The sequence below is a fragment of the Pseudomonas sp. CP-1 genome, assembly GCF_021213715.1.
Lineage (GTDB): Bacteria > Pseudomonadota > Gammaproteobacteria > Pseudomonadales > Pseudomonadaceae > Pseudomonas > Pseudomonas aeruginosa.
This window is the reverse complement of the sequence record NZ_JAJQKY010000022.1, coordinates 1-56,987: the sequence shown is the minus strand read 5'-3', so window position 1 is coordinate 56,987 and position 56,987 is coordinate 1. Positions and strand designations below refer to the sequence as shown.

The window sequence follows — 56,987 nt, the reverse complement described above, 5'->3', positions numbered from 1 at the left end:
ACCAGAACATGGCGGGCTCCGACATCGGCGACAACCATAAAGAGTACTTCGCTGGCGAAGCCGCTCTGAAGGCCAGCGGCAAAGACAACACCATGAACCAGTTCCACTAAGGAACAGGGGCCAGCCGGGCAGCCCACGATCTGCCCGGCCCGCCTCGCGAAAACCCCGGCTCCGGCCGGGGTTTTTCATTTCCGGATCATGGCAAAAGGCCTCGAGTGCCTGTCATCGTCCCGTCGCTTTCAGCGGTTAGCGTCAATGCTCCGTCGATCAGCCCACAAGGAGCACGTCCGTGAGCCTGGAGAAAAAAGATGCCATCCTGTTCGGTGATGGCGACGAGTTGCCCAGCAACCATTCGAACAACCCACACATGAACGACCTGATCGCCGGCCTCGGCCGCCGCCAGGTCCTGGCCGGCGGCGCGGCGCTCGGCGCCCTCGCCTTCCTCGGCGTCGCGCTCCCCGCCAGCGCCGCTCCCGCCGAAGCGCAGGCGCCCGCCGCGGAAGGCCTGCGCGGCTTGCCTTTCAAACGCCGCAACCGCTTACCCTTCGAAGCCATCGCCAGCGGCCGCGCCGATACCATCCGGGTGCCCGCCGGCTACAAGGCGACGCCCTTCATACCCTGGGGCACCCCGATCAGCGGCAGTTATCCGGGCTTCCTCGACGACGCCAGCAACAGCGCCCAGGACCAGGCCGAACAGATCGGCATGCACCACGACGGCATGCACTTCTTCCCGATCGACGCGCAGTTCGGCTTCGGCGGCGGACACATCAGCAACCATGGCCTGCTGGTGCTCAACCATGAATACATCGACGCGCCGCTGCTGCACACCAATGGCCCGACCGTGGTCGATGGCAAGCGCACCGTCGCCGATGAAGTGCGCAAGGAAATCAACGCCCATGGCGTTTCCGTCGTGGAGATCCGTCGCAACGTGCGTGGCGAGTGGAATGTCGTACCGTCGCAACGCAATCGGCGGATCACCGCCGCCACGCCGATGCGTATCGCCGGCCCGGCGCGCGGCCACGAACTGCTGCGCACCCGCCACAGTCCGGACGGCACCCGCACCCGCGGCACCCACAACAACTGTTCCAACGGTTTCACCCCCTGGGGCACCTACCTCACCTGCGAGGAGAACTGGGTCGGCTATTTCTCCACCCAGGACAGCGAACTGCCGCGCGAACTGACCCGCTACGGCATTCGCAACACCAGCCGTTTCGGCTGGGAGACCCTGGCGGGCGACGAGTTCGAGCGCTTCGACGCCACCCGCAAGGGCAAACAGGCTCAGGACGACTACCGCAACGAACCGAACAACTTCGGCTGGATCGTCGAGATCGACCCGTTCGACCCGCAATCGGTACCGGTCAAGCGCACCGCTCTCGGCCGCTTCGCCCACGAAGGCCTGGTCTTCGCCCCGGTCAAGCCGGGCCGCCAGGTAGTCTGCTACTCTGGCGACGACTCGCAGAACGAGTACATCTACAAGTACGTCAGCCGCGACAAGTTCCGTCCGGGTCGCAGCAACGCTCGCCTGCTCGACGAAGGCACCCTCTACGTCGCCCGCTTCAACGCCGATGGCAGTGGCCAGTGGCTGCCGCTGGACATCGCCGACGGCAACTTCCGCGCGGCCTGTCGCAAGGCCGGGGTGAGCTTCGCCGACCAGGGCGAAGTGCTGATCAACACCCGCCTGGCCGCCGATGTCCTCGGCGCGACCAAGATGGATCGCCCGGAGTGGGGCGCGGTCAACCCGGACAACGGTGACGTCTACTTCACCCTCACCAACAACACGTCGCGCACCGTCGCCGACGCGGCCAACCCACGGGTGAAGAACGCCTACGGCCATATCATCCGCTGGCGCGAACGCAGCCGCGACTATGCCGGGCAACGCTTCACCTGGGACCTGTTCATGCTCGCCGGTCCCGGCGAAGACAGCCGCGGCCCGGACGGCAAGCCGCTGAACCAGGACAATATCCTGGCCAGCCCCGACGGCCTCTGGTTCGACCCGGAAGGCCGCCTGTGGATCCAGACCGACATGAGCGGCAGCCAGTTGAGCAGCGGCCCGTTCGGTAACAACCAGATGCTGGTGGCCGACCCGCGCACCGGCGAACTGAAGCGCTTCCTCACCGGTCCGCTGGGTTGCGAGGTGACCGGCATTGCCGCGACGCCGGACTTCCGTACGCTGTTCATCAACATCCAGCACCCGGGGGAAGGCTCGACCGCCGATAACCTCCTCAGCACCTGGCCGGACGGGCCGGGCCGCCGGCCACGCTCGGCCACCGTGGTGATCACCCGCGAAGACGGCCGACGCCTGCTCTGACGCGCCACGACGACCTGCGTTGGCCGGAATGCCGGCGCAGGTCGCCGCTACAGCCGTGGGCAAGCCCGGGCAAAGCGGGTGGAATGCAGGCTCCCCTCTCTATGGAAGGACGCCAGCATGCCCAAGCGCAATCGTCTCAGCCGCGCCGTCGGCGCCATCAACCTCCTCCCCCGCCGCCTGCGCAGCCGCAGCCTGACGCTGCTGCTGGGCTCCCAGGTGCGCTTCGCCGGCACGGCGAGGGTGCGCATCCATGAACTGGGGCAGGAGCGCGCCATCCTCAGCCTGAAGAACCGTCGACCGGTGCAGAACCACATAAAAGGTATCCATGCCGCAGCGATGGCCCTGCTCGCCGAGTCGGCCAGCGGCTTCCTGGTCGGAATGAACGTACCGGACGACAAGCTGCCGCTGATCAAGACCATGAAGATCGACTATCTCAAGCGCGCCCAGGGCGACCTGACCGCCATCGCGACGCTGGAGGCCGGACAGATCGAGCAGATCCGGCAACAGGACAAGGGCGAGGTCCGCGTGGCGGTGCTGGTCAGCGACGAGAACGGCAACCAGCCGATCGCCTGCGAGATGGTCTGGGCCTGGGTCGGCAAGAAACCCCGGGACGCTACCGCAGCCCCTAGGTAGCGCACCTCCAGAGCGACTACATCTGCGCTGCGAAGCGAACCGCCGCAAACCTTGCCCAGCGCCTTCGCATCCGTCACGAAGAACCGCGGGCGCAGCCCCAGGCGGCGCCATAGCCGGGTTGTCATGGTGCGGAAAGAAGAAAAACCGCCATGCGCCCGGCCCGGAAAATATTCCCGGTTTAATGCAATAACGGATTGATCGCGAGTAATTACCAATAAAAGGGTAAACAATAGTAACGCGGCGAAGAATATATGTAGCGAAGTTATACGGATGCGACATTGCAAACGATATTCATTATCGTTTGAGGTCTTGCAAAGAGCCCTCCCCCACGCTTCGCGGCAATACGACCAAAAGCCAGCCAGGCCGCGCCATTTCTCGCAGAGACAGCATTCACGAGGCTTTCGGGGATTAACCAAAGCGCTGGAAAAAGCAGAGAAGCGTCTGTTTGTGTTAGAAAAATTTACTTGTCCGGCGCTTTGGGCATAAAATCGGAAAGATACATACAACCCTTAGCTCACTACGCAGCGGGTTGCACAAGAAGTCGGGCATTGCGCCCAGAACCCACGATCTTATATATCCGGTACAGAAGGAGTATCAGCATGCCAAACCCAGCTGAACTTGCAGCTCATCACTGGGGATTCGCTGCCTTCCTTCTAGGGGTCGTTGGCCTTCTCGCCTTCATGCTAGGGGTTTCGTCCCTGCTTGGCAGCAAGGCATTTGGTCGCAGCAAGAACGAACCCTTCGAATCCGGGATCGTCCCCACCGGAGGCGCACGCCTGCGTCTCTCGGCAAAATTCTATCTGGTCGCGATGCTCTTCGTGATCTTCGACGTCGAAGCCCTCTTCCTCTTCGCCTGGTCGGTGTCGGTTCGCGAAAGCGGCTGGGCCGGCCTGATCGAGGCAACCATTTTCATAGCAATTCTGTTGGCGGGTCTTGTCTATCTTTGGCGGATCGGTGCGCTCGATTGGGCTCCCGAAAGCCGTCGCAAGCGGCAGGCGAAGCTAAAACAATGAGGCTTTGGCGATGCAATACAAACTTACCCGGATCGATCCCGATGCGGCCAACGACCAATACCCGATAGGCGAACGGGAAACCGTAGCCGACCCGCTGGTCGAGGGCCAGGTTCACAAGAACATCTTCATGGGCAAGCTCGAGGATGTGCTGAACTCCACCGTCAACTGGGGTCGCAAGAACTCGCTCTGGCCCTATAACTTCGGGCTGTCGTGCTGCTACGTGGAGATGACCACCGCCTTCACCGCGCCGCACGATATCGCCCGCTTCGGCGCCGAAGTGATCCGGGCGTCGCCGCGCCAGGCCGATTTCATGGTCATCGCCGGCACCTGCTTCATCAAGATGGCCCCGGTCATCCAGCGCCTCTACGAGCAGATGCTCGAACCCAAGTGGGTCATCTCCATGGGCTCGTGCGCCAATTCCGGCGGCATGTACGACATCTATTCGGTGGTCCAGGGGGTCGACAAGTTCCTCCCCGTGGACGTCTACATCCCCGGCTGCCCGCCCCGTCCGGAGGCGTTCCTGCAAGGCCTGATGCTGCTGCAGGAATCCATCGGCCAGGAGCGCCGCCCGTTGTCCTGGGTCGTTGGCGACCAGGGGGTCTACCGCGCCGAAATGCCGGCCCAGAAAGACCTGAAACGCGAGCAGCGCATCCAGGTGACCAACCTGCGCAGCCCCGACGAAGTGTGATCCGGAACTCCCGGCCAGCCCCGCTGGCCGGCCGAGACCAGCCGCGTTCACCCCACCGTTGACCGAAAGCGACCGAGACCATGACTGCAGACTCCGCTCTGTACATCCCGCCTTACAAGGCAGACGACCAGGATATCGTCGTCGAACTGAATTCCCGCTTTGGCGCCGAGACCTTCACCGTCCAGCCCACCCGTACCGGCATGCCGGTGCTCTGGGTCCCGCGCGAAAGACTGATCGAAGTCCTGACCTTCCTCCGTCAGGTACCCAAGCCCTACGTGATGCTCTACGACCTGCACGGCGTCGACGAGCGGCTGCGCACCCATCGCCGCGGCCTGCCGAGCGCCGACTTCAGCGTGTTCTACCACCTGATGTCGCTGGAGCGTAATAGTGACGTGATGATCAAGGTCGCCTTGTCCGAGCGCGACCTCAACCTGCCCACCGCCACCCGTATCTGGCCCAACGCCAACTGGTACGAGCGCGAAGTGTGGGACATGTACGGCATCACCTTCACCGGCCACCCGCACCTGACCCGCATGCTGATGCCGCCGACCTGGCAGGGCCATCCGCTGCGCAAGGACTACCCGGCGCGCGCCACCGAGTTCGATCCCTACTCCCTGTCCGCCGCCAAGCAGGACCTGGAGCAGGAGGCCCTGCGCTTCAAGCCGGAAGACTGGGGCATGAAGCGCCACGGCGAGAACGAGGACTACATGTTCCTCAACCTCGGCCCGAACCACCCGTCCGCCCACGGCGCGTTCCGCATCATCCTGCAACTGGACGGCGAGGAGATCATCGACTGCGTCCCGGAGATCGGCTACCACCACCGCGGCGCCGAGAAGATGGCCGAGCGCCAGTCCTGGCACAGTTTCATCCCCTACACCGACCGCATCGACTACCTCGGCGGGGTGATGAACAACCTGCCCTACGTACTCTCGGTGGAGAAGCTCGCCGGGATCAAGGTGCCGCAGCGGGTCGACGTGATCCGGATCATGATGGCGGAGTTCTTCCGTATCCTGAACCACCTGCTGTACCTGGGCACCTATATCCAGGACGTCGGCGCCATGACCCCGGTGTTCTTCACCTTCACCGACCGCCAGCGCGCCTACAAGGTGGTCGAGGCCATCACCGGCTTCCGCCTGCACCCGGCCTGGTACCGCATCGGCGGCGTCGCCCACGACCTGCCGCGCGGCTGGGACAAGCTGGTCCGCGAGTTCCTCGACTGGATGCCCAAGCGCCTCGACGAGTACGAGACCGCGGCCCTGAAGAACAGCATCCTGCGCGGCCGGACCATCGGCGTCGCCCAGTACAACACCAAGGAAGCCCTCGAGTGGGGCACCACCGGCGCCGGCCTGCGCGCCACCGGTTGCGACTTCGACCTGCGCAAGGCCCGCCCCTACTCCGGCTACGAGAACTTCGAGTTCGAGGTACCGCTGGCCCACAACGGCGACGCCTACGACCGCTGCATGGTCAAGATGGGCGAGATGCGCCAGAGCCTGCGGATCATCGAACAGTGCCTGAAGAACATGCCGGAAGGCCCGTACAAGGCCGACCATCCGCTGACCACGCCGCCGCCGAAAGAACGCACGCTGCAACACATCGAAACCCTGATCACCCACTTCCTGCAGGTTTCCTGGGGCCCGGTCATGCCGGCCAACGAAGCCTTCCAGATGATCGAGGCGACCAAGGGTATCAACAGCTACTACCTGACCAGCGACGGCAGCACCATGAGCTACCGCACGCGTATCCGGACGCCCAGCTTCGCGCACCTGCAACAGATCCCCTCGGTGATCAACGGCAGCATGATCGCGGACCTGATCGCCTACCTGGGTAGCATCGATTTCGTTATGGCTGACGTGGACCGCTGACATGAGCCAGAGCAACCTGATTCAGACCGACCGTTTCGTCCTCAGCGAAACCGAGCGCTCGTCCATCGAGCATGAAATGCATCACTACGAGGACCCGCGCGCGGCGTCCATCGAAGCCCTGAAGATCGTCCAGAAACAGCGCGGCTGGGTGCCGGACGGCGCCATCCCGGCGATCGGCGAGGTGCTGGGGATCCCGGCCAGCGACGTCGAAGGCGTCGCCACCTTCTATAGTCAGATATTCCGCCAGCCGGTGGGCCGCCACATCATCCGCGTCTGCGACAGCATGGTCTGCTACATCGGCGGCCACGAGTCGGTGGTCGGCGAGATCCAGAAGCAACTCGGCATCGGTCTCGGCCAGACTACCGCCGACGGACGCTTCACCCTGCTCCCGGTCTGCTGCCTGGGCAACTGCGACAAGGCCCCGGCGCTGATGATCGACGACGACACCCATGGCGACGTGCGTCCCGACGGTGTCGCCAAACTGCTGGAGGCCTACGTATGACCCTTACCTCCATTGGTCCGGCCAACCGCATGACGCGTTCGGCGGAAACCCATCCGCTGACCTGGCGCCTGCGCGAAGACGCCCAGCCCGTCTGGCTCGAGGAATACCAGAGCAAGGACGGCTACGCCGCGGCGCGCAAGGCGCTGACCCAGATGGCCCAGGACGACATCGTCCAGACCGTCAAGGACTCCGGCCTCAAGGGCCGCGGCGGCGCGGGCTTCCCCACCGGCGTGAAGTGGGGCCTGATGCCGAAGGACGAGTCGCTGAACATCCGCTACCTGCTGTGCAACGCGGACGAGATGGAGCCGAACACCTGGAAGGACCGCATGCTCATGGAGCAGCTGCCGCACCTGCTGGTGGAAGGCATGCTGATTTCCGCGCGTGCGCTGAAGGCCTACCGCGGCTACATCTTCCTGCGCGGCGAATACGTCGACGCGGCGCGCAACCTCAACCGCGCCATCGACGAAGCCAAGGCCGCCGGCCTGCTCGGCAAGAACATCCTCGGCAGCGGCTTCGATTTCGAGCTGTTCGTCCACACCGGTGCCGGCCGCTACATCTGCGGCGAAGAGACCGCGCTGATCAACTCGCTGGAAGGCCGCCGCGCCAACCCGCGTTCCAAACCGCCCTTCCCTGCCGCCGTCGGCGTCTGGGGCAAGCCGACCTGCGTGAACAACGTGGAGACGCTGTGCAACGTGCCGGCCATCGTCGGCAACGGCGTGGACTGGTACAAGACCCTGGCCCGCCCCGGCAGCGAAGACATGGGCACCAAGCTGATGGGCTTCTCCGGCAAGGTGAAGAACCCCGGCCTGTGGGAACTGCCGTTCGGCGTCAGCGCCCGCGAGCTGTTCGAGGACTACGCCGGCGGCATGCGCGACGGCTTCCAGCTCAAGGCCTGGCAGCCCGGCGGCGCCGGTACCGGCTTCCTGCTCCCGGAGCACCTGGATGCGCAGATGTTCGCCGGCGGCATCGCCAAGGTCGGCACCCGGATGGGCACCGGCCTGGCCATGGCGGTGGACGACAGCATCAACATGGTTTCCCTGCTGCGCAACATGGAAGAGTTCTTCGCCCGCGAGTCCTGCGGCTGGTGCACCCCCTGCCGCGATGGCCTGCCGTGGAGCGTGAAGCTGCTGCGCGCCCTGGAGCGGGGCGAAGGCCAGCCCGGCGACCTCGAGACCCTCGAGCAGCTAGTCAACTTCCTCGGCCCAGGCAAGACCTTCTGCGCCCACGCGCCGGGAGCCGTCGAGCCGCTGGGCAGCGCCCTCAAGTATTTCCGTGCCGAATTCGAGGCGGGCATCTCCCGCCAGCCTTCGGCCGCGCCGCGCCCGGCAACGGTCGGCGCCTGATGCTTTGCAGCCGGACGGCCAGCCGTCCGGCGATGTTTCGTCGTCGTGCCGCGGCCCGGCCGCAGGCCCGACGGAACCGTGAGTTTCTATTAGCCACGCCCGCTGACAACGGGCCAACGAAGACTTGAACCATGGCCACTATCCACGTAGACGGCAAGACGCTCGAAGTCGATGGTGCAGACAACCTCCTGCAGGCCTGTCTGTCCCTCGGTCTCGACATTCCCTACTTCTGCTGGCACCCGGCGCTCGGTAGCGTCGGCGCCTGCCGCCAGTGCGCGGTGAAGCAGTACACCGACGAGAACGACAAGCGTGGTCGCCTCGTCATGTCCTGCATGACCCCCGCCACCGACAACACCTGGATCTCCATCGAAGACGAAGAGGCCAAGCAGTTCCGCGCCAGCGTCGTCGAATGGCTGATGACCAACCACCCGCACGACTGCCCGGTGTGCGAGGAAGGCGGTCACTGCCACCTGCAGGACATGACGGTGATGACCGGCCACAACGAGCGCCGGTACCGCTTCACCAAGCGCACCCACCAGAACCAGGAACTCGGCCCGTTCATCGCCCACGAGATGAACCGCTGCATCGCCTGCTACCGCTGCGTGCGCTACTACAAGGACTACGCCGGCGGCACCGACCTCGGCGTCTACGGCGCCCACGACAACGTCTACTTCGGACGGGTCGAGGACGGCGTGCTGGAAAGCGAGTTCTCCGGCAACCTCACCGAGGTCTGCCCCACCGGCGTGTTCACCGACAAGACCCACTCCGAGCGCTACAACCGCAAGTGGGACATGCAGTTCGCCCCGAGCATCTGCCACGGCTGCTCCAGCGGCTGCAACATCAGCCCCGGCGAGCGCTACGGCGAGATCCGCCGCATCGAGAACCGCTACAACGGCTCGGTCAACCACTACTTCCTCTGCGACCGCGGTCGCTTCGGCTACGGCTACGTCAACCGCGAAGACCGTCCGCGCCAGCCGCTGCTGGTGCTGAGCAAGCAGAAGTTGAGCCTGGACGGCGCCCTCGACCAGGCCGCCGCCCTGCTGAAGGAGCGCAAGGTGGTCGGCATCGGTTCGCCGCGCGCCAGCCTGGAAAGCAACTTCGCCCTGCGCGAGCTGGTTGGCGAAGGCAACTTCTACAGCGGCATCAACGAAGGCGAACTCGACCGCCTGCGCCTGATCCTGCAGGTCATGCAGGAAGGCCCGCTGCCGGTGCCGAGCATCCGCGACATCGAGGACCACGACGCGGTCTTCGTCCTCGGCGAGGACCTGACCCAGACCGCCGCCCGCATCGCCCTGGCCCTGCGCCAGTCGGTGAAGGGCAAGGCCGTCGAGATGGCCGCCGACATGAAGGTCCAGCCGTGGCTCGACGCCGCGGTGAAGAACATCGCCCAGCACGCGCAGAACCCGCTGTTCATCGCCAGCGTCAGCGCGACCCGCCTCGACGACGTGGCCGAGGAAACCGTCCACGCCGCACCGGACGACCTCGCCCGCCTCGGCTTCGCCGTGGCCCACGCGATCGACCCGAGCGCTCCAGCCGTGGCCGACCTCGACCCGCAGGCCCAGGCCTTCGCCCAGCGCATCGCCGATGCCCTGCTGGCGGCCAAGCGTCCGCTGCTGGTGTCCGGCAACTCGCTGGGCAACAAGGCACTGATCGAAGCCGCGGCGAACATCGCCAAGGCCCTCAAGCAGCGCGAGAAGAACGGTTCCATCAGCCTGGTGGTCGGCGAAGCCAACAGCCTCGGCCTGGCGCTCTTCGGCGGCGACTCCGTGGAAGCCGCGCTCGAGCGACTGACCTCCGGACAGGCCGACGCCGTGGTGGTGCTGGAGAACGATCTCTACCGCCGCACCGACGCCGCCCGTGTCGACGCAGCCCTGGCGGCGGCCAGGGTGGTGATCGTCGCCGATCACCAGCAGACCGCCACCACCGCCAAGGCGCACCTGGTGCTGCCGGCGGCCAGCTTCGCCGAAGGCGACGGCACCCTGGTCAGCCAGGAAGGCCGCGCCCAGCGCTTCTTCCAGGTGTTCGACCCGACCTACTACGACGCCAAGAACATGGTCCGCGAAGGCTGGCGCTGGCTGCATGCGATCCACAGCACCCTGCAAGGCAAGCGCGTCGACTGGACCCAGCTGGACCACGTCACCGAAGCCGTGGCCGAGGCCAAGCCGATCCTGGCCGGTATCCGCGACGCCGCACCGGCCGCCTCGTTCCGCATCAAGGGCCTCAAGCTGGCCCGCGAACCGCACCGCTACAGCGGGCGCACCGCCATGCGCGCCAACATCAGCGTGCACGAGCCGCGCACCCCGCAGGACATCGACTCGGCGTTCGCCTTCTCCATGGAAGGCTACTCCGGCAGCCAGGAAGACCGTCAGCAGATCCCGTTCGCCTGGTCGCCGGGCTGGAACTCGCCGCAGGCCTGGAACAAGTTCCAGGACGAGGTCGGCGGCCACCTGCGCGCCGGCGACCCCGGCGTGCGCCTGATCGAACCGAAGGGCGAAGGCCTCGACTGGTTCCAGGCCGTGCCGGTGCCGTTCAGCGCCAAGGCCGACAGCTGGAAGGTAGTGCCTCTGTACCACCTGTTCGGTAGCGAGGAAAACAGCTCGCGGGCCGCGCCGATCCAGCAGCGCATCCCGGAGACCTACGTCGCCCTGTCCAAGGAAGACGCGGACCGCCTCGGCGTCAACGACGGCGCGACCCTCGGCTTCCAGCTCAAGGGCCAGGCCCTGCGCCTGCCGCTGCGCATCGATGAACAACTCGGCGCCGGCCTGATCGGCCTGCCGGTCGGCTTCGCCGGCATCCCGGCGGCGATCGCCGGCTGCTCCGTGGAAGGTCTGCAGGAGGCTGCACAATGAGTTGGCTGACTCCCGCTCTGGTCACCATCATCCTCACCGTGGTCAAGGCCATCGTGGTGCTGCTCGCCGTGGTCATCTGCGGCGCCCTGCTCAGTTGGGTCGAGCGCCGCCTGCTCGGCCTCTGGCAGGACCGCTACGGCCCCAACCGGGTCGGTCCGTTCGGTGCGTTCCAGCTCGGCGCGGACATGGTCAAGATGTTCTTCAAGGAGGACTGGACCCCGCCGTTCGCCGACAAGATGATCTTCACCCTGGCCCCGGTGATCGCGATGGGCGCCCTGCTCGTCGCCTTCGCCATCGTGCCGATCACCCCCACCTGGGGCGTGGCGGACCTGAACATCGGCATCTTGTTCTTCTTCGCCATGGCCGGCCTGACGGTGTACGCCGTGCTGTTCGCCGGCTGGTCGAGCAACAACAAGTTCGCCCTGCTCGGCAGCCTGCGCGCCTCGGCCCAGACCATCTCCTACGAGGTGTTCCTGGCCCTGTCGCTGATGGGCATCGTCGCCCAGGTCGGCTCGTTCAACATGCGCGACATCGTCCAGTACCAGATCGACAACGTCTGGTTCATCATTCCGCAGTTCTTCGGCTTCTGCACCTTCATCATCGCCGGCGTCGCCGTGACCCACCGTCACCCGTTCGACCAGCCGGAAGCGGAGCAGGAACTGGCGGACGGCTACCACATCGAGTACGCCGGGATGAAATGGGGCATGTTCTTCGTCGGCGAGTACATCGGCATCGTGCTGGTCTCGGCGCTGCTGGCGACCCTGTTCTTCGGCGGCTGGCACGGTCCGTTCCTGGACACCCTGCCCTGGCTGTCGTTCTTCTACTTCGCCGCCAAGACCGGCTTCTTCATCATGCTCTTCATCCTGATCCGCGCCTCGCTGCCGCGTCCGCGCTATGACCAGGTGATGGCGTTCAGCTGGAAGGTGTGCCTGCCGCTGACCCTGATCAACCTGCTGGTGACCGGCGCGCTCGTGCTGGCCGCGGCCCAGTAAGGAGAACCACCGTGATCAAAGAAATCATCAACGTCGTGCATGGCACCTTCACCCAGCTTCGCAGCCTGGTGATGATCTTCGGCCATGCCTTCCGCAAGCGCGATACCCTGCAATACCCCGAAGAGCCGGTCTACCTGCCACCGCGCTATCGTGGCCGGATCGTCCTGACCCGCGACCCCGACGGCGAGGAACGCTGCGTAGCCTGCAACCTGTGCGCCGTGGCCTGTCCGGTTGGCTGCATCTCCCTGCAGAAGGCCGAGACCGAGGACGGTCGCTGGTATCCGGAGTTCTTCCGCATCAACTTCTCGCGCTGCATCTTCTGCGGCCTGTGCGAGGAAGCCTGCCCGACCACCGCGATCCAGCTCACCCCGGACTTCGAGATGGGCGAGTTCAAGCGCCAGGACCTGGTCTACGAGAAGCACGACCTGCTGATCTCCGGGCCGGGCAAGAACCCGGACTACAACTACTACCGCGTTGCGGGGATGGCGATCGCCGGCAAGCCGAAAGGCGCCGCGCAGAACGAAGCCGAACCGATCAACGTGAAAAGCCTGCTGCCATAAGGAGACGTCGCGTGGAATTCGCTTTCTATTTCGCTGCCGGCGTCGCCGTACTGGCCACGCTGCGGGTCATCACCAACAGCAACCCGGTGCATGCCCTGCTCTACCTGATCATTTCCCTGCTGGCCATCTCGATGACCTTCTTCAGCCTCGGCGCACCCTTCGCCGGAGCCCTGGAGATCATCGTCTACGCTGGCGCCATCATGGTTCTGTTCGTCTTCGTGGTGATGATGCTCAACCTCGGCCCGGCCGTGGTCGAGCAGGAGCGCAAGTGGCTCACGCCCGGCATCTGGGTCGGGCCTTCGGCCCTGGCCCTGGTCCTGCTGGTGGAACTGCTGGTGGTCCTCGCCCGCACCCCGAGCGGTGCCGGCATCGGCCATACCACGGTAGACGCCAAGGCGGTCGGCATCAGCCTCTACGGCCCGTACCTGCTGGTGGTCGAACTGGCCTCCATGCTGTTGCTCGCGGCCCTGGTCGCTGCCTATCACCTGGGTCGTCAAGACGCCAAACAATAAAGGTTCGGCGGGCGCCCTGCGCCCGCCCCAAGGGAACGTAACGCTATGAACGCAATACCACTGGAACACGGCCTGGCCCTCGCCAGCGTCCTGTTCGCCCTCGGACTGGTCGGCTTGATGGTGCGACGCAACATCCTGTTCGTACTGATGAGCCTGGAAGTGATGATGAACGCCGCCGCCCTCGCCTTCGTGGTCGCCGGCAGCCGCTGGGGCCAGCCCGACGGCCAGGTGATGTTCATCCTGGTGCTGAGCCTCGCGGCCGCCGAAGCGAGCATCGGCCTGGCGATCCTGCTGCAATTGTATCGCCGCTTCCACACCCTCGATATCGACGCTGCCAGCGAGATGCGCGGATGAACCTCCTACCTCTTACCTTCCTGTTCCCCCTGGTCGGCTTCCTGCTGCTGTCGTTCTCCCGCGGCAGGTGGTCGGAAAACCTTTCGGCGCTGGTCGGCGTCGGCTCGGTCGGCCTCTCCGCCCTGAGCGCGGCCTGGGCCATCTTCAGCTTCCACAGCAGTCCGCCGGAAGGCGGCGCCTACAGCCTGGTGCTGTGGCAGTGGATGGCGGCCGGCGACTTCAGCACCAACTTCACCCTGTACCTGGACGGCCTCTCGGTAACCATGCTCGGCGTGGTTACCGGCGTCGGCTTCCTGATCCACCTGTTCGCCTCCTGGTACATGCGTGGCGAAGCCGGCTATTCGCGCTTCTTCGCCTACACCAACCTGTTCATCGCCAGCATGCTGTTCCTGGTGCTGGGCGACAACCTGCTGTTCCTCTACTTCGGCTGGGAAGGCGTGGGTCTGTGCAGCTACCTGCTGATCGGCTTCTACTACAGCAATCGCAACAACGGTAACGCGGCGCTCAAGGCATTCATCGTCACCCGCGTCGGCGACGTGTTCATGGCCTTCGGCCTGTTCATCCTGTTCCAGCAGTTCGGCACCCTGAACATCCAGGAGCTGCTGGTGCTGGCGCCGCAGAAGTTCCCGGAAGGCAACCTCTGGCTGACCCTGGCGACCCTGGCCCTGCTCGGCGGCGCGGTCGGCAAGTCCGCCCAACTGCCGCTGCAGACCTGGCTGGCCGACGCCATGGCCGGTCCGACCCCGGTCTCCGCGCTGATCCACGCCGCCACCATGGTGACCGCCGGCGTCTACCTGATCGCCCGTTGCCACGGCCTGTTCACCCTGGCCCCGGACATCCTCGAACTGGTCGGCATCGTCGGCGCGGTGACCCTGGTCCTGGCCGGCTTCGCCGCCCTGGTGCAGACCGATATCAAGCGCATCCTCGCCTACTCGACCATGAGCCAGATCGGCTACATGTTCCTCGCCCTCGGCGTCGGCGCCTGGGACGCGGCGATCTTCCACCTGATGACCCACGCCTTCTTCAAGGCCCTGCTGTTCCTCGCCTCGGGCGCGGTGATCGTCGCCTGCCACCACGAGCAGAACATCTTCAAGATGGGCGGGCTGTGGAAGAAGCTGCCGCTGGCCTACGCCAGCTTCGTGGTCGGCGGCGCGGCGCTGGCCGCCCTGCCCTTCCTCACCGCGGGCTTCTACTCCAAGGACGAGATCCTCTGGGAGGCCTTCGCCAGCGGCCATCGCGAGTTGCTGATCGCCGGCCTGGTGGGTGCGTTCCTGACCTCGATCTACACCTTCCGCCTGATCTTCGTCGCCTTCCACGGCGAGCCGAAGACCGAAGCCCACGCCGGCCACGGGATTTCCCACTGGCTGCCGCTCAGCGTGCTGATCGTCCTGTCGACCTTCGTCGGCGCCCTGATCACCCCGCCGCTGGCCGGCGTCCTGCCGGAAAGCGTCGGCCACGCCGGTGGCGAAGCCAAGCACAGCCTGGAACTGGCCTCGGGCGCCATCGCCATCGCCGGCATCCTGCTGGCCGGCCTGCTGTTCCTCGGCCAGCGCCGCTTCGTCAGCGCCCTGGCGAAGAGCGCCCCGGGTCGCTTCTTCGGTACCTGGTGGTACCACGCCTGGGGCTTCGACTGGCTGTACGACAAGCTGTTCGTGAAACCCTACCTGCTGCTCTGCCAACTGCTGGGGCGCGACCCCATCGACCGTACCCTGGGCGTCGTTCCGTTCAGCGTGCGCGGCGGACACAACCTCCTCAGCCTCACCGAGAACGGCCGCCTGCGCTGGTACGCCGCTTCCCTGGTGGGTGGCGCCGCCATCCTGCTCGGCGCGCTGCTGCTGGCCTAACGAATTCACGGAGAGACTGAGCCTGTCATGATTCTGCCCTGGCTAATCCTGATCCCCTTCATCGGCGGTTTCCTCTGCTGGATCGCCGAACACAGCAGCAAGACCCTGCCCCGCTGGATCGCGCTGCTTTCGATGACCCTAGTCCTGATCCTGAGCCTGTGGATCTGGGCCACCGGCGACTTCCAGCTGGCGCCCGCGCCCGGCGGCGAGCCGGAATGGACCCTGCAATTCAAGGTGCTGTGGATCGAGCGTCTCGGCATCAGCGTCCACCTGGCGATGGATGGCCTGTCGCTGCTGATGGTCGCCCTCACCGGCCTGCTCGGCGTGCTCTCGGTCCTCTGCTCGTGGAACGAGATCCAGCGCCGCATCGGCTTCTTCCATCTGAACCTGCTGTGGATCCTGGGCGGTGTGATCGGCGTGTTCCTCGCCATCGACCTGTTCCTGTTCTTCTTCTTCTGGGAAATGATGCTGGTGCCGATGTACTTCCTCATCGCGCTGTGGGGACACAGCTCCGATGACGGCAAGAAGACCCGCATCTACGCCGCCACCAAGTTCTTCATCTTCACCCAGGCCAGCGGCCTGGTGATGCTGGTGGCGATCCTCGGCCTGGTGTTCGTCAACTTCAATGCCACCGGCGTGATCACCTTCGACTACGCCACCCTGCTGAAGACCCAGCTGAGCCCCCACGTGGAATGGCTGCTGATGCTCGGCTTCTTCGTCGCCTTCGCGGTGAAGATGCCGGTGGTGCCGGTGCATTCCTGGCTGCCGGACGCCCACGCCCAAGCGCCCACCGCCGGCTCCGTGGACCTCGCCGGCATCCTTCTGAAGACCGCCGCCTACGGCCTGATCCGCTTCGCCCTGCCGCTGTTCCCCAACGCCTCGGCGGAATTCGCGCCGATCGCCATGTGGCTCGGCATCATCGGCATCTTCTACGGTGCCCTGCTGTCCTTCGCGCAGACCGACATCAAGCGCCTGGTCGCCTACTCCAGCGTTTCGCACATGGGCTTCGTGATGATCGGCATCTACTCCGGCAGCCAGGTCGCGCTGCAGGGCGTGGTGGTGCAGATGATCGCCCACGGCCTCTCCGCCGCGGCGCTGTTCATCCTCTGCGGCCAGCTCTACGAGCGCCTGCATACCCGCGACATGCGCAAGATGGGCGGCCTGTGGTCGCGCATGCCCTACCTGCCGGCGATCAGCCTGTTCTTCGCCTCGGCGTCGCTGGGCCTGCCCGGCACCGGCAACTTCGTCGGCGAGTTCCTGATCCTGATCGGCGCCTTCAAGGTGGTCCCGGTGATCATCGTGATCGCCACCTTCGGCCTGGTCTTCGCCTCGGTCTACTCGCTGATCATGATCCACCGCGCCTACTTCGGACCCAGCCAGTCCGACGAGCCGATCCTCGGCCTCGACGCCCGCGAACTGAGCATGGTGCTCGGCCTGGCGGTCCTGCTGGTCCTGCTCGGGGTCTACCCGCAGCCGGTGCTGGACATCTCCGCGGCCAGCATGCACGGCGTGCAGCAATGGCTGGGCGCAGCCCTTTCCACCCTTGCAGGACGGTAGTCGCGAAATGACCTTTACGATCCAACACTTCATCGCGCTCCTGCCACTGCTGATCACCAGCGCCACCCTGGTGGTGGTGATGCTGGCGGTAGCCTGGAAACGCAATCACTCGTTCACCGCCACCCTCTCGGTGATCGGCCTCAACCTGGCCCTGCTGTCGCTGCTGCCGGTCCTCGGCGTCACCCCGATCGAGGTGACCCCGCTGGTGCTGGTGGACAACTACGCCTGCTTCTACATGGCCCTGGTGCTGGTCTCCGCCCTGGCCTGCGTGACCCTCGCCCACGCCTACATGGAAAGCTATCCGGGTAACCGCGAAGAGCTGTACCTGCTCCTGCTGCTGGCCACCGCCGGCGGCCTGGTGCTGGTCAGCGCGCAGCACCTGGCCAGCCTGTTCATCGGCCTGGAGCTGCTCTCGGTCCCGGTCTACGGGATGGTCGCCTACGCCTTCTTCAACAAGCGCTCGCTGGAAGCCGGCATCAAGTACACCGTGCTCTCGGCCGCCGGCTCCGCCTTCCTGCTGTTCGGCATGGCCCTGCTCTACGCCGAGTCCGGTACCCTGGGCTTCGCCGGCCTTGGCGCCAAGGTCGCCGAGCACGTACTGAGCGGTCCGCTGGTCAGCGTTGGCGTCGGCATGATGCTGGTCGGCCTGGGCTTCAAGCTGTCGCTGGTGCCCTTCCACCTGTGGACCCCGGACGTCTACGAAGGCGCCCCGGCGCCGGTCTCGGCGTTCCTCGCCACCGCCAGCAAGGTCGCGGTGTTCGCCGTGCTGCTGCGGCTGTTCCAGATCGCCCCGGCGGCCCTGGACAACCAACTGCTGAACATCTCCCTGAGCGTCATCGCGGTCGCCTCGATCCTCTTCGGCAACCTGCTGGCACTGACCCAGAGCAACATCAAGCGCCTGCTCGGCTACTCGTCCATCGCCCACCTGGGCTACCTGCTGGTCGCCCTGATCGCCAGCAAGGGCATGGCCGTGGAAGCGGTCGGCGTCTACCTGGCCACCTACGTACTGACCTCCCTCGGCGCGTTCGGCGTGATCACCCTGATGTCCACCCCGTACAGCGGCCGCGACGCCGATGCGCTGTTCGAGTACCGCGGCCTGTTCTGGCGCCGGCCGGTGCTGACCGCGGTGATGACCGTGATGATGCTGTCGCTGGCAGGCATCCCGCTGACCGCCGGCTTCATCGGCAAGTTCTACGTGATCGCGGTCGGCGTCGAGTCGCACCTGTGGTGGCTGATCGGCGCCCTGGTGCTGGGCAGCGCCATCGGCCTGTACTACTACCTGCGGGTCATGGTCACCCTGTTCCTGGTCGAGCCCGGCATCCGCCAGCACGACGCACCGTTCAACTGGGGCCAGCGCGCCGGCGGCATCATGCTGGTGGCCATCGCCCTGCTGGCGTTCTTCCTCGGCGTCTACCCGCAGCCGCTGCTGGAAATCCTCCAGCATTCCGGCCTGGCCCTCGCCGGCTGAGTCGCCCGCTCCACGAAAACCCCGCCTCGGCGGGGTTTTTCTTTGGCCCGCCCCACGCACCCTGCCCCGCTGCCGTGGCATGCTCCGCGCTCCATGGATGAACCCGGAGGCCTCATGCCCACCTTCCACGATATCGACGTCCTGCGACACAACAGCGCCAGTTGGGACGCCCAGGCCGCCCGTGACTGCGAATGGTCGCGACCGGTCAGCGCCGAAGAGGTCGCCGCCGCACGCCGCGGCGACTGGGCGGTGAAGCTGACCCCGGGCGCGTTACCCACTCACTGGCTGGGCGACGTACGCGGCCGCGAGATCCTCTGCCTGGCCTCGGCCGGCGGCCAGCAGGCGCCGATCCTTGCCGCCGCCGGCGCACGGGTCACGCTGTTCGACGCCTCGGCGGGACAGCTGGACAAGGACCGCCAGGTCGCCGCCCGCGACCGCCTCGAACTGGCCTGCGTGCAGGGCGACATGCGCGACCTCTCGACCTTCGCCGATGCCTCCTTCGACCTGGTCTTCAATCCCATCTCCAATCTCTACGTCGACGATGTCTTGCCGGTCTGGCGCGAATGCGCGCGGGTGCTGCGGCCGGGCGGCAAGCTGCTGGCGAGCTTCTACAACCCGGCGCTGTTCATCGAGGACCGCTCGCCGGAACTGGCAGAGCAGGGCCTGATCCGGCCGCGACATCGCCTGCCCTACTCCGACCTGGAAAGCCTCTCCGCCGAAGCCCTCGCGGCGAAGCGCGAGAAAGGCGAAGCCCTGGTGTTCGGCCATAGCCTGACCCAGCAGATCGCCGGCCAGCTCGCCGCCGGCCTGCTGCTGCAGGATTTCTACGAAGACTGGCAACCGCACCCGCGCTTCGTCATCGACCGCTTCATGCCGACCTTCCTCGCCACCTGCGCGCTCAAGCCGAGGTCCGCCGCCGGTTGACAGCGGCGAGCCCTGAGGAGTGCCGGCAAGCGCTGCTCCATGTCCGGTTGCGCAACGGTCGCGATGTACCGGGCTCGACGCACTGTTAGCCGAAGGCCCCAGGCACTGCCTGGAGCGGCTCAGCCACGACAGCGCCGTCAATGATGCTTCAAGGCCTGAAACGAACAAGCCCCGCATTCGCGGGGCTTGTCTGCCACGGGCGCGACTCAGGCCTGTGGTTCTTCCTCGCGACCAGTGAACAGGTCCCAGCTGGCCATGAACAGCGCGGCGATCAGCGGGCCGATGACGAAGCCGTTGAGGCCGAACAGGGCCATGCCGCCGAGGGTGGAGATCAGCACCACGTAGTCCGGCATCTTGGTGTCCTTGCCGACCAGGATCGGGCGCAGGATGTTGTCCACCAGGCCGATCACCACCACGCAGAACAGGATCAGCACTACGCCCTGCCAGATCGCCCCGGTAAGCAGGAAATAGGCCGCCACCGGCGCCCAGATCAGCGCCGCGCCGATGGCCGGCAGCAGCGACAGGAAGGCCATCAGGGTGCCCCAGAGCAAGGCGCCCTCGATGCCCAGCACCCAGAAGATCAGGCCGCCGAGAGCGCCCTGGGTGGCAGCCACGGCGATGTTGCCCTTCACCGTGGCGCGGATCACCGTGGTGAACTTGGCGAACAGGTGGTGCTTGTGTTCCTGGCTCAGCGGCACCGCCTGCTTGATCCGCCGGCCGAGCACGCGACCGTCGCGAAGGAGGAAGAACAGCAGGTAGAGCATGATGCCGAAGCTGATGACGAAGTCGAGGGTGTTCTGGCCGATGCTGAACGCCTTGGTCGCCACCACCTGGCTGGCCTGCATCGCCACCGAGGAGAGCTTCTCCTGCAGGCTCGAGAGATTGGCCAGGTCGAAGCGCTCCAGCCACTGGTGCACCGATGGCGGCAAGGCGGCCACCGCCTGCTGCAGGTAGGCGGCGAAGTTCAGTTCGCCGGACTTGACCCGCTGGTAGACGCTCGCGCCTTCCTGCACCAGCGAACCGGCGATGAAGATCACCGGGATGATCACGATCAGCACGCAGATCAGCAGGGTGATCAGCGCGGCGAGGTTCTTCCGATCCCTCAGACGCACCTGCAGGCGGCGTTGCACCGGGGCGAAGATGATCGCCAGGATGGTGCCCCAGAACACCGCGCCGTAGAACGGCAGCAAGAGCCAGCCGAAGGCGAGCGTGACCACCGCCAGCAACAGGAGAAAAGTCCGGGATTCCAGTTTCGTGTCGAGCATGTCCAATCCATCTGGCAGTGGGAAGCAAAGCATTAGTCAGCCGGCGGAGGTGGATCGTTCACGACTGCCGGCCGACTCCGCCGAATAATGACAGGAAGGCTCTGTGGCGCACCACTGCCGGCTGGCTCTTTTGCCGGCAGCGGTCGCGCGGGGGAAGGGTCAGATGCGGAACTGACCGACCAGCCGGCCCAGGCCCTGGCCCAGTTGCGCCAGGCTGCGGGCGGTCTGCGCGCCCTGCTGGGCCTCGTCGGCGACGCTGTCCACCGCGCCGGCGATCTGGTGCACGCTGCGGTTGATCTCCTCGGCCACCGCGGTCTGCTCCTCGGCGGCGCTGGCGATCTGCGCGTTCATCGCGTTGATGGTGGCGATCAGCTGGGCGATGGCATCCAGCGAATCGCCGGCCTGGTTGGCCTGGTTGCTGGTGCCCTCGCCGGCCTCGCCGGAACGGCGCATGGCGTCGACCGCGGCGTTGGTGCCCTGCTGCAGGCGATCGATCATGCCCTGGATTTCCTGGGTGCTCTGCTGGGTGCGGCTGGCCAGCGCCCGCACTTCGTCGGCGACCACCGCGAAGCCACGTCCGGCCTCGCCGGCACGGGCCGCCTCGATGGCCGCGTTGAGCGCCAGCAGGTTGGTCTGTTCGGCAATCGAGCGGATCACCCCGAGCACGCTGACGATCGACTGCACGTCCTGTTGCAGGCTGTCCAGCGAGGAACCGCTGTCGCGGATCTCGTCCACCAGCGCGTGGATGCGCTCGATGCTGCCGTCCACCACGCGCTTGGCCGCCTGGCCTTCGTGGTCGGTCTGCTGCGCGGCCTCGGCGGCGCGCTGGGCGCTCTGCGCCACTTCATGGGCGGCGGCGGACATCTCGTTGATCGCGGTGGCGACCTGATCGGTCTCATGGCGCTGGCGCTCCATGGCCTGCTCGGAACGCTCGGCCTGGGCCGACATCTGCTCCACCAGTTGCTTGAGGTCGCCGGTCATCCCGGCGATCTGCCGCACCAGACCGTGGATCTTCTCGACGAAGCGGTTGAAGGAACCGGCCAGCTCGCCCAGCTCGTCGTGGCTGGTCACCGGCAGGCGACGGGTCAGGTCGCCTTCGCCGGCGGCGATGTCATCGAGGTTCTGGCGGATCTGGTGCAGCGGACGCAGCATCGCGTTGGCCACCGCCAGGCCGATCACCAGCAGGACCACCAGGAGGACCCCGGCGATCGCCACGATGCTGGCGATCAGGGTGCCGATACGCTCGTCGATGGCTTGCTTGATCTCCACCAGTTGGGCCTCGACGCCGTCGAGGTTGATCGCCGAGCCGATCACCATGTCCCACTTCGGCAGGTACAGAGTGTACGACAGCTTCGGCACCATGACGCTTTCGTTACCTGGCAGCGGCGAGGTATAGGTCACGTAGTGGCTGCCGTTCTTGCCTGCCTCCACCAGTTCGCGGTTGAGGTAGACGCCGCTGGGATCGCGGCGGTCGCGGAAGCTCTTGCCGACGTCCACCGGGCTGTCGCCACGGAACAGGCGCACCACCTGGGAGTCGTAGCCGAAGATATAGCCGTCCTTGCCGTACTTGACCTTCGACAGGCGCGCAATGGCCTCGGCGCGGGCGTTCAGGTCGCCGTTGGCCGAGCGGTCGTACTCGGCCTGGATACTGCCCATGGCGATCTGCACATAGTGCTCGAGTTCTGCACGACGGTCGCCGAGCAGGCGCTCGCGGGTATCCTTGACTTCGGTATCAGCCTGTTTTTTCAGGATCAGCACCGCTCCGCCGCTGAGCACCAGGGCGAAGAGCAGCACCGGCACCATGGCCAGCAGGAGGACTTTGGATTTCAGGGTCAGACGCATCATCAACTCCTAGCATGACGCCCAATAAAAAACGGGATTCCCGTTTCATCGGCAATCCCGTCGGAAGCTTAAGCGGCCGGCCCGACATTCCGTCAGGCGACCGCCCGAAATAGGACTCAGAGCAACATCGCGGCGGCCCAGCCGAACACCAGCAACGGCAGGTTGTAGTGCAGGAAGGTCGGCACCACGGTGTCCCAGATGTGATTGTGTTGGCCGTCGACGTTGAGCCCGGAGGTCGGCCCGAGGGTCGAGTCCGACGCCGGAGAACCTGCATCCCCCAGCGCGCCGGCGGTGCCGACGATGCTGACGATGGCCAGCGGGCTGAAGCCCAGTTGCACCGCCAGCGGGACGAAGATCGCGGCGATGATCGGCACGGTGGAGAACGACGAGCCGATGCCCATGGTGACCAGCAGGCCGACCAGCAGCATCAGCATGGCGCCGACCGCCTTGCTGTTGCCGATCCAGGCCACCGAGGCGTCGACCAGGCTCTGCACCTCGCCGGTGGCCTTCATCACCTCGGCGAAACCGGCCGCGGCAATCATGATGAAACCGATGGTAGCCATCATCTTCATGCCTTCGGTGAACAGGTCGTCGGTCTCCTTCCAGCGCACCACGCCGGACAGCGAGAAGACCACGAAACCGACCAGCGCGCCGATGATCATCGAGTCCAGCCACAGCTGCACGACGAACGCGGCGACGATGGAGACCCCGGCCACCGCCAGGCTTTTCGGGCTATAGCTGACATCGACGCGTTCGGCCTGCTCGATCCGCTGCAAGTCGTAGACGCGCTTGCGGCGGTAGCTGAACAGCACCGCGATGAGTAACCCGGCGAGCATGCCCAGGGCCGGGATGAACATGGCGTGGGTGACGTTGATCCCGCTGACGTCGACGCCGTTGCGCGCCACGTTGGCCAGCAGGATTTCATTGAGGAAGATGTTGCCGAAGCCCACCGGCAGGAACATGTACGGGGTGATGAGGCCGAAGGTGATGACGCAGGCGATCAATCGCCGGTCGATCTGCAGCTTGCTCAGCACATAGAGCAGCGGCGGCACCAGCAGCGGGATGAAGGCGATGTGGATCGGCAGGATATTCTGCGAGGATACCGCCACGCAGAGCAGCAGGCCGACCAGAATCCACTTGAACGCACCGGCGCCCTTGCCCTGCTCGTCGTGCCGGCCGAGCAGCGCCAGAACCTTGTCGGCCAGCGCATGGGCCACGCCGGAGCGAGCGATGGCCACGGCGAAGGCGCCGAGCATGGCGTACGACAGGGCCACCGTGGCGCCGCCGCCGAGGCCGCCGTTGAAGGCCTTGAGAGTCCCCTCCAGGCCTAGGCCACCGAACAGTCCGCCGACCACCGCGCCGATGATCAGCGCCAGCACGACATGCACACGGCAAAGGCTGAGGACGAGCATCAGTGCGACCGCCAGCACCACTGCGTTCATCGTTGAACTCCTTGCAAATGAAACGAACCCGGCCGCCTGCGACCGAAAAAAGGGGCGTACTCTGCTACAGCCATCCCCGCCTGTCAAAGCCGCGCATGGGCGAATGTCGCCTGGCTATAAACCGTTGTGCACGGTTCTTGCGTGCGATTCGCCGCACGACGGCAATCCGGCGCCAGCGAACGAACCGTCGTCAAGAATGGGCGAGCCCTGCCGATAAGCCTTGGGCCCCCGCAGTTTCTTCGTACAAGGACCCCTCCCATGTTCCTTCGCCGCCTGTCCATCCAATGGAAGATCACCCTGCTGGCAGGCCTCTGCCTGCTCGGCGTGGTCGCCTTGCTGGTCGGCCTTTCGGTCTACCGCATGCAGCACAGCAGCGTACTGGTGAAAAGCGCCAGTACGCAGATGCTCGACGAATCGGCGCGCCTGCGCCTGGAAGCCCGCGGGGAATTGCAGGCGTTGCGCATCCAGCGCTATTTCATGGATGCCTTCCAATACGGCAAGGGTTTCTCCCGGCAGATCCTGTTCCTCCGCGACCAGGCGCAGAAGCGCTTCCTCGACGCCTACGACCTGCGCGAAGACCTGACCCGCCAGGTGCGCACCGCGCTCGCCGCCAATCCCGAGGTGCTCGGCCTGTACGTGGTCTTCGAACCCAACGCACTGGACGGCAAGGACGAACTGTTCGTCGACCAGCCCGCCCTGGGCAGCAACGACAAGGGACGCTTCTCCCTGTACTGGGCGCAGGCCACGCCGGGACAGCTGGAGTCCGAGTCGATGGTCGAGTCCGAACTCGCCGACACCAGCAGCGGGCCCAGCGGCGCGGCCTACAACGCCTGGTACACCTGCCCGAAGGAAAGCGCTCAACCCTGCGTGCTCGATCCCTACTTCGACAAGGTCGGCGAGCGCCAACTGCTGATGACCAGCATCGCCTTCCCCCTCGAACTGGATGGCAAGGTGATCGGCGTGATGGGCCTGGACATCAACCTGAGCAATCTGCAGGCGCTCAGCGAACAGGGCAACCGCGAACTCTACGACGGCGTCGGCCAGGTCGGCATCCTCAGCCCGGCCGGGCTGTTCGCCGGCAACAGCCGCGACGCCGGCCTGCTCGGCAAGAACCTGGCCAAGGCGGATCCGCAGCACGCCGGCGAACTCCTGCAACTGCTGGCCGCCGGCAAGAGCCAATTGTTCAACGAGAACGTCGACCTCAAGGTGCTGCAACCGTTGCAGCCGATTCCCGGCGCCAAGCCCTGGGGCGTGCTCCTCGAAGTGCCGAAGAGCGCCCTCCTCGGCCCGGCCCTGGCGCTGGAGCGGCAACTGGACGACATGCGTCGCGAAGGCACCTGGGTCGAACTGGGCCTCGGCCTCGGCGCCGCGGTGCTCGGCCTGCTGGTGCTGTGGCTGAGCGCCCGCGGCGTGACCCGGCCGATCCTCGGCGTCGCCCATATGCTGCGCGACATCGCCAGCGGCGAAGGCGACCTGACCCAGCGTCTGCCGCACACCGGGCGCGACGAGCTGGGCGAACTGGCCGGATGGTTCAACCGTTTCCTCGACAAGCTGCAGCCGATCATCCGCGACGTGAAGGTCTCGGTGCGCGATGCGCGCAGTACCGCCGACCAGTCGGCGGCGATTTCCAGCCAGACCAGCGCCGGCATGCAGCAGCAGTTCCGCGAGATCGACCAGGTCGCCACCGCATCCCACGAGATGACCGCCACTGCCCAGGACGTCGCCCGTAGCGCCGCCCAGGCCGCCGACGCCGCGCGCGGTGCCGACCAGGCGACCCGCGACGGCCTGGCGCTGATCGACCGCACCACCCAGAGCATCGACAGCCTGGCCGCCAACCTGACCAGCGCCATGGGCCAGGTCGAGCAACTGGCCAGCAGCAGCGAGGAAATCGGTTCGGTGCTGGAAGTGATCCGCGCCATCGCCGAGCAGACCAACCTGCTGGCGCTCAACGCGGCCATCGAGGCGGCCCGCGCCGGCGACGCCGGCCGCGGCTTCGCGGTGGTCGCCGACGAAGTGCGCAACCTCGCCCGGCGCACCCAGGACTCGGTGGAACAGATCCGCGGGGTGATCGAAGGCCTGCAACAGGGCACCCGCGACGTGGTCGACGCCATGCACGGCAGCCATCGCCAGGCCCAGGGCAGCGTCGAGCAGGTGGATGAAGCGGTGGCCGCGCTGCAACGGATCGGCGAGGCGGTGACGGTGATCAACGACATGAACCTGCAGATCGCCAGCGCCGCCGAGGAACAGAGCTCGGTAGCCGAGGAGATCAACCGCAATGTCGCGGCGATCCGCGACGTCACCGAGTCGCTGTCGAGTCAGGCCGAGGAATCGGCCCAGGTCAGTCAGTCGCTGAACCGCCTGGCCAACCACCAGCAGGGCCTGATGGAACAGTTCAAGGCCTGACCGTTCACGGCCTGAATAGCGCCGGGGGGCCGTAGGTCCCCCAGATCGCCAGGCGGGCCAGCGAGCGCAGCCAGCCACGCAGACGCGCCGGGGCTCCCGCCTCGGCCACCTTCGCTGCCGCTGTCCCGGCCTGTCGCGGCTCGCCGCGCTCGCTGCGCAACGCGTTTTCCACGGCCTGCTCGTAGCGAGCCTGCGCGGGTAACCGCGGCGACCGCCCCTCTTCTCGCTGTCCACTGGACTCGCCCAACAGGAACACCAGCACCGGCAGCATCAGCGCCCAGCGCCAGCGGCCCGTACCCGTCCGCCGTTTCATCGTCCAAGACCTCCTTGCAAGAAGCCCGGGATGCTAGGGAAAGCGCAGGAGGAAATCTTGCCGGGACTGTCGGCAAATGGTGAAGAACTGTTAAGCCCTGGCGGCGCGGCCGCTCTTCTGCAACGACAACTCGATGCTCACTCGCAGGCCGCCCAGCGGGCTGTCTTCGAGACTCAGGCGGCCACCGCAGGCCTCGGCGATGTCGCGCGCGATGCCCAGGCCCAGGCCATGGCCGCTGACCTGCTCGTCGAGCCGGGTACCCCGCTCGAGCACCGCCTGGCGCTGGTCGGGGAGGATGCCGGGGCCGTCATCGTCGACCTTCAGGCGGACCATGCCCTCGCCCTGCGCGACAGTCAGGCGGACTTCGCTATCGGCCCACTTGCAGGCGTTGTCCAGCAGATTGCCGAGCATCTCCAGCAGGTCCTCGCGGTCCCATGGCAGGCGCAGCCCCGGTGGCGCGCTCCAGCTCACCTGCAGGTGCGGGCCGTGGATCAGGCGCAGGGTGTCGCACAGCGACGGCAACTCCTCGGCGCAATCGAAATGTGCGCCAGGCAGCGCTTCGCCGACCAGGCGCGCCTTGCCCAACTCGCGACCGAGACGCTGCTGGATCTGTTCCAGCTGCTCGCGCAGGACCTGTTGCAACTCCGGCTGGCGCGCCATCTCCTCGCGCTCGGCGAGGCTGACCAGCACCGCCAGCGGCGTCTTCAGGGCGTGACCGAGGTTGCCCAGGGCGTTGCGCGAACGCTTCAGGGTCTCCTCGGTGTGTGCCAGCAGGTGGTTGATCTGCTCCACCAGCGGCTCCAGCTCCTCGGGAGCCTGGTTGTCCAGTTGGCTGCGCTGACCCTGCTGCAGCTGGGCGATCTGCAGGCGCACCTCCTCCAGCGGACGCAGCGAACGACGCACGGTCAGGCGCTGCAACAGCAATACCAGGAGCAGCGCCAGGGCGCCGGCGCCCAGACCCATCCACTGCACGCGGGCGAAGCTTTCCAGGATCGGCGTATAGTCCTGCGCCACCACGATCCGCAGCTTCTGGCCCATGCGCTTGTAGTGGCCGCGGAACACCAGCAGTCGCTGCTCCTCAGGCCCATCGACCAGACCCTGCACCAGCCCTTTCTTGTGCGGCACCTCCAGCTCGCTGTCCCACAGGGAGCGTGAGCGCCAGGTGTCCTTTTCCAGCTCGATGACGAAATAGCGCCCGGAATACGGGCGCTGGAACGCCGGGTTGAGGCGTTGCTCGTCCAGTTGCATGCCGTTCGGCCCGCGTACCATGGCCACCAGCAGGTTCTCCGCCTCCTCGCGCAGGTTGCCGGCGAAATAGCGCCGCAGGCCCTGGTCGAACAGCCACAGGCCGGTCTGCGCGAGGACCAGCCCGACCACCAGCAGTACCGCGAACAGGCCGACGCTCAGGCGCCGCTGGATCGACCTCATCCGGCGGCCACCCCGGCGTAGCGGTAGCCCTGGCCACGGCGGGTCTCGATCACCTCGCGGCCGAGCTTGCGCCGCAGGTGGTTGACGTGGACCTCGATGACGTTGGAATCGCGTTCGGTCTCGCCGTCGTACAGATGCTCGGCCAGGTGCCCCTTGGACAGGACCTGGCCGGGGTGCAGCATGAAATAGCGCAGCAGGCGGAATTCGGCGGCGGTCAGGTCGACGTCGGCGCCGTTCAGGCACACGCACTGGCGCTGCTCGTCCAGGCGCAGCCCGGCGGCCTCCAGCTGGCTCTGGTTGGCCAGCCCATGGGCGCGGCGCAACAGGGCCTGGATGCGCAAGGCCAACTCTTCCGGATGGAACGGCTTGGTCAGGTAGTCGTCGGCACCGGCCTTGAGCCCATCGATGCGTTCGGCCCAGGAACCGCGCGCGGTGAGGATCAGCACCGGAGTCGCGAGTCCCAGGCCACGCCACTCCTGGAGTATCTCCAGGCCGGGGCGCCCGGGCAGGCCGAGGTCGAGGATGATCAGGTCGTAGGGCTCGCTGGCGCCCTGCACCGCCGCGTCGCGGCCGTCGGCCAGCCAGTCCACCGCGTAGCCCTGGCGGGTCAGGCTGGCCATCAGTTCGTCGGCCAGGGGAACGTGATCCTCAACCAGCAGCAACCGCATCAGTCGTCTTCCTCGTCCTTCAGGATGCGGCCGTTGCGGGCATCCAGTTCCAGTTCACGCACGACGCCGTCGCGGGTGAGCAGTTCCACCTCGTAGACATAGACGTCGTCTTCCTCTTCCAGCTCGACCTCCAGCAGGCGCGCCCCGGGGTAACGCCCCAGGGCTTCCTGCATGAGGGATTCGAGCGGCTGTATCACACCGTCCTGGCGCAGGCGCAGGACCTCGTCCTGGTCCAGGTCGCGCGCCATCGCCTCGAGGCTGATGACCGCCAGGACCAGTGCGACGATCCCGGCGTAGCGCATGAGCCATTTCATCAGTCGTCCTGGTGGTCCTTGAGCACGGCGCCGGTAGCGGCATCCAGCTCCAGGTCCCACTTCACGCCCTGCGGGTCGCGCAACTCGACCTGGTAGATGTAGCGGCCGTATTCCTCTTCCAGCTCGGTATCGTGGACGCTCGAGCCGGGATGCTTGGCGATGGCGTTCTTGTTCAGCTCTTCGAAGGACTTGATGGTCCCGGCGTCACGCAGCTTCAGCGCCTCGTCCGGGCCGAGGTCGCGGGCCTGGGCCAGGCCGGCAGTCAGGGCGATGGCGGTGGCGGCGAACAGGGCAGTCAGTTTCTTCATGGGAATCTCTCCGTGGGAATCAATCGTGTTGCTTTCGACGGTTTGCAGATTAACCGGGCGCTCTTAATTGAAGCTGAATTTGCCGCAAGGACATGGCCGGGGCGCGCCATAGGGTAACGGAAAGCCTCTGCGATGGGGCTCGCCGGCGTTCGAAAGCGCTTGGTCCTGCGACAACTCGTCCTATAATCGCCGGTCCGCAAGGGAGAAGACCAGCATGCCAGCCATCCAGATCAAGTCCCCCGCACTGACCCTCAAGGCCGGTCGCCGCGCCCTCGCCCGCATCCGCGAGCGCGGCCTGCAGCCGGCCGACGTCGGCATCGTCCCCGGTGCCGCCGGCGGGCCAAAGGCGCTGGGCATCCAGGGACTGGACCTGGCGATCTTCGGCGAGTGGCTGCCGCGCGCCCCGCGCGAACGCTCGCTGATCGGCGCCTCCATCGGTTCCTGGCGCTTCGCCAGCGCCTGCCTGCCCGACGCCGTGGCCGGCCTCACCCGCCTCGGCGAGCTGTACACCCGGCAGCGTTTTCCCAAGGGCGTGAGCATCGCCGAAGTCTCGCGCAAGTGCGCGGCGATGCTCGACGACCTGCTCGCCGGCCAGGACGCGCGGATCCTCGACAACCCGCTGTACCGCCTCAACGTGGTGGTGGTGAAGAGCCACGGGCGCCTCGCCCACGACCACAAGGCCAGCCTCGGCCTGGGGCTGTCCTCGGTGATCCGCGACAACCTGATCGGCCGCCGCCACCTGCACCGCCACTTCGAACGGGTGATCCTGCATGACGCCCGCCAGGCGCCGCCGCTGGCCGCGCTGACCGACTTCCCGTCGCGCTACCTGCACCTGGACGGCGGCAACCTGCGCCAGGCGCTGCTCGCCTCCGGCTCGATCCCGATGGTCATGGAAGGCGTCCGCGACCTGCCTGGCGCCGGCCCCGGCACCTACCGCGACGGCGGCCTGCTCGACTACCATCTCGACCTGCCCTACGAGGACCGCGGCGTGGTGCTCTACCCGCACTTCACCGACAAGGTGATCCCCGGCTGGTTCGACAAGGGCTTGCCCTGGCGCCGTGGCGACGCCGGGCGCCTGCAGGACGTGCTGCTGCTGGCGCCGTCGCGCGAGTACCTGGCGCGCCTGCCGCACGCCAAGCTGCCGGACCGCAAGGACTTCACCCGCTACCTCGGCGACGACGACGGCCGCGAGCGCTACTGGCGCCAGGCGATGGCGGAAAGCCGCAGGCTCGGCGACGAATTCCTCGAACTGGTCGACGGCGGCCGGCTCGGCGAACGCCTGCAAGCGCTGGACTGAGCCACCACCGACGAGAAGGATCCTGCATGAAACTGGCCGTAGCGCTGATCCACGGCATCGGCGACCAGCCCGATAGCCGCGACGAGGACGGTCTGCACAGCTACGCCCGCGAACTGGTAGCGGCGCTGCGCCGACGTCTCGGTGCGGAAGCCGGCGAGGTGGCCTTCCAGAGCCTGTACTGGGCCAGCGTGCTGGACGCCCGCGAACTGGACTACCTCAAGCGCATCGAGCGCGAGCCGCTGGGCTGGCGCTGGCTGCGCCGGGCGGTGACGCTGTTCCTCGGCGACGCCAGCGGCTACCGAAAGGTCAGCGCCGCCTACGACACCACCTACCAGCAGGTCCACCAGCACGTGCGCAGCGGGATCATGGCCCTGCGCGCGAAGGTCGGGCCGCAGACGCCGCTGGTGATCCTCGCCCACTCCCTGGGCGGGCACATCGTATCCAACTTCATCTGGGACCAGCAGAAACTCAACCGCACGCCGAGTTGCTCGATCGACCCCTTCCTCGGCCTGGAAACCCTGGCCGGGCTGGTCACCTTCGGTTGTAACATCCCGCTGTTCACCTTCGCCTACGAGAAGGTCTGTCCGATCCGCTTTCCCGGCCACTGCCTGACCCCGGCGATCCGCCAGCAGGCACGCTGGCTGAACGTCTACGCGCCGGCCGATCCGCTCGGCTATCCGCTGCGGCCGTTGCAGAACTACGCCGCGGTCGTCCACGAGGACCTCGCCCTGCCGGTCGGTCCCTGGTACAAGCGGCACACCCCGTTGAGCCACATGGAGTACTGGAACGATGCGCGCTTTCACGATTACCTGGCGGACTACCTGCGCCGCCTGTTGGCTGCTGGCCTCGAGCCTGCCGGCGCTGGCCACGCCCTCCCCGCAGGCGAGCCAGGAGATCGGCCGCTTGCTGAGCTTTGTTGAAGACAGCGGCTGCACCTTCATCCGCAACGGCAGCGAATACCCGGCCGCGGAAGCCCGCGCCCACCTGCAGAAGAAGCTCGACTACCTGGAGCGCAAGGATCTGGTCGCCAGCAGCGAGGACTTCATCGAGCGCGCCGCGACCCAGAGCAGCCTCAGCGGCAAGCCCTACCAGGTGCGCTGCGCCGGGCAGACGCGCAACTCCGCCGACTGGCTGAACCAGGAGCTGCGGCGTCTGCGGCAAGCCCCCTGATCAACCGGGATGGCCGTCGACCCGCGGACGACACAGCATCGGCGCGTAGCACCAGGCGAATAGCAGGAACGCCAAAGCCCACAGTCCGCCTGCCAGGGGCAGCGCCCAGTTCGCCGGCAACAGGCTGGGCAGGAACACCCGCGCCGCGCAGCCGAGATTGAGCAGGGCGAAAGCCCAGGGCATCGCTGCCGGCGGTTGCAGCGCGCGACCGGTATGGCCGAGAGTGACCCGTGCCAGCATCGCCAGGATCAACCCGCCCATGCCGCCCACCGCCAGCGCGTGCAGCGCCTGGCTCGGCGCCAGCGCCAGGCCCAGGCTCCAGAGCGCCATGCCGAGCGGCGCCACGGCGATCCAGAAATACGCCAGGTGCAGCGACCAGAGCAACGGCACCTGCCAGATGCCGCGATCGCGCCAACGCCACAGGCGCCACAGTTGCGCACCGCCGAGGGCGGCGAACAGTCCTGCAAGCCAGGGCGTCGGCTGCGCCGTGACGCCCGCGGCGGTGAGCAGCGCCACCAGCACGCAGCCCAGCAGGATGCCATTGTCCAGCCAGGCGATCGCCGGCACCTGCTGCTGACGGCCGAGACCGCGCTGGGTGAAGAACGGGATCACCCGCCCGCCGATCAGGTTCATCATTCCGGCGATCAGCCATAGCGCGGCGATGGAGGCACGCCGTTGCCAGTCGTCGTTGCCCTCGAACAGGCCGAGCAGGACCAGGGCGTCGGCCAGGGTCAACAGCAGCAACAGGCCCACCACCGGGTAATTGCGCTTCTGCCGCACCCGCCACAGGCTGCGACCGATAGCCCAGGCCAATAGCGGCAGGAAGCTCAGTTGCAGCACCAGCAGCAGCGCCAGCGGCGCATCGAATAGCCAGGCCAGGCGCGCCGCCAGCCAGAGTCCGGCGAGCAGGGCCAGGGGTTTGCCCTGCAGGCCGGGTACGCCGGTCCAGGTCTGCACGGCGGTCAACAGGAAGCCGGCGATGATCGCCACACCGAAACCGAAGAGCATTTCGTGACGATGCCAGGCCAGCCAGCCACCGACCGGTTGCCAGCCGCTCCAGAGCCCGGCCAGCGCCGCCAGCCAGAGCGCGATGGCGAGCACCGCGAACAGCGCGCCGCCGAGGAAGAACGGGCGGAAGCCCAGGCGCCAGATCGGCGGTATGGCCATCAGCCTGGAACGATCAAGCACTTGCACAGCAGACCTCCCAACCGGGTCGACGCATGCGGAACAGCGCGCTCAGGCGCATCACGTAGCCAATCTTCAACAGGGTCGGGCCGAGGATCACCAGCGCATGGGAAAACACCAGCGCCGGCATGTTCAGGTAGCGGTCGAGGAAATAGGCGGCGATCACGCCGGCGACGAGCAGCGCCAGGCCGGCCGCCAGCAGCCCGTGACCGATCCGCAGCACCCGCCGTGGACAATCGAACAGAGCGTTCATCTCGATCTCCTTTTTCCGAAAAGGGCCGACGCATTTCGCGCCGGCCCGTCGCTTCAGGCGTCCAGCGCGGCGGCCGGACCGAAGAACTCGTAGTGGCATTGCTGCGAGGGTACGCCGAGGTCGGCCAGGTGGCGCTTGACCTGCGCCATGAAAGGCCGGGGTCCGAGGAAGTAGGCGTCCAGGTCGCGCTCCTGCGGCAACCAGTTGGCCAGTTTCTCGCGGCTCAGCAATCCCTCGGCGTCGGCACTGTCGCCGGCGCGCGGTTCGCTATAGCAGAAGAAGTGCTCGACCTGCTCGTGCTGCGCCGACACGTCTTCGATCCAGTCGCGGAAGGCATGCACGCCGCCATGCCGGGCGCAATGGATGAAGCGGATCGGCCGCGCCTGCGGCAGCGCTTCCTGCAACATGGCCAGGGCCGGGGTGATGCCGACGCCGGCGGTGATCAGCACCAGCGGCTTGTCGCTGTCACGCAGGACGAAATCGCCAGCCGGCGGAAACAGATCCAGCTCGTCGCCCTCGGCGACCCGGTCATGCAGGTGATTGGAGACCCGTCCACCCGCCTCGCGCTTGACGCTGATGCGGTATTCGCGGCCGTTGCTGGCAGCGGAAAGCGAATAGTTGCGGCGCACTTCCTCGCCGTCGATGTCCAGCCGCAGGCCGATGTACTGTCCCGGCTGGAACGCCAGCAGCGGCTGGCCGTCCACCGGCTCCAGGTAGAACGAGGTGATTTCCTCGCTCTCCGCCTGCTTGCGTGCCACGCGGAAGCGCCGCACGCCGCGCCAGCCGCCATCGGCCTGGGCGCTGGCGGCATACACCGACTCCTCGGCCTCGATCAGCAGGTCGGCCAGTTGCTGGTAGGCCGCGCCCCAGGCTTCGAGGACTTCGTCGGTGGCGATCTGTTCGCCGAGGACCTCGCGGATCGCCCGCAACAGGCAAGTGCCGACGATCGGATAGTGTTCGGGCAACACCTGCAGGGAGACATGCTTGTTCACCACCTTGGCCACCAGCGGGCCGAGTTCCTGCAACTGGTCGATGTGCCTGGCGTACATCAGCACGCCATTGGCCAGCGCCCGCGGCTGGTCGCCGCTGGCCTGGTGGGCCTGGTTGAACAGCGGGCGAACCTCGGGGTACTCGCCGAGCATGGTGCGGTAGAAATGGGTGATCAGCGCTTCACCGCCGGTCTCCAGCAGCGGTACGGTGGCTTTGATGAGGGCACGTTGGGCATTGGACAACATAGATGACTCCTGACGCATGCAAGGTTTTGTTTCACCTCGAAGCATTTCAGGAAGCGTGCCAAGGCAAACTACCAGAATTCACGGGCCTTGCAGGCCGGCATAGGTCATAATGACTGCAACCATTCAGAGTCATTAGGACTGCAAAGAGGTCGAAATGACCACCAATCCCTTGCTTGCCACCCTGATCCCGCTGGTTGCCGACCTGTCCCGCGACCTGCCGGAAGACGAACGCTACCGCCGCCTGCTCCAGGCCCTGCGCGACCTGCTGCCCTGCGACGCCACCGCGCTGCTGCGCCTGGACGGCGAATACCTGATCCCGCTGGCGGTGGACGGCCTCAGCCCGGACACCCTCGGCCGGCGCTTCCGGGTCGGCGAACATCCGCGCCTCGAGGCTCTCCTGGAGCGCCGCGGGCCGACCCGCTTCCCCGCCGACTGCGGCCTGCCCGATCCCTACGACGGTCTGGTGGAAGGCCTCCACGGCCACCTGGAAATCCATGATTGCCTGGGCTGTCCGCTGTACCTCGACGACCAGCCCTGGGGCTTGCTGACCCTGGATACCCTCGATCCGTCGCGCTTCGCCAGCGCCGACCTGGATACCCTGGAGGCCTTCGCCAGCCTCGCCGCCGCCACGGTCAAGGCCAGCGAGCGGATGCGCGACCTGACCCGCCGCGCCGAGGACGAGCACCAGCGCGCCGAGGCCTATCTCGAAGCCGCTGGCGAGCGGCCACGGGAAATGATCGGCCAGAGCGCCGCGCACAAGGCGCTGCTGGAAGAAATCCGCCTGGTCGCCAACAGCGACCTGAGCGTACTGATCACCGGCGAGACCGGGGTCGGCAAGGAACTGGTGGCGCAATCCATCCACCGGCATTCCATGCGCAGCGGCAAGCCGATGATCAGTCTCAACTGCGCCGCGCTGCCCGAGACCCTGGTGGAAAGCGAATTGTTCGGCCATGTGCGCGGCGCCTTCTCCGGCGCGGTCAACGAACGGCGCGGCAAGTTCGAACTGGCCGACGGCGGCAGCCTGTTCCTCGACGAGGTCGGCGAGTTGCCGCTGGCGGTGCAGGCCAAGCTGCTCCGCGTGCTGCAGAGCGGGCAGTTGCAGCGGGTCGGCTCCGATCGCGAGCACCGCGTCGACGTACGCCTGATCGCAGCCACCAACCGCGACCTGGCCGAGGAAGTACGTGCCGGGCGCTTCCGCGCCGATCTCTACCATCGCCTCAGCGTCTATCCCTTGCGCGTGCCGCCGCTGCGCGAGCGCGGCCGCGATATCCTCCTGCTGGCCGGCTACTTCCTCGAGGAAAACCGACCGCGCCTGGGACTGCGCAGCCTGCGCCTGGACCACGAGGCCCAGGCCGCGCTCCTCGACTATCGCTGGCCGGGCAACGTGCGCGAACTCGAGCACCTGGTCGGCCGCGCCTCGCTCAAGGCCCTCGGCCACAATCCGGAGTGGTCGCGGATCGTCACCCTGCATCGGCAGGATCTCGACCTGCCCGCGGAAACCCCCGCGCCACCTCGCAGCGTGGTCGAGCCCGCGCCCGCCGCGCCAACGACCGGTCACTCGTTGCGCGCGGCCACCGACGCCTACCAACGCCACCTGATCCAGGACTGCCTGGCCCGTCACCAGGGAAGCTGGGCCTCGGCTGCACGCGAGCTGGGCCTGGATCGCGCCAACCTGGCGCGCCTGGCGCGCCGCCTGCAACTCAGGTGAACGACCGCCCGGTCGGAGCAGACCGGGTCCGGCGCGCAAACCTGCTACCATGGCGCCCCCATTCCGGTTGTCCGATAACCCCGATCCAGAGCGCACTACAGTGGAACTCTTCAAAGAATTCACCTTCGAATCCGCCCATCGCCTGCCCCACGTCCCCGAAGGCCACAAATGCGGGCGCCTGCACGGCCACTCGTTCCGTGTCGCCATCCACATCGAAGGCGAGGTCGATCCGCATACCGGCTGGATCCGCGACTTCGCGGAAATCAAGGCGATCTTCAAGCCGATCTACGAGCAACTCGACCACAATTATCTGAACGATATTCCAGGCTTGGAAAACCCCACCAGCGAAAACCTCTGCCGCTGGATCTGGCAACAACTCAAGCCGCTGTTGCCGGAACTCTCCAAGGTCCGCGTCCACGAAACTTGCACCAGCGGTTGCGAATATCGGGGCGATTGATTCGCCCGACTCTCCCCTGGCGCTTCGCCATCTGCTCTAAAACGGGCTTCCACACAACGGGCCCGTTCTGCCATCTCTCTCCCATGGGTTGTACGAAGCATTATCCCCACGGACATAAAGGTTTCATATTCTTCCGGGAAACATCCGGCAAGCTGTCCCCACAGTCCGTTAGTCAATAAAACCGTGCAACTATATTGTTCTTCCAGTAGATAAAGACTTATCCTTTGCCGCGGACACGGAAAGTCCGTAAAGCCACTATAAATGCACCAAAACCCAGCACCATATTTTTAGAACGGGAGTGAAACGAATGTCCAAACTTGCCGAGTTCCGCGAGGCAGAGCGCAAACTTCAGGAGCAACTGGCCCTGCTGGAAAAGCTGAAAAGCGACAGCAGCCTGAAGCAGGAACTGGAATTCAAGGACAAGTTGCAGGCGTTGATGGACAAGTACGGCATGACCCTGCACAACATCATCGCCATCCTCGACCCCAAGGCTCCGGTCACCGTCAGCGCCGCTCCGCAGCGCCGTGCCCGCGCCCTGAAAGTCTACAAGAACCCGAACAACGGTGAAGTCGTCGAAACCAAGGGCGGCAACCACAAGGTTCTGAAAGCCTGGAAAGAACAGTACGGTTCCGAAACCGTCGAATCCTGGCTGCAACGCTAAGCCGGTTTTCCCGACGGCATCCTGCCGATGCCGTCGGAAACCCCACTGGCTACTTTCGCTCCCCTCCTCGCCAGATCAATTCTGCGACTTCGATTCGCAAGCGCTCCTGATCTTCTGCGCCGCCAGGTTGTTCTCCACCCCCGGCAGGTTCTCCAGCAGACACTCGTAATAAGCCTTTTCCCGCGACAGCAGGAAGGAGCCGTCGTTATACAACTTGTCGCAGGCCTGGGTGATGAAGTGAACCGCCACCCCGCTCTTCGCCGTGCGTTGGTAGTCGAGTATGCATTGGTCGTAGTCCTTGTCGTCGGCGAGAGCGGAAAGCGGGAATAACAGCAGCAGGGGCAGCAGGAACTTCATGGCAATGGTATCCATGGGAAAGTTGTGCTCCAGCATGGACGAGCCGGCTCGGAGTGCCAAGCCGACCATGAAGTAAAATTTTGCACTTGTTTACAGGCCGGACCAGACTGGCCGTTCTTCGCTGCGCGAATGCGACAATGGCGGGCCGGAGAGCCGAATCGCAGGCGTCCCGAGCGGATTCGGTTTCCCGGCCGCCTGGCGGCAACTCGCTCCATCGAAGGGCACCGCCCTCCGCCGAACTCTTCCAGCAAACGGGTGCTGCCCGATCCGCATCCGCTTCAATAGGCCGCTACGAACAGGAACGACAATTGTAGATTGAGCATGGGCGACGACATATTGTTCAGTTCCAGAAACTCCACCGATACTTGCCGCTGCTCCGCTTCTATATCCTGCAACAACCGACTGAACGAGGCTGGCTGCAACTGCCCGCGAACCTGGGCCTCGATACGCGCGATCGTCCCTTGCTTCTCGAAGCCGCGAGGAAGCAGTACGCTCACTTCCGCGTCAGGGACGCCCGCCAGGCGAACCCGCTCGGTCAGCCAGGCCTGCACATCGGCCCTCGCCTGCGACGCATTCGGCGCCTGCCAGAAGCGCTCTCGCTGAAGGTTCAGTACCTGCTCTGCCTGCATCGCCCGCTCCGGCCAGGCGGTCTGCCGGGAAACGTCCTGGAGCTTGAGCCATTCCCCGGCCAGACGACGATATTCCTCCCCTCGTTCCTCCCTCCAATCCATGCTGAGCATGACCAGATGCACAACCAGCAGCAGGCACAGGCTCCAGATGGCCATGCGCAAGAGTGGTTTTTCCTGCCATTGTCGTTGCAGGTTCCGCCCCTGGAACTGCAGTGATCGCTGGAAGTCCGACATCAGGCACCCTCCCCCGGCGTACGCAGGACCAGGCTCAGCGATAGCCCCTCGCTCTGCGAAGGTTCCACCCTGACATCTTCGAAACTCCCCGACTCCATGAAACGCCTCACATAGAGACGCGGGTCGACACTGTCGGTGCCAATCCGCAACTCCAGCTCGGAGCCTCGATAGCGCCAGGCGAGCAACCGACTGTCCTTCGGCAACAGTTCCGCTACCTGTCCCAGCAGCGCCACCTGCGAGCGATGCTGCAAAGCGCGCCCCAGCTCCGTGGCCATCCGATTGGTCTGCAAGGCCTGGTTGCGTGCGCTGAGGATCGGCGAGACCTGGCCGCTCAGCTGGTCGTACTGCGTTCGCAGCGCACGCTCGGCCCACCACCAGGACAAACCTTCCCCCAGATTGAATCCGCATCCCAGCAACAGGGTGGCTATGAGCCCATGCGGCAACCAACGCTCCCATCGCAGCAGCGTTGCTTCCGCCGCCGGAACGGCCCAGGGACGGCCCAGCGCTTCCCCAGGCTCGGCAACCAGGCTCTCCGGAATGCGTATTCCCGCCAGCCCCCGGAGCAACCGAACCCATTGTTCTGGCTGGGGTGGGCTGGGAAAGAAATGGCTCAGGACAAGGCAGTCATCTCTCCAGACCTGCAGATCCAGCCCGGAGCGAACCCGAAGCAGCCGAACCGTCTCGCCTTCCGCGACCGACCGAGGGGGAGCCTGCAGGAGGGATTCGGGGATACAGCGATAACGCCGAGGTTGGTCGACGCAGTCTTCGGCAACGGCCTCCCGGACCTCCTCATCCCAGAACCAGACCAGAGCATGGCCACCCCGCCAGGCTACGTAATGGCCTGCGCGGCGAAAAGGCGCCAGGGCGGCAAGCTTCAACGCCAGTGCCTGATACCGGTCAGAGCGCGGCACATGATTGAGATCGAGACAGCGATAGACACACCACGCCCGATCCACGATCCACTGCGCTGGGGCGCGCCGCGCCAACCCTGTACCTCTACGTACCCACTCAAGCTGCGCCCGGCCATCCTTACCACGGCCTTGCCACAAGCGGGGCGGCAAGAACCCCGGGGGCGATATCGGGATGCAGCGGAGGATTCGAGTAGCGATCATTTATCTTCACGGACCTCTTCGAGAGAAGCTGCCAGGGTGGCAGCAGGCGGTGCTCTGAGTTGAAGCGGACCTCGTATTCCGTCCCCTGCTCGGCTCCTGGCGGGTAGAGCCGAATCGACAGGACCGGACTGGCCAGGCGCGCCCAGCCATCCTCGGGAACCAGCCTCGCATGCCCCCCGAGGACGTCATGCAGGTCCGACATCCGGGTGAACGGACGCTGCCAGCGGGCTTGCAGCAGTCGGCCGACAGCGTCCTCCGGTAGTCCCCAGGCAAGAGACAGGATTCGGGCATCCGCGGTGTTGATGTTCAGCGCCGCCTCGTCCGCCGCAACCAGATCGCGCCAACCGGCGTCGAGCAAATGCGCTTCCCAGGGGCGCCAGGCCTCCAGCCGGAAGACTTCCATCACCGAGCGCAACGGACGGCGCCGGGCCTGGCCCGGAGAGGACCTGTCGCTGGCTTGCGCGGCGCTACCCAGTCGTGGAGCGGCGCCGGGATAGAGATAGCTGAACCATTGGGCGACCATGACCTGCACCTGCTCGGCGGGAACCCCCAACCCCGCCAGCAGCCTGGACAGTACCCGCGGATCGATGCCGGAAAGACTGAGGCGCGCGGAGCGATCGAGCAGCGCAATGCACCAGCCATTGGCCATGCAGAACTCCCGGCCATCCAGAGGCAGCTCCCCGCCAATGGGCAGGATCGAAGTGTCCATGTCCACCTTGCTCGGCGCGGCGCCAGCATTTCCCGGTACGCTCAGGCCCGCGACGGTATAGCGCTGGGTAGCCACCAGCCATTGGACCCGCGCCAGCAAGGCATGCTCCTCCAGCTCACGAAGCAGCGCCTTGCGCCGGTTTTCCGTGGCATCCAGCGAGCGCCCGACCCAGAGTACAGCGGCACTGGCCAGCAGGGTCATGATGGCCAGGAACCAGACCACTCCGACCAGAACGAAGCCAGACGAGCGGGCAGACGCCGCATGTCGGCATGCGCCATCAGAAATCATGTTCGGCGGGCCTCGCTCTGGGCAGCGCGACCGCGACAAGGACAAACAGGCGCTCCTCGGGAGCCGTCAGTGCCATCGCCTCGGGAAGGGTATCGGCCAGTTGCGCGCTCGGCGGCCAGTCCCGGAGCCACTGGCCGTGACCGTCCAGATAGCGGAAGCGAGCTTCGCCGCGCAGATGCAGGAGGGGCCAGCGACTGTCCTCCAGCCTTCGCACATAGATCAACTCGGTCCGGTCCTCTCCTGCCCGCCGCTCGAGCCGGAAGGCCAAGGGCGTCGGGATGCCCGCACGGCGATCCAGGGCCGCGGCAGACATGGCCTCGAAACTGAGTTCGTCCCCTCGCAAACGCCAGCGGACCTCGCCAGCCTCGGGAGCGACCAGGTTCTCCACCGCATCACGGAACCAATCGAAGGTCAGCGCCCGGACCTGTCCGCGCCCCAGGTTCTGGTGCAAGGACTGGTTGGCCTTGCTGGCATAGCTCAACCCTTGCATGAGCAACGTGCCGATGAAGGAAACGACCAGCAGCACCACGATCATCTCGAGCAGGGTGAATGCACCCTGTTTTCGTCGCGAGCGGATCATGGTCCATCACCCAGTCGCGCTGGGATGACCACGTAACCGGGAAGCTCCAGTTGCAGCGTCTGCGGCGTTCCATCGCCGGCCCGGATGCTGGCGACGACCCTGAACAAGGTCACGTCGTAGATGCCCGGACTGCCGCTATGGCGGCCCACCGCCGCTTTCGATGCGGACAGTGGCGAACTTCGCCACTCCAGCCGGTAATGCCCCAGCCGGACCCTGCCTGCGGGTTCGAGCGCAGGGTTCATGCGCTCCAGATAGGCCATCGCCACCCGGGCCGTCTCGATGCGCAGCTCGGCCGCCTCGACCCGCTGCATGCTCCGAAAGGCACTGTTGAGCCAGGCGAAAAGCGCACCGCCGACCACTGCCAGAAGCGTCAGCGCAACCACCGCCTCCAGGAGCGTGAAGCCTTCCTGCCGCGCCGGCATCAGCGGATCGTCCCGGGCGCGCAGAGGGGGGGCTGAAGCAGCAGCGTATGTGTCGCGCGCCCATGATGGACCTGCAACTTTCCGCCCAGGCAAACTCCGTTTGCCATGTAACGTATCGGCGGCCGAGCAGTAACCGTCCAGCCATCGGGCAGTCGCAGCAACTGCTCGGGAACCGCCCCGCTCTCATCAATGAGCAGCTCCCGCCCGTCGCTGCGCACGCGATAGCCCAGGGTCTGTAATTGATTGAACAGATCGTCCAGCGCGGTCCTGCGCGCCCAGGTCTCCTGCATCCTCACCAGGCCGGGCAACGCCACCGCAGCAATGGCCCCGACGAACACCAGCACTATCAGCAGTTCGAGCAAGGTGAACGCGGCCTGGTCAACGTTTGGGCGCGTAACCGACATCGGCATCCAGGCCTTTCCCACCGGGCTGCCCATCCGCGCCCTGGCTGTAGAGAGTGAAGGGTTGTTCGGCACTCGGCCTGTCGCTGTACAGGTAAGGCCGGTTCCAGGGGTCCAGCGGTACGCCGCCCTCGAGGTAGGGCCCGTGCCAGAAGGCCCCGAGACGTTCATCGGAAGGCGGCGTGTTGAGTAGCGCCAGGCCTTCTTCTTCGGTCGGCAGCCGGCCGATGTCCAGGCGCATGGTGAGCAACGCGCCCTTGAGCATCTTCACCTGGGTATCCGCCGTCTGCGCCTTCGCCTTGTCGGCCTGACTGAACAGTCGCGGCCCGACGAGCCCCATCAGCATGCCGATAATCACCAACACCACAATCATCTCGAGCAGGGTGAAGCCCTGTTGTGCAGCTCTGTTCATACGGTTTCCACTTCACGTCTCATCCAACCAGCCGCGGCATCGATACCCGGCATTCAAAGCACCATGTCGTTGGCGCTGGTAATCGCCAGTACCACGCCGGTAATGATCAGGCCGAACACAGAGCCGATCAGCAGGATCGCCAGAGGCTCGATCAGCACCAGGGCCTTTTTCATTCGCGCCTGCCCGGCCTCTCCATAGAGCGTCGCCAGGCTCTGCAGCATCTCCGCGAGCTGCCCGGAGGCCTCTCCAACCCGCACCAGGCTCGAACCGATGGACGTGACCGCCTGGCGCTCCTCCAACGCTGCCGACAAGGCGATGCCGGCCCGCACATCCTGGGTGACTCGCTCCAGGGTCCGGCGCTGCCGGGCAATGCGGACGCCAGCGGCGGAAAGCGCCAGGGCCTCCACCAGCGGCACACGATTTCCCAGCAGGGTTCCAAGCACCTTCGACCATTGCGCTATTTCCGCCTGCATCAACCATTCCCCGACTACGGGCAGGCGCACCAACTGGTCGAGCGCATGGGCGCGGAGCGCCGGATTGCGCAGCGCCACGGCAATGCCGCCAGCAAGCAGCAGGACGGCGAACGCCAGCAAGCCGGAACTCTCGTTGCTCCATACCCCGATGCTCAGCACTGCCCAGGCAAGCCACGGAAGCTGGGCGGTCTCGTTCAGGAGATTGGCGAATTTCGGAACGACGAAGACGAACAGGGTCGCCACGGCGAGCACCCCGCTGAGCACCAGAATCGCAGGGTAGATCAGCGCCCCTTGCAACTCGGCGCGGGTTCGCCGTTCGTATTCCATCTGCGTGGCACAGTCCCTCAGGGCTCCTGCGAGGTTTCCGGTCATCTCGCCGGCCGCCACCAGTTGATATACATAGCGCGGCAGGTCGAGGCCGGCGCTCTCCAGCACCACGGGAAAGGACTGCCCCTGGCGCAGACCATTGGCCATCGCCTGCAGGGCGGAAATCAACTTCGGGTGGCGCGCGCCTCGCTCCTGGGCCTCCACCGCGTCGGCCATGCTCACTCCCGCCGCGAGCATGGTGGCCAGCTCGTGGATGGCCATGTTCAATTCCTCGGCCTTGAGCCGACGTCGCGAGCCCAGGTTGCGGCGTTTCACCTCCAGGCTGAGCGGGGTGAGCCCCTGGCGCTGCAACTGCCGCAGCGCATCCTGGCGCGTGGGGAGGCAGAGTTCGCCACGAACGCGCCTGCCCTTGCGATCGACGGCTTGGTAGATGAAATTCATGGGCTTAGCCGCTGGTCACGCGATGCACCTCGTCAAGACTGGTCATACCCAACCAGGCCTTGATCAAGCCATCTTCACGCAGATTGCGCTGTCCCTGGCTGGCGGCAAGCCGATGCATCTGTTCGAGGGAAGCTCTCTGCACGATCAGGTCGCGCATCTCGGAAGACAGATCGACGAGTTCGTAGATGCCCACACGGCCGCTGTAGCCGGTACCTTCGCAGCGGCCGCAGCCTCGCGCCACGCGCCATTGCGCTGCCTGCCCCGGGAACAGCCGCGCGGTGGCCGCCTCGGTCGCTGCCAGATCGGCCGCAGCAAGGGTTGGCTCGCAAGGTTCCGCGCAGTGGGCGCACAACCTGCGCACCAGTCGCTGGGCCTGGACACCGCGCACCGGCGAAGCCACCAGGAAGGGTTCCACGCCCATGTCGATCAAGCGCGTGAAGGCACTCACCGCATCGTTGGTATGCAGGGTCGAAAGCACCAGGTGACCGGTGAGCGAGGACTGTACGGCGATCTCCGCCGTCTCCAGGTCGCGTATCTCCCCGATCATGATCACATCGGGATCCTGCCGCAGGATCGAGCGCAAGGCGGCAGCGAAGGTCAGGCCGATGTCGGCATGGACCTGGACCTGGGTGATGTTGGGCACCTGGTACTCCACGGGATCTTCCACGCTGATGAGCTTGCGCACGCCATCATTGATTTCCTCCAGCGCGCCATAGAGCGTCGTGGACTTGCCCGATCCGGTGGGGCCGGTCACCAGGATGATGCCGTGGGGTTCCGCTACCCATGCACGCATCCTCCGCAAGTGGTCCGGGAGCATCCCGAGCCGGTCCAGGCACAACCCCTCGCGCTCCTTCGGCAACAGGCGCATGACCACCGATTCGCCATGCACCCCTGGCAAGGTGGAGACCCGCACGTCGAGCTCCGTACCGCTGACCCGGATGCTCATGCGTCCATCCTGCGGCAACCGTCGCTCCGCGATGTCGATGGCGGAGATCAGCTTGATCCGCGAGACGACCGCCGCGAATCGCTCGCGGGGAAGGCTCAGTTGGTCGTGCAGGACGCCGTCGACGCGGAAGCGGATACGGAAGTCGAACTCCCGGGGTTCGATGTGAATATCCGAAGAGCGCTTTTCCATGGCCTGGCTCATCACGTTGTTGACGAGTTCGACTACCGGCGCCTCCTCCGCCAGCTCCCGCAGGTAGCGGATGTCTTCGCTGCCGTAGGCGTGCCGATCCGCACCTTGCCGGGCCAGGTCCAGGGAATGCTCCAACCAGCCGTCCAGATCCTGGGAGCGGCACAGCACTGCTTGAATCGAGCGCTCCGGATAGAAATAGCCCAGGGTTTCGCGTATCGAAGGAGATAACGGATCACGCGCCGCGAACAGCAGTTGCTCGCCCTCCTCCCAGACCACCAGTTGCTCTTCGACGAACCAGTCGGTATTGATCGGGGTGCTGAGCAGGAATGCGGCGATGGACTCTTCGCTCGGCTTCCGCAGGTCGTCCCCCACCAGCGGCAACCGCAGTTGCTCCGCCAGCACCTGCATGAGGGTATTTTCCGAGATGGCTCCGGAACGCACGAGAATACCTCCCAGGCGGCCGCCAAGCCGGCGTTGCAGGTCGAGCGCCCGCTCGAGTTCCTGGCCGCTCACCAACCCGCGTTCGAGCAAACGCTGCCCCAGCGGTATCCACTCGGCCGTCACCTGCGGGCCCGGGGAAACGGCCTCAGAGGACATCTGCAAAACCTTCCTGTACCCGACGGAACCAGAGGAAGCCCGATGAACAGACCAGCAGCGACGCAACGCAATAAACGCTGAAGACCCCAAGGGTCGGATAGGGAGCATCGAAAAGGATCGCCCTGACCATTTCCACCGGGATCGTCAGCGGATTGAGGTACAGGTAGGGCTGCATTACCGGTGGCAAGGATGACAGCGGATAGAACACCGGGCTGATGAATAGCAGAAGCACCAGGAGAAACTGGACGAACTGCCCTATGTCGCGAACATAGACCCCGAGCCCCGCGAGGAACCACGCCAGCCCCGTCACGCAGAGCAGGAAGGGGAGCAGGGCAAGCGGTAGCAGGACCAGTTGCCAGCCCGGCTCGACGCCGCTGAAGAGAAGAAAGATACAGAGCACCAGGTAGCCGAGCATGGCGTTGAAGAAAGCGGCCAGCAGCGGTGTGAGGGGGAGTATCTCCAGGGGAAAAACCAGCTTCTTCACGTAGTTGGCGTTGGCCTGGATGATAGTCGGGGCCCTGGACAGGCTTTCAGCGAGGATCCCGTTCAGCAGGAGTCCGGAAAACAGGGTCAAGGCGAAGGAAAGCGTGCTCTGGCTTCCACCCCAGCGCGACTTCAGCACAAAGCCGAAGACAAACGTATAGATCAGCAAGAGCAGGAACGGCGAGACGATGATCCAGATGCGGCCCAACATGGCGTCGCGATAACGCAGTTCGACCTCGCGCCGGGTCATGACCAGCAGGAGCCTGATGCGACTGGCGAGACTGGCCGGTACCAAGAGGGAACCACTCACAGAAAAACTCTCCACGGCGAAGAAGAACAGAACCCGCTAACCATGAAGGATCGAAGCGAGCAGGGCCATCAGCCCCCACTACTTCTGGCGTAAGGTTTTTCTGATTCAAGAAGAATCTTCAGAAGACCGGAGCAAGCCGGCACTCTCGCCAACTCGATCTCCCATCGGCTCCGTACCTGCTGGAAAGCACGTGGGTAACCCCGACAATGGCAACGGCTCTCAAGGTGAGGGGCCGGACTGCGCGGAGTGCACCCTCGATTCAGCAGCCAGCGGCAGTGAAACCGGGACGAAAGCAAGACTCATCCTGCAATCGGGGCGATTTCTTCATAGCGAGGGAAAACCTGGCTCAGTGAAACGAAAGCACGCACTGAGCGCCCCGTACGCCAGGGACTGGCAACCTGCACGCCGACCCGGCCTGGGGCGGCATGGCGAGTTCGACGAATACGACTCGGCGCGCCACCTGCCCCTGTGCCCGCGCTCAAGCGACGCCGCGGCTGCCAAGGGGTTGCAGCGACCTGCGTAGACGGCAGGCGGAAGCGCTGGCGGACGCGATCGGCGCTCTCCCCGCCGTCATGGTTGAGTTTCGGATTGCGTCCGATGGCTCAGCGGATCACCCCGGCGCGCACCGTCAGCGGCCAACTGACCCGATAGCGCGTCTGCGGGTCGCCCCAGGCTTCGCGCAGCTCATCGACGAACGCGGCGCCCGGATCCTGGCCAAGGGCCTTGCCGGCTTCCTTCACCGCCGACCAGGTACCGACATAGCCCAGCAGTTCGTCCAGGGTCCAGGCCACCTCGATGGCCAGGTCCGGCAGGCGGCGCTCCTCGAAGGGGAACGGCAGATTGCGGTAGCCCTCCTCCACGTGGCGCCGCTCGGCAGGCCAGTAGGGGCCGACGACCTGGTGGTAGAAGTGCTGGACCAGCGGTTCCATGGGTCCGTCGACATGCAATACGCCATAGGTAACCAGAGCCAGGATGGCGTCCGCGCGGGCCACACGCCGGACTTCCTCGTAGAAGCGCGGCAGGTCCAGCCAGTGGGCGGCCTGGGCGACCGTCACCAGGTCGGCGCTGGCCGCCGCCAGCCCGCTGTCCTCGGCCAGGGACACGCGATACTCGACCCGCTCGCGAGCCTGCGCCTTGTCGATCTGCGCGGCGCTGGCGTCGGTACCGACCACCCGTTCGAAACGCTCGGCCAACAGCACCGTGAGCTGTCCGGTGCCGCAGCCGCAGTCCAGGGCCAGGCGGGTGCCGGGGCAGAGCGCGGCCAGCTCGTCGACCAGCCGCGCCGGGTAGGTCGGACGATGTGCGGCGTAGTTCGCCGAACCGGTGGAGAAATGATCCTTGAAAGGTGCCGTCATGGGACTCTCCCGAAATGATCCCGGCGACCACAGGGACCATGGCCGTCCAGGCTGCCGCCTTACACTAGGCGAATCCTGTCGATACGGAAACACGACTTTCGGTCACCTTGGAGCACCGTCTCACTACTGCATGGGGTGCAGCAATCAACTGCAAAGAACCTACCTGGTCATCCCCGGATGCTTCATTAGACTGCCGGAACGACGAACGCAGCCAAGGAGACCGCCATGCCCAGTCGCATCACTCTCAACGCAAACGGAGGCCCCGAGGTCCTGCGCCTGGAGCATGTCCAGGCGCAGCAACCGGGCCCCGGCGAGGTCTGGCTGGAGCAGGCCGCCATCGGCGTCAATCCGCTGGACCTCGGCCAGCGCTCGGGAGCGGTACCGATTCCGCTGCCGTCCGGCCTCGGCCTGGAAGGCGCCGGGGTGGTCGCCGCGCTGGGTCCGGGAGTCTCCGGACTAGCGCCGGGCGACCGCGTCGCCTATGCCACCGGCCCGCTGGGCGCCTATGCCAGCGCCCGGCTCTACCCCGCCGAGCGCTTGCTGAAGCTGCCCGACACACTCGCTTTCGAGGACGCGGCGGCGCTGCTGTTCAAGGGCATCACCGCGCACTACCTGCTGCACGCCACCTACCCCGTCGGGCCCGGCACACGCATCCTGCTGTACGGCGCGGCGGGCGCCGTCGGCCAGTTGATGGCGGCCTGGGCCCGGCACCTGGGCGCCTGGGTGATCGGCGTGGTGTCGAAGGCGGAAAGCGTCGAGCGGGCCAGGGCTGCCGGCTGCGACGAGGTGCTGGTGTTCGACGCGGCCAGTCTCGCCGCCCAGGTCACCGAGCTGACCGCCGGGCGCAAGGTCGATGTGGTCTATGACCCCATCGGTCGCGCTACCTTCGAGGCGTCCCTGGACAGCTTGCGTCCGCGCGGCCTGCTGGTGTCCTTCGGCGCTACCTCCGGCGTGCCGCCAGCCGTCGAAGTCGCCACCCTCAACGCCAAGGGTTCGCTGTTCCTCACCCGTCCCTCGCTCGCCGCCCACACCGCCAACCCGGAGGAATACCGGCTACGCGCGCAGGCTGTGCTGCGCGCCCATGCAGACGGTGTCATCCAGCCCCGGGTCTGGCGGCGCTACCCGCTGGCCGAGGCGGCCGTGGCGCATACCGATCTGCTGGAGGGACGCTCGCAAGGCGCGCTGGTACTCTTGCCCTGACCCACCCGCAAGAGGCGCATGCATGCAACCGTTCGACAGCCGGCAGGCCGATGAAGTCGCCACGCTCCTGGCCCTGGCCGAGCACGGTTCGTTCGCCGCCGCCGGCCGCGCCCTGCAACGCCATCCCTCGGTGCTCTCGAAGCGGCTCGGCGCACTGGAGCGTCGCCTCGGCATCCGCCTGGTCGAACGCACCACCCGGCAACTGCGCTTCACCGATGAAGGCGAGCGCCTGGCGAGCCGCTTCCGCCAGGCCGTCGACCTGCTCGACGAGGCCGAGCACGAAGCCAGCCTGGGCGCCGCGCAACTGCGCGGACGCCTGCGCATCGCCCTGCCGTCGGCGATGGGCCGGCTCTGGCTCGGTCCGCTGCTGGCGGAGTTCGCCCTGGCGCATCCGCAGGTGGTGCTGGAAACCGACTATTCGGAGCGCTTCGTCGACATCATCGCGGAAGGCTTCGACCTCGCGATCCGGGTCGGCGAACTGGCCGACAGCCGCCTGGTGGCCAGGCGGCTGTGCGCCCATCGGCGCATCCTCGGTGCCGCTCCCGACTACCTGGAGCGGCATGGGGTACCGCGTATTCCGGCCGACCTGGCGGCACACAATTGCCTCGGCTTCAGCGGACTGCACTCGTACCCGGAGTGGAAGCTGACCCGCCAGGACGAACAGCAGCCCGTGCGGGTACGCGGCTCGATGGTCAGCAACGACAACGAGGCCCTGCTCTGCGCCGCACGCCAGGGCCTGGGCATCTTCGCCGCCGGCGAGTGGCTGATGAGCCGCGACCTCGAAGCCGGCAGGCTGGTACGGGTGCTGCCGGAGTGGCAACTGGATGCCGACGCCGGCGTCTACCTGGTGCGCCCCTCGGCGCGCTACGCCACGGCGGCGGCCAGCGCGTTCCGCCAATGGGTGGAAGCGCGGTTCGCCGCTGGCCCGCCCTGGCAGCGCCAGCGGGCCTGAGCGGTATCCGCGAGCGGCTCGCCGAGGAGCGCGCCGCCTCCCGCCCCTCGCTCCCGGACAATCCGGATACCCTCCCGCCAGCATGCGGATAGCCAATGACCCGCCGGCCGGTTCCTACTAGGCTGGTTCGCTTCGCTTTCCCGTTTTCCCACTCCAACAACAACCCGATGAGGAATCCAGGCATGGGACAGTACGTCAGCATCGCCGCGTCCGACGGCAGCGGCCGGTTCGACGCGTATCTCGCGCTCCCCGCCAGCGGCAAGGGGCCGGGCGTGGTGATCGGTCAGGAAATCTTCGGCGTCAACGCGAACATGCGCGCGGTGGCCGACCTGTACGCCGAAGAGGGCTACGTGGCCCTGGTCCCCGACCTGTTCTGGCGGCTGCAGCCGGGCGTCGACCTGGGCTACGACGAAGCGGCCTTCGCCAAGGCCATCGAGCTGTTCCAGCGCATCGACCTGGACGCCGCGGTGGACGACATCGCCGCCTGTATCGAGCACCTGCGCCAACGCGAGGAGGTGGTCCACGCCGGGATCGGCTTCGTCGGCTTCTGCATGGGCGGCAAGCTGGCCTACCTCGCCGCGACGCGCACCGACGTCTCCTGCTCGGTGGGCTACTATGGCATGGGCATCGAGGCGCTGCTCGACGAGGCGAAACAGATCAAGGGCCGGCTGGTGCTGCATTTCGCCGAACAGGACGCCTACTGCCCGCAGCAGGCCCGCGACGCGATCCTGCCCTGCCTGCGCAACCTGCCCAAGACCGAGTTGTACCTCTACCCCGGCGTCGATCACGCCTTCGCCCGCGTCGGCGGCATGCACTTCGACAAACCGGCCTACCTGATGGCCCACGAACGCAGCATCGCCGCCCTGAAGCGGGAGATCGGGCCGAACTTCGACCTCTCCGCGCTGTGGGACGAGCATGTGCGCCACGAGTTCGATACCCGCGACGTCGCCGCGACCATGGCGACCATGGTCGCCGAGCCCTACGTCAACCATGTCCCGACCCTCACCGGCGGCGTCGGCCAGCGCGAACTGAGCCGCTTCTACCGCCATCACTTCATTCACGGCAACCCGCCGGACATGACCCTCACGCCGATTTCGCGGACGGTGGGGGCGCTGCAGGTGGTCGACGAGTTCGTCATGCGCTTCACCCACAGCTGCGAGATCGACTGGCTGCTGCCCGGCGTCCCACCCACCGGGCGCTTCGTGGAAATCCCCATGCTCGGCGTGGTGCGCTTTCGCGGCGACCGCCTGTACCACGAGCACATCTATTGGGACCAGGCCGGCGTGCTGGTGCAGATCGGCCTGCTCGACCCGCAGGGCCTGCCGGTCGCGGGGGTGGAAAGCGCGCGCAAGCTGCTCGACGAAAGCCTGCCGTCGAACCGCCTGATGGCGCGCTGGGCAGCCAGCGAAGGACTCGGCCTCTAGCGGCCGGCTAGCCGCCGAGCAAGGCGCAGAAACGCGCCAGGTCGACGTTACCGCCGCTGAGCAGGATCCCGACCCGCTTGCCGCGCAATTCGTCCTTGCGCTGGCGGGCGGCGGCCAGGCCGAGGCAACCGGTGGGCTCGACCAGCAGCTTCATCCGCGCGGCGAGGAAGCGCATGCCATCCACCAGTTCGGCGTCGCTGGCGGTGAGGATGTCATCGACGTTGCGCTGGATCAGCGGGAAGGTGAGATTGCCCAAATGCTGGGTCTGGGCGCCATCGGCGAGGGTCTGCGGCGTATCGATATGCACGATGGCGCCGCTGCGCAGCGAACGCTGGCCATCGTTGCCGGCCTCCGGCTCCACCCCGTAGATCCGGCAGGCCGGCGCCAGCGCGCGGATCGCCAGGGCGCAGCCGGAGAGCAAGCCGCCGCCGCCGAGGGGCGCGAAGAAGGCGTCCAGCGGACCGACTTCTTCGAACAGTTCCTTGGCCGCGGTGCCCTGCCCGGCCAGCACGTCGGGGTGATCGTAGGGCGGGATCAGGGTCAGGCCATGGCGCTGCGCCAGGTCGCGGCCGATCTGCTCGCGATCTTCCGTATAGCGGTCATAGAGCACTACCTGCCCGCCGTAGCCACGGGTCGCCTCGATCTTCACCGCCGGCGCGTCGGCCGGCATCACGATGGTCGCCGGGATCCCCAGCAAGCGCGCCGAGAGGGCGATGGCCTGGGCGTGGTTGCCGGAGGAGAACGCCACCACCCCGGCGGCACGCTGCTCGGCGGAAAACCGCGACAGCGCGTTGAAGGCGCCGCGGAACTTGAACGCTCCCATGCGCTGCAGGTTTTCGCATTTGAAGAAGACTTCCGCGCCGAGTTCTTCGTCGAGGGTACGCGAGGACATCACCGGCGTGCGGTTGGCATGCCCGGCGATCCGCGCGGCGGCGGCGATCACATCGTCGTAGGTAGGCAGGTCGTGCATGGTCGGTTCCTCGGACCTTGGCAAAGAAGACGGGCAGGTCGCCAGGTTAGCAGGCGAACGCCGCCAGCAGCGCCTGCGCGACAGCATCGGCGGCGGAAGACTGGCGGAGCCATTGACGAAGAGGCCCTGCATGGGTCGATGCTCCGCGATGCCGGGTCGGCCTCACTCGTCCAGGTAGCCGTCCCTGATGCCCTTCGAGCGGCGGTAGAGGTAGAGCCCGAGGCGCAGCACGACGAGCACGCCGAAGAACACCCCGACGGTCACCCAGGTGTTGCCGAAGAACCATTCCAGGCAGACGTAGAGCAACGCCAGCGGTATGCAGACGAGAGTCATCAGCAGGTAATGCTTGATCATTGCGGCGGGCACTCCTCTTCTTCGTCCTTCAGCGGGCATTTGACGATCTGCTTGCCCGTCTGCCAGGCGGCCTGGGTGGCCACGGCCTTCTTGATGGTATCGGCATGGGCGGCCTTGCGCGCGGCCAGCTTGGCCGCGCGGTTGGCGGTGTTGGCCGCCTGTCCGGAAAGGGTCCTGATCGCCTTGGCGGACTGCACCACGGTCTTGCCGGTGCTGAGCATGCCCGGCGCCACGGTGCCGATGGCCGCCGAGGCGCCGACGTGTTTCCAGTTGATGTCGATGCACTTCCACTTGATATCGGTGAGGTCGCGATCGCTGTCCCAGTTGTCCTTCATCTGCCCCAGCACCTGCTTGCCGGTCTGCATCCCCAGCTCGATGCCGGCGCCCAGCGCCGCTCCGATCGCGGCGCGGGCGGCGAAGGCGCCGATCACCACCAGCGGGATGATCAGGCCGGTGGGATCGTAGGCCAGCGTGGGCGCGTTCAGCGCGTAGGCATAGGGGTTGGGGCCACCGCCCAGGCCGAGCGGGTCCTGGCTGGCATAGCGCCCGGCTTCCGGCAGGTAGTAACGGTAGCGGTTGTAGTAGAGGCCGCTTTCCTCATCGTGGTACTGCCCCTGGAAGCGGATCGGCTGCGCACCCGGCTGTCGTTCCGGCGCTACCGCCCGCCAGTCGTCCGGAACGCCCTGCCAACGCAGTTGGCCACGTTCGTCGCTCAGCTGCAGGGGGGTACCGAGGTGATCGGTGTGGAAGAAAGCGATCCGCGCCTCGCCCAGCGCCGGCACGCATTGCGCCGGCAGCGGCTGGCCTTCGGCGGCGAACGCCTGGCGCAGTTGCAGCAGCTCCGGGGGATCGGGCTCGCAGGCCTGCTCCAGGCGCAGCAACGGGACGAAACCGCCCGGTTCGTGAACGGTGGTGCGCAGTTCCCGCGCAAAGGCTTCGGCGCATTGGCGATCGCCGTCCCAGCCGAAGCGCACCTGCTGCTCGACACCGTCGCGCAGCACCACCTTGGCGATCCGTCGCGACAGCGCGTCGTAGCGGTAGCGCGCCTCCAGCCGCGTGCCGTCGGCGTAATCGCGCGTCAGATGGACCAGGCGCTGCGCGCCGTCGTAGGCCAGGCGCAGGCGCTCGCCGTCGGCGCCGATACGCTCGACCAGGTTGCCCAGCGCATCGAAGCGATAGCGGTTGCCGGCGATCCTCTCCACGCGGTTGCCGGCCCAGCGCGCCGGGCCTTCGCCGGCCTGGTTCGCGCGCGCCTCGGAGCGACTGAAACCGGAGCGGTACAGTTCGTTCTCGGCGAATGCCTGGCGAGCGTCCTCGCGCGCGTACTCGCCGACGCCCTCCAGGCGGTTGCCGGCGGCATCGTAGCGGTAGGTGCTGGCCGCCGCGCCAGCGCGCCGGCTGGCCAGCAGGCGACCGCCGAGGTCGTATTCGTAGCGCACCGACGGATACTGGTTGTCGTCGATGCCGACCAGTTGTCCAAGTCCGTCGTAGCGATAGCCGCGCTGCCAGTCGAAACCGCCGGCCAGACGCAGGCGGCTGCGCTGCAGGCGTCCCAGCGGCGCGTGCTGGCGCTCCTGGGTGAACAACGCGTCATCCTGCCCGTCGCGGCGGGCGTCGCGACGCACCTCACGGTGCAGGGCATCGCGCTCGAAGGCCAGCTCGACCGCACCGACCAGCGCGCCGTGCAGATGACCCGGGCCATAGGTCAGCCAGGCGACCGGCGGCGCGTCGCCGTAGCGGCTGGTCTGGCGCACGCCTAGCGCGTCGTGGCTGTGCTCGACGCTGTAGACCCAACCGTCGGCATGTACCTGGCTTTCCAGGCGCAGGTTACCGACCTCGTCGTACGTGTAGCGCACCTCGCAATCCGCCCCGCCGGCGCTGGCCAGGCGGCCGTCGGCCAACCAGCGGTAACGCTCGACCAGGGCCGGTGCGTGCTCGGTGGCGGGAACCCGGATGCTCGCCAGGCGGCCGTCGCGGTCGTAGGCATAGGTGGTCTCGCGACCGTCGGCATCCTCGCGGGCGATCAGTTCGTCAGCGGCGTTGTAGCGATAGCGTTGGCGACGACCGTCGAAGCCGGTCTCTTCCACCAGACGGTCCAGCAGGTCGTAGCGGAACTGCGCCTGGACGCCGTTCTCGTTGGTCAGGGCGACCAGCCTGCCGGCTTCGTCGTGCAGGTAGGACAATTCGCCGCCGCCGGCGTCGGAAACCCGCGCCAGCAGATCGCCATGCCCCCAGGAAAACAGCGTGGCGTGCCCCTTGGCATCGGCGATACGGGTCTGCCGCCCAAGGGCGTCGTATTCATAGCTCAGGGCGCTGCCGTCGGCCAATTCCAGGCCGATCAGTTGCCCCAGCGGGTCGTAGCGGCGCCGGGTCAGTTGTCCCAGCGGGTCGCTGCTGGCGACCAAACGTCCTTCGTTGTCGTAGTCGTAACGCCAGACCTGGCCGGAACAATCGGTCAACGCGGCCAACAGGCCGAAGCGGTTCCACTCCAGGCGCCGCTCGCCGCCGCGCGGGTCGACGATTCGCGTCGGCCGGTCGGGCAGGCGCGGGTCTTCGTAGGCGTAGCGGGTGCTGCCGGCCGGGCCGCGCACCGTCGTCGTATTGCCCCGTTCGTCGCGCTCGAAGGTCCAGCGGCGCTGCATCGCGTCCTCCAGCTCGACCAGCAGCCCGGTCTCTTCGTCGACGCGCTTGCGATAGCGCGCCTTGCCCGGCGACTCCTCCTCGAGCATCCGCCCCTGGCCATCGCGCCGGCGCCGCGTCTCCCGTCCCAGCGGATCGCGCATGGCGACCAGGCGGCCGAACAGGTCGTAGTCGAACTCGCTACGGCTGCCGTCGGCCCTGACCAGCGCGGTCCAGCGCCGCTGCCCACCCTCGCCGGCGAACTCGTAGCGTTCGACGCGGCCGAGGCTGTCGCTGACCTCGGTGGCATCGCGCAGGTAGCGGAAGGTACGGGTCAGGCCGCCCGCCTCGATCTGCTTCACGACCCGCCCGTGCGGAGCATGGACATCCCACTCGTAGCGAACCTCCAGCCCGCCCGGTTCGCCGTGGGCGACCAGCATGTGCTCGCGCCAGGCGAATACCCGGACCACCTGGCCAAGACGGTCGCGCACGGCGATCAGATCGCCGCTGTCGCTGAACTGGTAGCGCACCAGCCAGTCGAGCCCCGGGCTCTGCGGATCGATGTAGTCCGGAGGCGGTCCGTCGTGGCTGGCCAGGATCACGCCGAACAGACGCAGGCCGTCGTCGCCCTCGCTCGGCTCGCAGGCCTGCTGGTAGACCAGCGCATAGCTGCGCCCGGCGCTGTCGCGCACGCCGGTGAGCAGGCCACGTCCGCTCCAGCGGAACTCGGTGCGGTAGCCGGCGCGGCCGAAGCTGGCCTGCAGGCGCCAGATACCGTCGGGGCAACGCTGGAAATGCAGGTAGCTGTGGCCGGACAGCACCAGCACGGAGCCCTCCTGCGTCTGCAGTTCGGCCGGCACCGCCGCCCAGCGCCCGCGCCAGGCCTGCGCTTCGCCGCCGCTCGAACCGCCGCGGCGCAGCCACAGCTCCTCGCTGCCGGAATAATGCTGCGCGCCGGGAGCCAGCGCAGGAAAGCCGATCCGGCGGCCCTGGGCGTCGACCAGCACGCAGGCGTCTTCGCTCAGTTCCAGGTGCATGCTCTCGCCCGGCAGCCACCAGCCCCGGCCGAGCCGGCCGATACGGGGGTTGCTCGACAGGTAGCCACGGGCGAAGGTGAAGGTGTCCGGCGCCGCCAGGGCGAAATCGACCTCTTCCGGCAGCAGCTTGCTGCCGAGCATCGGGTTGACCGGCTTGCCCACCAACGGCACGCAGGCGGACACCCGGTCGGCCAGGCCGACCGCGCTGCTGCCGACGTGCACGGTGGGCGAGCCGGTGGAGATAACCCCTCCCGAGACTTTCTCGCCGACATGGGAAACCGGTAGGCCGCTCATCTATCCATCCTTCCTTGGGAAAAGCCGCGACAGGACATCCGCCCGCCGCTCAACAGTTGATATCGACATTGGGCGAGAGGATCTCGATCTCCCCCGGCGTCAGGCGGATCGTGCTCTGGCCGCAGCGCAAGAGGATCTCGCGGTCGGCGGTCAGCTCGATGCGCTGGCTGCCGAGGGTGATGCTCTGACCGTCCAGGGTGATCTTCGAGCCATCGTCGCTGCCGCCCACGCTCACTTCGTAGCTATCGCCCACCGACAAGGTCTTCTTCTTCATCACCTGGGTGCTCTGGTTCAGCCCGACCACGGTGTTCATCATCATGCCGACGTTCAGGCTGTAGCCGAGCCCGACGTTTTCCATGCGCCCCATGCCGACGTTCTGCAACGAGGCCATGAGGATGGTTTCCGTCTTGTTCATGCCGATCCTGACCGTCTCGTTGCGGTCGACCGTCTTGCTGCGGTTGGCATGCACGGTGATGGTCTCGTTGTTGTCCACGGTCTCGGTGCGATCGTGCTT

General features: G+C 66.4%; 54 protein-coding genes (1 of these 54 running past the window's edge). 27 read left to right on the top strand and 27 right to left on the bottom strand.

Annotation, left to right across the window (positions count from 1 at the left end; genetic code table 11):
* The 17 genes from LT948_RS28385 to LT948_RS28305 all read left to right on the top strand — a co-directional run.
* Nucleotides 1-110: the 3' end of an isocitrate lyase gene (locus LT948_RS28385; RefSeq protein WP_003090447.1), read on the top strand. 1,486 nt of this gene lie to the left of the window's left edge; the window shows 110 of its 1,596 coding nt (coding positions 1,487-1,596); its start codon lies off the left edge, out of view; it ends in the stop codon at nt 108-110.
* 179 nt (nt 111-289) lie between these two features.
* The gene (locus LT948_RS28380) at nt 290-2,308 is read left to right on the top strand and encodes a PhoX family protein (protein WP_003108746.1); all 2,019 of its coding nucleotides are present in this window, start codon (nt 290-292) and stop codon (nt 2,306-2,308) included.
* Between the two features lie 78 nt (nt 2,309-2,386).
* Complete coding sequence (locus LT948_RS28375; protein ID WP_003119967.1) at nt 2,387-2,941, top strand: DUF4442 domain-containing protein; 555 nt, start codon at nt 2,387-2,389, stop codon at nt 2,939-2,941.
* Between the two features lie 599 nt (nt 2,942-3,540).
* Complete coding sequence (locus LT948_RS28370; protein ID WP_003090452.1) at nt 3,541-3,954, top strand: NADH-quinone oxidoreductase subunit A; 414 nt, start codon at nt 3,541-3,543, stop codon at nt 3,952-3,954.
* A 10-nt stretch (nt 3,955-3,964) separates the two neighbouring features.
* Entirely contained in the window at nt 3,965-4,642 is a 678-nt protein-coding gene (locus tag LT948_RS28365) for a NuoB/complex I 20 kDa subunit family protein (protein ID WP_003090455.1), read from the top strand.
* Between the two features lie 80 nt (nt 4,643-4,722).
* Nucleotides 4,723-6,504: an NADH-quinone oxidoreductase subunit C/D gene (gene nuoC / locus LT948_RS28360; protein WP_003090458.1), complete on the top strand. Its 1,782-nt coding sequence runs from the start codon at nt 4,723-4,725 to the stop codon at nt 6,502-6,504.
* A 1-nt stretch (nt 6,505) separates the two neighbouring features.
* Entirely contained in the window at nt 6,506-7,006 is a 501-nt protein-coding gene (nuoE, locus tag LT948_RS28355) for an NADH-quinone oxidoreductase subunit NuoE (protein ID WP_003090460.1), read from the top strand.
* A complete protein-coding gene (gene nuoF, locus LT948_RS28350) occupies nt 7,003-8,349 on the top strand; it encodes an NADH-quinone oxidoreductase subunit NuoF (RefSeq protein ID WP_003090462.1) in 1,347 nt (448 codons plus the stop codon). The genes nuoE and nuoF overlap by 4 nt, the downstream gene beginning before the upstream one ends.
* 131 nt (nt 8,350-8,480) lie before the next feature.
* A complete protein-coding gene (nuoG, locus tag LT948_RS28345; protein ID WP_015502797.1) occupies nt 8,481-11,198 on the top strand; it encodes an NADH-quinone oxidoreductase subunit NuoG in 2,718 nt (905 codons plus the stop codon).
* Nucleotides 11,195-12,190, top strand: a complete 996-nt coding sequence (gene nuoH, locus LT948_RS28340) for an NADH-quinone oxidoreductase subunit NuoH (protein ID WP_003090465.1) — start codon at nt 11,195-11,197, stop codon at nt 12,188-12,190. Before nuoG ends, nuoH begins: the two co-directional genes overlap by 4 nt.
* 11 nt (nt 12,191-12,201) lie before the next feature.
* On the top strand, nt 12,202-12,750 hold the full coding sequence (nuoI, locus tag LT948_RS28335; protein ID WP_003090467.1) for an NADH-quinone oxidoreductase subunit NuoI: 549 nt from the start codon (nt 12,202-12,204) through the stop codon (nt 12,748-12,750).
* 11 nt (nt 12,751-12,761) lie between these two features.
* Nucleotides 12,762-13,262: an NADH-quinone oxidoreductase subunit J gene (nuoJ, locus tag LT948_RS28330; protein WP_003090473.1), complete on the top strand. Its 501-nt coding sequence runs from the start codon at nt 12,762-12,764 to the stop codon at nt 13,260-13,262.
* A gap of 45 nt (nt 13,263-13,307) precedes the next feature.
* On the top strand, nt 13,308-13,616 hold the full coding sequence (gene nuoK / locus LT948_RS28325) for an NADH-quinone oxidoreductase subunit NuoK (RefSeq protein WP_003090475.1): 309 nt from the start codon (nt 13,308-13,310) through the stop codon (nt 13,614-13,616).
* Nucleotides 13,613-15,460: an NADH-quinone oxidoreductase subunit L gene (gene nuoL / locus LT948_RS28320; RefSeq protein WP_023095470.1), complete on the top strand. Its 1,848-nt coding sequence runs from the start codon at nt 13,613-13,615 to the stop codon at nt 15,458-15,460. Before nuoK ends, nuoL begins: the two co-directional genes overlap by 4 nt.
* A 27-nt stretch (nt 15,461-15,487) precedes the next feature.
* Nucleotides 15,488-17,017 carry an NADH-quinone oxidoreductase subunit M gene (gene nuoM, locus LT948_RS28315; protein WP_003090479.1) on the top strand — a complete coding sequence of 510 codons (1,530 nt, stop codon included), beginning with the start codon at nt 15,488-15,490 and terminating at the stop codon, nt 17,015-17,017.
* Between the two features lie 7 nt (nt 17,018-17,024).
* Nucleotides 17,025-18,485: an NADH-quinone oxidoreductase subunit NuoN gene (nuoN, locus tag LT948_RS28310; protein ID WP_003090482.1), complete on the top strand. Its 1,461-nt coding sequence runs from the start codon at nt 17,025-17,027 to the stop codon at nt 18,483-18,485.
* A gap of 114 nt (nt 18,486-18,599) precedes the next feature.
* The gene (locus LT948_RS28305; RefSeq protein WP_019371700.1) at nt 18,600-19,409 is read left to right on the top strand and encodes a class I SAM-dependent methyltransferase; all 810 of its coding nucleotides are present in this window, start codon (nt 18,600-18,602) and stop codon (nt 19,407-19,409) included.
* 206 nt (nt 19,410-19,615) lie between these two features.
* On the opposite strand, the gene LT948_RS28300 is transcribed toward LT948_RS28305, so the two are convergent.
* The 3 genes from LT948_RS28300 to LT948_RS28290 form a co-directional block, all read right to left on the bottom strand.
* On the bottom strand, nt 19,616-20,674 hold the full coding sequence (locus tag LT948_RS28300) for an AI-2E family transporter (protein ID WP_003090487.1): 1,059 nt from the start codon (nt 20,672-20,674) through the stop codon (nt 19,616-19,618).
* A 159-nt stretch (nt 20,675-20,833) separates the two neighbouring features.
* On the bottom strand, nt 20,834-22,519 hold the full coding sequence (locus LT948_RS28295; RefSeq protein WP_003138923.1) for a methyl-accepting chemotaxis protein: 1,686 nt from the start codon (nt 22,517-22,519) through the stop codon (nt 20,834-20,836).
* A gap of 113 nt (nt 22,520-22,632) precedes the next feature.
* Nucleotides 22,633-23,958: a Na+/H+ antiporter family protein gene (locus LT948_RS28290; protein ID WP_003090489.1), complete on the bottom strand. Its 1,326-nt coding sequence runs from the start codon at nt 23,956-23,958 to the stop codon at nt 22,633-22,635.
* A 258-nt stretch (nt 23,959-24,216) separates the two neighbouring features.
* Here LT948_RS28290 and LT948_RS28285 point away from each other — a divergent pair, with 258 nt between their 5' ends.
* Nucleotides 24,217-26,361, top strand: coding sequence for a methyl-accepting chemotaxis protein (locus LT948_RS28285; RefSeq protein ID WP_096068074.1), 2,145 nt, complete (start codon nt 24,217-24,219; stop codon nt 26,359-26,361).
* 4 nt (nt 26,362-26,365) lie between these two features.
* Here the strand turns inward: LT948_RS28285 and LT948_RS28280 are convergent, their stop codons facing one another.
* The 5 genes from LT948_RS28280 to LT948_RS28260 all read right to left on the bottom strand — a co-directional run bounded on the left by LT948_RS28280 (nt 26,366) and on the right by LT948_RS28260 (nt 29,392).
* A complete protein-coding gene (locus LT948_RS28280) occupies nt 26,366-26,674 on the bottom strand; it encodes a hypothetical protein (protein ID WP_003097699.1) in 309 nt (102 codons plus the stop codon).
* Between the two features lie 90 nt (nt 26,675-26,764).
* A complete protein-coding gene (carS, locus tag LT948_RS28275; protein WP_003097701.1) occupies nt 26,765-28,102 on the bottom strand; it encodes a two-component system sensor histidine kinase CarS in 1,338 nt (445 codons plus the stop codon).
* Entirely contained in the window at nt 28,099-28,770 is a 672-nt protein-coding gene (carR, locus tag LT948_RS28270) for a two-component system response regulator CarR (RefSeq protein ID WP_003090494.1), read from the bottom strand. The genes carS and carR overlap by 4 nt, the downstream gene beginning before the upstream one ends.
* Nucleotides 28,770-29,084: a PepSY domain-containing protein gene (locus LT948_RS28265; protein WP_003097704.1), complete on the bottom strand. Its 315-nt coding sequence runs from the start codon at nt 29,082-29,084 to the stop codon at nt 28,770-28,772. Before LT948_RS28265 ends, carR begins: the two co-directional genes overlap by 1 nt.
* A complete protein-coding gene (locus LT948_RS28260) occupies nt 29,084-29,392 on the bottom strand; it encodes a PepSY domain-containing protein (RefSeq protein WP_003090497.1) in 309 nt (102 codons plus the stop codon). Before LT948_RS28260 ends, LT948_RS28265 begins: the two co-directional genes overlap by 1 nt.
* 214 nt (nt 29,393-29,606) lie before the next feature.
* Here LT948_RS28260 and LT948_RS28255 point away from each other — a divergent pair, with 214 nt between their 5' ends.
* The 3 genes from LT948_RS28255 to LT948_RS28245 are packed head-to-tail and all read left to right on the top strand — an operon-like array spanning nt 29,607 to nt 31,859.
* Nucleotides 29,607-30,689 (top strand): hypothetical protein, encoded by a 1,083-nt coding sequence (locus LT948_RS28255; RefSeq protein ID WP_003113385.1) that lies wholly within the window; start codon nt 29,607-29,609, stop codon nt 30,687-30,689.
* A gap of 26 nt (nt 30,690-30,715) precedes the next feature.
* Entirely contained in the window at nt 30,716-31,609 is an 894-nt protein-coding gene (locus LT948_RS28250; protein ID WP_003110080.1) for a hypothetical protein, read from the top strand.
* On the top strand, nt 31,593-31,859 hold the full coding sequence (locus tag LT948_RS28245; protein WP_003090500.1) for a DUF5329 domain-containing protein: 267 nt from the start codon (nt 31,593-31,595) through the stop codon (nt 31,857-31,859). Before LT948_RS28250 ends, LT948_RS28245 begins: the two co-directional genes overlap by 17 nt.
* Here LT948_RS28245 and LT948_RS28240 read toward each other — a convergent pair whose 3' ends face one another.
* Genes LT948_RS28240 through hmpA form a run of 3 tightly spaced genes read right to left on the bottom strand, consistent with a single transcriptional unit; the run spans nt 31,860 to nt 34,532 of the window.
* Nucleotides 31,860-33,053: an NnrS family protein gene (locus LT948_RS28240; protein ID WP_003131074.1), complete on the bottom strand. Its 1,194-nt coding sequence runs from the start codon at nt 33,051-33,053 to the stop codon at nt 31,860-31,862. It lies immediately after the preceding gene.
* Nucleotides 33,040-33,297 carry a psl/pyoverdine operon transcriptional regulator PpyR gene (gene ppyR / locus LT948_RS28235; protein WP_003090502.1) on the bottom strand — a complete coding sequence of 86 codons (258 nt, stop codon included), beginning with the start codon at nt 33,295-33,297 and terminating at the stop codon, nt 33,040-33,042. The genes LT948_RS28240 and ppyR overlap by 14 nt, the downstream gene beginning before the upstream one ends.
* 53 nt (nt 33,298-33,350) lie before the next feature.
* A complete protein-coding gene (gene hmpA / locus LT948_RS28230; RefSeq protein ID WP_218816330.1) occupies nt 33,351-34,532 on the bottom strand; it encodes an NO-inducible flavohemoprotein in 1,182 nt (393 codons plus the stop codon).
* A gap of 154 nt (nt 34,533-34,686) precedes the next feature.
* Here hmpA and norR point away from each other — a divergent pair, with 154 nt between their 5' ends.
* From norR to mvaU, 3 genes are all read left to right on the top strand, one after another.
* Complete coding sequence (gene norR, locus LT948_RS28225; RefSeq protein WP_023091669.1) at nt 34,687-36,240, top strand: nitric oxide reductase transcriptional regulator NorR; 1,554 nt, start codon at nt 34,687-34,689, stop codon at nt 36,238-36,240.
* A gap of 100 nt (nt 36,241-36,340) precedes the next feature.
* Entirely contained in the window at nt 36,341-36,697 is a 357-nt protein-coding gene (queD, locus tag LT948_RS28220; protein ID WP_003090505.1) for a 6-carboxytetrahydropterin synthase QueD, read from the top strand.
* Nucleotides 36,698-37,004: 307 nt separating this feature from the next.
* Nucleotides 37,005-37,358 (top strand): histone-like nucleoid-structuring protein MvaU, encoded by a 354-nt coding sequence (gene mvaU / locus LT948_RS28215; RefSeq protein WP_003090506.1) that lies wholly within the window; start codon nt 37,005-37,007, stop codon nt 37,356-37,358.
* A gap of 75 nt (nt 37,359-37,433) precedes the next feature.
* Here the strand turns inward: mvaU and LT948_RS28210 are convergent, their stop codons facing one another.
* From LT948_RS28210 to LT948_RS28155, 12 genes are all read right to left on the bottom strand, one after another.
* Complete coding sequence (locus LT948_RS28210) at nt 37,434-37,730, bottom strand: VF_A0006 family four-cysteine protein (RefSeq protein ID WP_003097713.1); 297 nt, start codon at nt 37,728-37,730, stop codon at nt 37,434-37,436.
* A 263-nt stretch (nt 37,731-37,993) separates the two neighbouring features.
* Nucleotides 37,994-38,578: a GspMb/PilO family protein gene (locus tag LT948_RS28205; RefSeq protein WP_003138910.1), complete on the bottom strand. Its 585-nt coding sequence runs from the start codon at nt 38,576-38,578 to the stop codon at nt 37,994-37,996.
* Nucleotides 38,578-38,961, bottom strand: a complete 384-nt coding sequence (locus LT948_RS28200; protein WP_003162130.1) for a hypothetical protein — start codon at nt 38,959-38,961, stop codon at nt 38,578-38,580. Before LT948_RS28200 ends, LT948_RS28205 begins: the two co-directional genes overlap by 1 nt.
* Nucleotides 38,962-39,607: 646 nt before the next feature.
* Entirely contained in the window at nt 39,608-40,687 is a 1,080-nt protein-coding gene (locus LT948_RS28195; protein WP_003138906.1) for a general secretion pathway protein GspK, read from the bottom strand.
* On the bottom strand, nt 40,677-41,267 hold the full coding sequence (locus LT948_RS28190) for a PulJ/GspJ family protein (RefSeq protein ID WP_004350096.1): 591 nt from the start codon (nt 41,265-41,267) through the stop codon (nt 40,677-40,679). Before LT948_RS28190 ends, LT948_RS28195 begins: the two co-directional genes overlap by 11 nt.
* Complete coding sequence (locus LT948_RS28185; protein ID WP_003110087.1) at nt 41,264-41,689, bottom strand: PulJ/GspJ family protein; 426 nt, start codon at nt 41,687-41,689, stop codon at nt 41,264-41,266. Before LT948_RS28185 ends, LT948_RS28190 begins: the two co-directional genes overlap by 4 nt.
* Nucleotides 41,689-42,099 carry a type II secretion system protein gene (locus LT948_RS28180; protein ID WP_023981094.1) on the bottom strand — a complete coding sequence of 137 codons (411 nt, stop codon included), beginning with the start codon at nt 42,097-42,099 and terminating at the stop codon, nt 41,689-41,691. Before LT948_RS28180 ends, LT948_RS28185 begins: the two co-directional genes overlap by 1 nt.
* Nucleotides 42,068-42,502 (bottom strand): type II secretion system major pseudopilin GspG, encoded by a 435-nt coding sequence (gene gspG / locus LT948_RS28175; RefSeq protein ID WP_003090519.1) that lies wholly within the window; start codon nt 42,500-42,502, stop codon nt 42,068-42,070. The genes LT948_RS28180 and gspG overlap by 32 nt, the downstream gene beginning before the upstream one ends.
* A gap of 53 nt (nt 42,503-42,555) precedes the next feature.
* Nucleotides 42,556-43,743, bottom strand: a complete 1,188-nt coding sequence (locus LT948_RS28170) for a type II secretion system F family protein (protein WP_003138899.1) — start codon at nt 43,741-43,743, stop codon at nt 42,556-42,558.
* 4 nt (nt 43,744-43,747) lie between these two features.
* A complete protein-coding gene (locus LT948_RS28165) occupies nt 43,748-45,475 on the bottom strand; it encodes a GspE/PulE family protein (RefSeq protein WP_023091667.1) in 1,728 nt (575 codons plus the stop codon).
* A complete protein-coding gene (locus LT948_RS28160) occupies nt 45,465-46,268 on the bottom strand; it encodes an ABC transporter permease (protein WP_003097732.1) in 804 nt (267 codons plus the stop codon). Before LT948_RS28160 ends, LT948_RS28165 begins: the two co-directional genes overlap by 11 nt.
* A 602-nt stretch (nt 46,269-46,870) precedes the next feature.
* A complete protein-coding gene (locus LT948_RS28155; protein WP_003138896.1) occupies nt 46,871-47,623 on the bottom strand; it encodes a class I SAM-dependent methyltransferase in 753 nt (250 codons plus the stop codon).
* 225 nt (nt 47,624-47,848) lie between these two features.
* On the opposite strand from LT948_RS28155, the gene LT948_RS28150 reads away from it, so the two are divergent.
* The 3 genes from LT948_RS28150 to LT948_RS28140 all read left to right on the top strand — a co-directional run bounded on the left by LT948_RS28150 (nt 47,849) and on the right by LT948_RS28140 (nt 51,199).
* A complete protein-coding gene (locus LT948_RS28150) occupies nt 47,849-48,823 on the top strand; it encodes a quinone oxidoreductase family protein (RefSeq protein ID WP_033995852.1) in 975 nt (324 codons plus the stop codon).
* A 22-nt stretch (nt 48,824-48,845) separates the two neighbouring features.
* Nucleotides 48,846-49,775, top strand: a complete 930-nt coding sequence (locus LT948_RS28145) for a LysR family transcriptional regulator (RefSeq protein ID WP_003160458.1) — start codon at nt 48,846-48,848, stop codon at nt 49,773-49,775.
* A 182-nt stretch (nt 49,776-49,957) separates the two neighbouring features.
* Nucleotides 49,958-51,199: a dienelactone hydrolase family protein gene (locus LT948_RS28140; RefSeq protein WP_003113399.1), complete on the top strand. Its 1,242-nt coding sequence runs from the start codon at nt 49,958-49,960 to the stop codon at nt 51,197-51,199.
* Between the two features lie 7 nt (nt 51,200-51,206).
* Here LT948_RS28140 and LT948_RS28135 read toward each other — a convergent pair whose 3' ends face one another.
* The 4 genes from LT948_RS28135 to LT948_RS28120 form a co-directional block, all read right to left on the bottom strand.
* Nucleotides 51,207-52,169, bottom strand: coding sequence for a threo-3-hydroxy-L-aspartate ammonia-lyase (locus LT948_RS28135; RefSeq protein ID WP_003090528.1), 963 nt, complete (start codon nt 52,167-52,169; stop codon nt 51,207-51,209).
* 162 nt (nt 52,170-52,331) lie between these two features.
* Nucleotides 52,332-52,523, bottom strand: a complete 192-nt coding sequence (locus LT948_RS28130) for a hypothetical protein (RefSeq protein WP_003090543.1) — start codon at nt 52,521-52,523, stop codon at nt 52,332-52,334.
* On the bottom strand, nt 52,520-56,473 hold the full coding sequence (gene tse5, locus LT948_RS28125) for a type VI secretion system effector Tse5 (RefSeq protein ID WP_073656962.1): 3,954 nt from the start codon (nt 56,471-56,473) through the stop codon (nt 52,520-52,522). The genes LT948_RS28130 and tse5 overlap by 4 nt, the downstream gene beginning before the upstream one ends.
* A 49-nt stretch (nt 56,474-56,522) precedes the next feature.
* Nucleotides 56,523-56,987, bottom strand: a 465-nt coding sequence (locus LT948_RS28120; RefSeq protein WP_073653236.1) for a bacteriophage T4 gp5 trimerisation domain-containing protein, incomplete at its 5' end; no start/stop codon positions are given.

Bases quoted from the DNA above. Each gene is read 5' to 3' on its own strand.
- LT948_RS28370 (WP_003090452.1), top strand. From the start codon at position 3,541: ATGCCAAACCCAGCTGAACTTGCAGCTCATCACTGGGGATTCGCTGCC.
- LT948_RS28365 (WP_003090455.1), top strand. From the start codon at position 3,965: ATGCAATACAAACTTACCCGGATCGATCCCGATGCGGCCAACGACCAA.
- nuoC (WP_003090458.1), top strand. From the start codon at position 4,723: ATGACTGCAGACTCCGCTCTGTACATCCCGCCTTACAAGGCAGACGAC.
- nuoE (WP_003090460.1), top strand. From the start codon at position 6,506: ATGAGCCAGAGCAACCTGATTCAGACCGACCGTTTCGTCCTCAGCGAA.
- nuoF (WP_003090462.1), top strand. From the start codon at position 7,003: ATGACCCTTACCTCCATTGGTCCGGCCAACCGCATGACGCGTTCGGCG.
- nuoG (WP_015502797.1), top strand. From the start codon at position 8,481: ATGGCCACTATCCACGTAGACGGCAAGACGCTCGAAGTCGATGGTGCA.
- nuoH (WP_003090465.1), top strand. From the start codon at position 11,195: ATGAGTTGGCTGACTCCCGCTCTGGTCACCATCATCCTCACCGTGGTC.
- nuoK (WP_003090475.1), top strand. From the start codon at position 13,308: ATGAACGCAATACCACTGGAACACGGCCTGGCCCTCGCCAGCGTCCTG.
- nuoL (WP_023095470.1), top strand. From the start codon at position 13,613: ATGAACCTCCTACCTCTTACCTTCCTGTTCCCCCTGGTCGGCTTCCTG.
- nuoM (WP_003090479.1), top strand. From the start codon at position 15,488: ATGATTCTGCCCTGGCTAATCCTGATCCCCTTCATCGGCGGTTTCCTC.
- nuoN (WP_003090482.1), top strand. From the start codon at position 17,025: ATGACCTTTACGATCCAACACTTCATCGCGCTCCTGCCACTGCTGATC.
- LT948_RS28305 (WP_019371700.1), top strand. From the start codon at position 18,600: ATGCCCACCTTCCACGATATCGACGTCCTGCGACACAACAGCGCCAGT.
- LT948_RS28300 (WP_003090487.1), bottom strand. From the start codon at position 20,674: ATGCTCGACACGAAACTGGAATCCCGGACTTTTCTCCTGTTGCTGGCG.
- LT948_RS28295 (WP_003138923.1), bottom strand. From the start codon at position 22,519: ATGATGCGTCTGACCCTGAAATCCAAAGTCCTCCTGCTGGCCATGGTG.
- LT948_RS28290 (WP_003090489.1), bottom strand. From the start codon at position 23,958: ATGAACGCAGTGGTGCTGGCGGTCGCACTGATGCTCGTCCTCAGCCTT.
- LT948_RS28285 (WP_096068074.1), top strand. From the start codon at position 24,217: ATGTTCCTTCGCCGCCTGTCCATCCAATGGAAGATCACCCTGCTGGCA.
- LT948_RS28280 (WP_003097699.1), bottom strand. From the start codon at position 26,674: ATGAAACGGCGGACGGGTACGGGCCGCTGGCGCTGGGCGCTGATGCTG.
- carS (WP_003097701.1), bottom strand. From the start codon at position 28,102: ATGAGGTCGATCCAGCGGCGCCTGAGCGTCGGCCTGTTCGCGGTACTG.
- carR (WP_003090494.1), bottom strand. From the start codon at position 28,770: ATGCGGTTGCTGCTGGTTGAGGATCACGTTCCCCTGGCCGACGAACTG.
- LT948_RS28265 (WP_003097704.1), bottom strand. From the start codon at position 29,084: ATGAAATGGCTCATGCGCTACGCCGGGATCGTCGCACTGGTCCTGGCG.
- LT948_RS28260 (WP_003090497.1), bottom strand. From the start codon at position 29,392: ATGAAGAAACTGACTGCCCTGTTCGCCGCCACCGCCATCGCCCTGACT.
- LT948_RS28255 (WP_003113385.1), top strand. From the start codon at position 29,607: ATGCCAGCCATCCAGATCAAGTCCCCCGCACTGACCCTCAAGGCCGGT.
- LT948_RS28250 (WP_003110080.1), top strand. From the start codon at position 30,716: ATGAAACTGGCCGTAGCGCTGATCCACGGCATCGGCGACCAGCCCGAT.
- ppyR (WP_003090502.1), bottom strand. From the start codon at position 33,297: ATGAACGCTCTGTTCGATTGTCCACGGCGGGTGCTGCGGATCGGTCAC.
- hmpA (WP_218816330.1), bottom strand. From the start codon at position 34,532: ATGTTGTCCAATGCCCAACGTGCCCTCATCAAAGCCACCGTACCGCTG.
- norR (WP_023091669.1), top strand. From the start codon at position 34,687: ATGACCACCAATCCCTTGCTTGCCACCCTGATCCCGCTGGTTGCCGAC.
- mvaU (WP_003090506.1), top strand. From the start codon at position 37,005: ATGTCCAAACTTGCCGAGTTCCGCGAGGCAGAGCGCAAACTTCAGGAG.
- LT948_RS28210 (WP_003097713.1), bottom strand. From the start codon at position 37,730: ATGGATACCATTGCCATGAAGTTCCTGCTGCCCCTGCTGCTGTTATTC.
- LT948_RS28205 (WP_003138910.1), bottom strand. From the start codon at position 38,578: ATGTCGGACTTCCAGCGATCACTGCAGTTCCAGGGGCGGAACCTGCAA.
- LT948_RS28195 (WP_003138906.1), bottom strand. From the start codon at position 40,687: ATGATTTCTGATGGCGCATGCCGACATGCGGCGTCTGCCCGCTCGTCT.
- LT948_RS28190 (WP_004350096.1), bottom strand. From the start codon at position 41,267: ATGATCCGCTCGCGACGAAAACAGGGTGCATTCACCCTGCTCGAGATG.
- LT948_RS28185 (WP_003110087.1), bottom strand. From the start codon at position 41,689: ATGCCGGCGCGGCAGGAAGGCTTCACGCTCCTGGAGGCGGTGGTTGCG.
- LT948_RS28180 (WP_023981094.1), bottom strand. From the start codon at position 42,099: ATGCCGATGTCGGTTACGCGCCCAAACGTTGACCAGGCCGCGTTCACC.
- gspG (WP_003090519.1), bottom strand. From the start codon at position 42,502: ATGAACAGAGCTGCACAACAGGGCTTCACCCTGCTCGAGATGATTGTG.
- LT948_RS28170 (WP_003138899.1), bottom strand. From the start codon at position 43,743: ATGAATTTCATCTACCAAGCCGTCGATCGCAAGGGCAGGCGCGTTCGT.
- LT948_RS28165 (WP_023091667.1), bottom strand. From the start codon at position 45,475: ATGTCCTCTGAGGCCGTTTCCCCGGGCCCGCAGGTGACGGCCGAGTGG.
- LT948_RS28155 (WP_003138896.1), bottom strand. From the start codon at position 47,623: ATGACGGCACCTTTCAAGGATCATTTCTCCACCGGTTCGGCGAACTAC.
- LT948_RS28150 (WP_033995852.1), top strand. From the start codon at position 47,849: ATGCCCAGTCGCATCACTCTCAACGCAAACGGAGGCCCCGAGGTCCTG.
- LT948_RS28145 (WP_003160458.1), top strand. From the start codon at position 48,846: ATGCAACCGTTCGACAGCCGGCAGGCCGATGAAGTCGCCACGCTCCTG.
- LT948_RS28140 (WP_003113399.1), top strand. From the start codon at position 49,958: ATGGGACAGTACGTCAGCATCGCCGCGTCCGACGGCAGCGGCCGGTTC.
- LT948_RS28135 (WP_003090528.1), bottom strand. From the start codon at position 52,169: ATGCACGACCTGCCTACCTACGACGATGTGATCGCCGCCGCCGCGCGG.
- LT948_RS28130 (WP_003090543.1), bottom strand. From the start codon at position 52,523: ATGATCAAGCATTACCTGCTGATGACTCTCGTCTGCATACCGCTGGCG.
- tse5 (WP_073656962.1), bottom strand. From the start codon at position 56,473: ATGAGCGGCCTACCGGTTTCCCATGTCGGCGAGAAAGTCTCGGGAGGG.